This is a genomic window from Kineococcus xinjiangensis (assembly GCF_002934625.1).
Classification (GTDB): domain Bacteria; phylum Actinomycetota; class Actinomycetes; order Actinomycetales; family Kineococcaceae; genus Kineococcus_A; species Kineococcus_A xinjiangensis.
This window is the reverse complement of the sequence record NZ_PTJD01000006.1, coordinates 115,344-171,862: the sequence shown is the minus strand read 5'-3', so window position 1 is coordinate 171,862 and position 56,519 is coordinate 115,344. Positions and strand designations below refer to the sequence as shown.

Genomic DNA, 56,519 nt, shown 5'->3' with positions numbered 1-56,519 from the left:
ACGGGCCCTCCGTCTCGGCACGGACGCCGGAGGACTGCGCCAGCAGCTGCCCGACGGTCAGGGCGCCGGTGCCGGTCAGCTCCGGCAGGTGCGCGCCGACCGGGTCGTCCAGGCCGGCCAGGCCGTCCTGCACCGCCCGCAGCACCGCCGCCGCCACGAAGGTCTTCGTGATCGAGCCGATGCGGTACTGCGTCGCGGGCGTGGGCCGCGCACCGGCGACCAGGCCCCGCGAGGCCCACCAGACCAGCTCGCCGTCGCGGACCAGCCCCACCGCCACCGAGGGGAGCCGGTGCTCGGCCTGCGCGCTCGCCAGCAGCGCCGTGAGCCGGCGCGCGGTGCCGGGCAGGACGGCGGCGGGGAGGTCGGGGGAGGCGGGCGCGGTGGTCACCCCCCGAGGCTGCCAGAGGGGGCGGACGGGACCGGCGGGCACCCCGTGGGCGGCCCTCGGCAGGATGGGCGGCATGGACCTGCGCATCTTCACCGAGCCCCAGCAGGGCGCGACCTACGACGACCTGCTGCGGCTCGCCGTGGCCACGGAGGACGCCGGCTACGACGCCTTCTTCCGCTCCGACCACTACCTCGTCATGGGCGAGTCCACGGGGCCCGAGGCCGGGCTGCCCGGTCCCACCGACGCCTGGACCACCCTGGCGGGCCTCGCCCGCGACACCACCCGGCTGCGGCTGGGCACCCTCGTCACCTCCGCCACCTTCCGCCACCCCGGGGTCCTCGCCATCCAGGTCGCGCAGGTCGACCAGATGTCCGGCGGCCGCGTCGAGCTGGGCCTCGGGGCCGGCTGGTACGAGGCCGAGCACACCGCCTACGGCATCCCCTTCCCCCCGACGCGCGAGCGCTTCGACCGCTTCGAGGAGAAGCTCGCCGTCATCACCGGCCTGTGGTCGACGCCCGTCGGGGAGACCTTCGACCACCACGGTGAGCACTTCCAGCTGCGCGACTCCCCGGCCCTGCCCAAGCCCGCGCAGCGCCGGGTGCCGATCATCATCGGCGGCATGGGCAAGCGCCGGACCCCCGAACTGGCGGCCCGCTACGCCACCGAGTTCAACGTGCCCTTCCAGCCGCTGGACGGCGTCCGCACCCAGTTCGGCCGCGTCCGCGACGCCTGCACCGCCGAGGGCCGCGACCCCGAGGAGCTCGTGTACTCCGCCGCCCTCGTGCTCTGCTGCGGCCGGGACGAGCGGGAGCTGGGCCGCCGCGCCGGTGCCATCGGCCGGGAGCCGGACGAGCTGCGCCGCAACGGCCTCGCCGGGACGCCCGCGGAGGTCGTCGAGAAGATCGGAGCGTACGCGGAGGCGGGGGTGCAGCGGGTGTACCTGCAGGTCCTCGACATCGCCGACCTGGACCACGTCGAGCTGGTCGCCGCCGAGGTCGCCCCGCAGCTGCGCTGAGCCCTCGGCGGGGACGTGGCGGGGACGTTCGGCCGGGCGGCACCGGCGTGTCGCCTGCGCGACGTCCCCGCCCGGGGGTGGGGGTGCTCAGCGGGGGAGCAGCCCGGGCAGGTCGGCGTCCGGCACCCGCCGCGCGAGCAGGTCCGCTGCCTCCGCCACCCCGACCCGGCGGCCCACCTCCGCGGTCAGCGACGTCACCCCGGCGTCCGTGATCCCGCACGGCACGATCGTGGAGAACCCCGCCAGGTCCGTGTCGCAGTTCAGCGCGAAGCCGTGCATGGTCACCCCGCGGGCGACCCGCACGCCGATGGCCGCGACCTTCCGCGCGGGCCGCTGCCCGTCCTGGGGCACCCACACCCCGGTGCGCTCTGCCACCCGCACCGCCTCGACGCCCAGCTCCGCGCACACGTCGATGAGCAGCTGCTCCACCCGCCGCACGTAGCGCACCACGTCCACCGGCTCCGCCAGACCCACGATCGGGTAGCCGACGAGCTGCCCCGGCCCGTGCCAGGTGATGCGCCCACCGCGGTCGACGTCCACCACCGGGGTGCCGTCGGTGGGGCGCTCCCACGAGTTCGTCCGCCGGCCCGCCGTGTACACCGGCTCGTGCTCCAGCAGCAGCAGGACGTCCCCGCGCTCGCCGGCCGCCCGCTCGGCGTGCAGCCGCCGCTGCAGCTCCCACGCCTCCGCGTAGGGGACGAGGCCCTCCCCGAGCCGGACGCGCTCGACGGCGAGCGGCTCGCGGGCGGTGCCGTCGACCGGGCCGTGGGCGGAGCCGCCGTGCGTGGTGGTGCTCACGCCCGCCACGGTACGCCGCGCGCCGCGCCCGCCCGGAGCGACCTCGGACGGGCGGCTCAGGCGAGGGGCAGCCGCCGGGTGGGGAGCCGCTCCTCCACGGCGCGGCCGTCCTCGCGGCGCACCACGTAGGCCGCCGCCGCGCCGTCCACCTCCCGCACCGCCTCGACCAGCCGCGTGCCCCGGTAGACCAGGCCGACCCCGTCGTCGGTGCAGTGCGCCTCGGGGAGGGTGCCGGCCGCGACCAGCCGGTGCACCAGGGGGCGGCGGCCCGCCTCGGAGTCGTAGTGCACCCCGTTGCCGTACGGCAGCAGCCCCAGCGCGTCCGTCACCGGTCGCAGCTCGGGGCCGAAGGAGTCGGTCGTGCCGCCGCGGAACCAGCAGATCGACCCGGCCGACACCCCCGCCAGCACCACCCCGGCCTCCCAGGCGCGGCGCAGCACCGCGTCGAGGCCGTGCGCGCGCCAGACCGCGAGCAGGTTGACGACGGAGCCGCCCTCCACCCACACCACGTCGCAGGACAGGACGTGCTCCGACACGTCGTCGACGGACGGCATCGGGAACAGGTGCAGCGGCGCGACGTCGAAGCCGGCCCGCTGCCCCGCGTCGACCGCCTCGGCCGTGAACCAGCGCTGGTCGCCGCCCGCCGTGCCGAGGTGGCACACCCGGGCCCGCCCGGCCGCACCGGACAGCTCCACGGCGTGGTGGAGCAGCGGGCCGGCGTCGAGGAGGCCCCGCACCCCCCGCCGCCACCCGCCGGAGGTGGCGACGATCGTGGGGGCGTCAGCGGGCACGGGCGGGCAGCACCCCGAGGTCGCGCAGCACGGCCAGCGCGGCGCGCCGCCCGGAGACGAGCGCCCCCTGCTGGGAGGCGTTGTCGCGGTGGTCGCCGCAGACGTAGACGGAGTCGCCCAGCGCCACCGGCTGCGGACCGGTGAAGGGGGCACCGAGCGCGGGCAGGGCGTGCGGCAGGGCGTGCACGGCCAGCAGCTCCCAGTCGCGGGTGCCGGTGCGGTAGATGCGGCTCAGGTGGGCGCGCACGTCCTGCTGCACGAGGGTGTCGCCGCGGTCGCCGAGCACCAGCGCCGAGACCAGCGCGCGCTCGTCGAAGCGCTGCAGCGCGTAGCTCGGGGCGACCTCGCTGACGACGGCGCTGGTGATGACCGGGCCGTTGCGGTCGCCGTCGACGTGGATCAGCTTCGCCCGGGAGGGCGGCGCGGGGGAGGACGGCGCCGCGAACCAGAAGGTCGTCAGCGGGTGCATCTCCGGCTCGGGCAGGCCGGTGAGGTGCGCGGCGTTCACCGGGTCCGTCGCCACGACCACCGCCCGGGTCGCGACCCCGCCGGCCGTGGTCTGCACGAGGAGCTCGCGCGGGCCGCGGAACTGGTGCTCGGCCCGGGCGCCGGTGACGACGGTGCCCGGGGGCAGGAAGGCGGCCAGCTGCGCGGTCACCGCGCCCATCCCGGCGGCGGGCAGGCCGGGGGTGGCGCGCAGGAAGCTGCGGACGAGGAGGTTGACGAACCTGGCGGAGGTGGTGCCCGCGGCCTCGCCGATGACACCGGCGAGGAAGGGCTCGACCACCGCGGTGCGCAGCTCGCCGGTGACCCCGGCGGCGTCCAGCGACTCGCGCCAGCCGGTGTCCGGGCCCTTCAGCGCGGCCGCGGACTCCGTGCCGAGCGCCCAGCGCGCGGCCGCCAGCTTCTCGCGCAGCGTGCCGATCGGGAAGCGCAGCGCCTCCAGCGCCGCGGTCGGGTGCCGGCGCGGGTCGCGCACCTGCACGACCTCCCCGGCGCGCTGCACGGCGATGCCCGCGTCGAAGTGCTGCAGCCGCAGGGCGGGGACGTCGAGGACCTGCCGCACCTCCGGATAGGCGGGGTTGAGGACCTGGAACCCCCGGTCGAGGCGGAAGCCCCCGACCTCCTCGCTGCGGATGCGGCCACCCACGGTGTCCTCGGCTTCGAGGACCACGACGTGCAGGCCCTCCGCGACGAGGTGGCGGGCGCAGGCCAGCCCCGCGGTGCCCGCACCGATCACGGTGACGTCGACGGAGGTCGGCAGCCCGGCCGACGGAGATCCAGAGCTCACCCGGGGAAGACTATCGACGCTGTGGACAACGCACGCGGCGCCTCCCCGGCGTGCGGTTCGCTCCGTGCATGCAGGAACGCGACCAGACCCGGCGCGGGCGCCACCGCGGGACCGCGGAGCCGGGCCCGGCGGCCACGGCTCCCGACCGCCCCGGCGCCCCGCCGCCGCAGGTGGACGGCTACGCCGTCGGGCGCATGCTGGGCGCCGGGGGCTCGGCGAGCGTGTGGGAGGGCACCGGGCCCGACGGGCTGCCCTGCGCCCTGAAGGTGCTGGAGGAGACCCCCGCCGCGGCCGGTGCCGCCGACCCGCTCCTGCGGGAGCTGTCCCTGCTGCGCCGGGTGCGCCACCCGAGCGTCGTGGCGGTGCGCGACATCAGCACCACCGCCGAGGGCAGGCCCGTGCTCGTCCTCGACCTGGCGGCGGGCGGCAGCCTCGCCGCGCTCGTCCGTCGCCGGCGCCTGGTGGTCGGCGAGGTCGTCACGCTGCTGCTGGAGCTCGGCCCGGCGCTGGAGGACCTGCACGCCACCGGCGTCGTGCACGCCGACATCTCCCCGGGCAACGTCCTGCTCCGCGCCGACGGCACCCCGCTGCTCGCCGACCTGGGCGTCGCGCGGGTGCTGGGGGAGGCGGGCGGGTGGCTGCACGCCACCACCGGTTACTGCGACCCCGCCGTCGCGGCGGGAGGCAGCCCGGGTGCCGCGTCCGACGTCTACGGCCTGGCGGCGGTGGCGTGGTTCGCGCTCACCGGCTCCCCGCCGCCGGCCGCTGGCCGGCTCGGGCGCCGCCGGGCAGGGCGCGCGCTGCCGGAGGGGGTGCCCGCCGAGCTGACCGACCTGCTCCTGCAGGCCCTCGACCCCCCGCCGAACCGCCGCCCCGCGCCCGTGGAGCTGGCCGTGGGCGCCTCCGAGGCCGCCCCGGCGCGCCCCCTGCGCGTGGTCGCCGCCGGCCCCGCCCCGTACCCGGACCCGTCGAGGGGACCCGACCCGTTCGGCGCCGTCGCGGCCGGCGGGGAGCGGCCAGCCCCCGGTGACGTTCCGTCGGGTGCCGTGGTCCCGGGTGCGGTGGCCTCGGGTGTGGTGGCCTCGGCTGCGGGGCCGGAGCCCGCCGCCCCGGACGAGTACGCCGTCACCCGGCGGCTGCGGGCGCTCGCTGTGGGCCCGGCCGAGGCCGCACCCACCGGCGAGCCCGGCCCGGACGGCCGTCGCACCCGCCGCCTCGGCGCGGAGGGACGAGCCGGCCGCCGCGGTGCGCGGGCGGGCGGGGACGCCCCCGCGCGCCGGCGCCGCTCCGCGGACGGCGCCCGTTCCCGCCGGACCGGGCGCCTGCTGGGCGGCGGTGCGGTGCTCGCGCTGCTCGCCGCGACCGCAGTGCTCCTGCTGCCCCAGACGGGCGACGCGGCCGCGGGGAGCACCGCGGCACCCGGCGGGAGGGCCGGAGCCGCCAGTCCGGACCGCGATGCGCCCACCGAGCCCGGAGGCACACCGCCCGACGCGACGTCCCCCGCCACAGCCCGCACGACCCCGGAGGCAGGCGCACTCCCTGCGGTGGACGCCGCTCCCGCGCTCGACCCGCCGCCCGCGGCGGCGCCGGCCGACGAGGACCTGCACGCGGTCGTCGTGGAACTCGCGCAGCGGCGGGCTCACGCCCTGGAGGCCGGCGACTCCGAGCTGCTCACCGCGGTGGACTCCCCGGGATCGCCCGCGCTGGCCGCCGACGTGGAACTGCTGGCTGCGCACCGCGAGCAGGGCACCTCCTGGCGGGGCCTGAGCTTCGACGTGCGCTCGGTGCAGGTGGAGGTGGCCGGCCCGGAGCGGACGGTGCTGCTCGCCGACGTCGTGACGAGGGCGCACCAGCGGGTGGACCGCCACGGCGCGGTCGAGGAGGTGGCCGCGACGGACCCGCGGCGCTCCCGCGTGACACTGGTGCGGGTCGAAGGGGAGTGGCGCGTCAGCGCGATCGGCTGAGGCGGCTCCCCGTGCGCCCGCCGGTCGAGGCGCGGGTCAGGGCAGCGAGGGGTCGGCGGCCCACTGCGCGATGCTCGTGACCTCGGGGTGCCGGAACGTGAACCCCGCCCGCAGCAGCACCTCGGGCAGCACCCGCTGGCTGGCGAGGACCTCCCCGGCGAACCCGCCGAGCGCCGCCCGCAACGCCGGCGCCGGCACCGGCACCAGGGCAGGGCGGTGCAGCGCCGAGGCCAGGGCCTCGGTGACGATCGCGTTGTGAGCCGGGCTCGGGGCCGTGAGGTTCACCGGCCCCTGCACGTCCGCGCTCAGCAGGAAGGCGAGGGCGGCGACCTCGTCGGGCAGGGAGATCAGGCTCCACCACTGCCTGCCCGAACCCAGGCGACCGCCCACCCCGGCCCGGAAGAGGGGCAGCATCCGCCCGAACGCGCCGCCGGAGCGGCTGGCGACGAGACCGGTGCGCGCGTGCACCACCCGGATGCCCGCCGCCTCGGCCGGGGCCGTGGCGGCCTCCCACTGCCGCACCACGTCGGCGAGGAAACCGTCCCCGGCGGCGGAGGACTCCGTCAGCACCTCGTCGCCCCGGTGGCCGTAGTAGCCGATCGCGGAGCCGGAGACGAAGACCTCCGGGACCGGGTCCAGCGCCGCCAGGGCCCGTGCCAGCGTCGCCGTGGAGTCCACCCGCGAGCGGAGGATCACGTCGCGGTAGCCGCGCGTCCAGCGCCGGTCGGAGACCCCCGCCCCGGACATGCTCACGGCCGCCTGCACCCCGCGCAGCGAGCGCGGGTCCAGCAGGCCTGCGCCGGGGTTCCAGCCGATCTCGTCGGCGGCTCGCGGTGGGCGCCGCACCAGGCGCAGCACCCCGTGCCCGTGGGCGCGCAGGTGGTCCACGAGGGCCGTGCCGATGAGCCCGCTGGCGCCGCTGACGACGATCTTCACCCCGTCATCCTGCCCAGTGGTGGGGCAGCGCGCGATCGGACGGCCCCCGACGGCACGGGACGGGAGCGCCGCAGCGGCGGGCCACCCCCCTCCGGGGGCGACCCGCCGCTGCGGGTTTCGGCGTCAGAGGCCGAGTTCGCCCTCGAACTCGCCGGCCTCCAGCCGCTGCTTCACGGTGTGCAGGAAGCGGGCGGCGTCGGCCCCGTCGACGATGCGGTGGTCGTAGGACAGTGCCAGGTAGATCATCGACCGGATCGCGATGGAGTCGTTGCCGTCCGCGTCGGGGACGACGACCGCACGCTTGACGACGGCACCGGTGCCGAGGATGGCGACCTGCGGCTGGTTGATGATCGGCGTGTCGAAGAGAGCGCCGACGCTGCCGGTGTTGGTGATGGTGAAGGTGCCACCGGCCAGGTCGTCCGGCGTGATCTTGTTGGACCGGGTGCGGTCCGCCAGGTCGGCGATCTTGCGGGAGATGCCGGCCAGGTTGAGGTCCCCGGCGTCCTTGATGACGGGGACGATCAGGCCCTTCGGCGTGTCCACGGCGATGCTGACGTTCTCGCTGCCGTGGTAGACGATCGAGTCGCCCTCGACGCTCGCGTTGAGCACCGGGTGCTGCTTGAGGGCCTCGATGGCCGCCTTGACGAAGAACGGCAGGAAGGACAGCTTCACGCCCTCGCGGGCCTCGAAGCCGTTCTTCGCCTTCGCCCGCAGCTTCGCGATGCGGGTGATGTCCACCTCGATGACGGTGGTCAGCTGCGCGGAGGTCTGCAGCGACTCCACCATGCGCTGCGCGATGACCTTGCGCAGGCGGGACATCTTCTCGGTCGTGCCGCGCTTGGCGGAGGCGGCCGGGTGGGCGGGAGCGCCACCGGCGGCGGGCGCGGGCGCGGCCGCCGCGGGCTGGCTCGCCTTGGCCTTCGCCTCGGCGTCCTTGGCGTCCTTGGCCCGCTTGGCGGCGGCCTTCGCCTCCTTCGCGGCGCGCTCGGCGGCCTCGAGGACGTCCTGCTTGCGGACGCGTCCCCCGACCCCGGTGCCCTGCAGGGTGTTGAGGTCGACGTTGTGCTGGGCGGCCAGCTTGCGCACGAGCGGGGTGACGTAGGTCGTGCCGCCGGTGGCGGGCGCCCCGCCCGACTGCGGCGCGGGCTCCGTCTCCTCCTCCGGGGCCGAGTCCGCGCTGCCCGTCTCCTGGGTCTGGCGGGTGTGCTCCTGCTGGGCGTCGGGCGAGGTGGCGCTGGCGGCCTGCTCGTGCGCCTGTGCGCGCTCCTCCACCTCGTCGGCGAGGGTCTCGCCCTGGTCGGAGTCCTGCTCCTGCGCGTCCTGCTGGGGCGCCTCGTCCTGGCCGGCGTCGTCCTGTCCGGAGTCCTGCTGGCCGCCGCCGCTGCCGTCGCCGATGCGGGCGAGGTCGGTGCCGACCTCGACGGTCTCGTCCTCGCCGACGAGGATCTCCTCCAGCACCCCGGCGACGGGGGAGGGGATCTCGGTGTCGACCTTGTCGGTGGAGACCTCCAGCAGGGGCTCGTCGACCTCGACGGTGTCCCCGACCTGCTTCAGCCACCGCGTGACGGTGCCCTCGGTGACGCTCTCACCGAGCGCCGGCATCTGCACGGCGGTGCCACCGCCGGAGGCTGGCTTCGCCTCGGCCTGCGGTGCCTCGTGCTTCTCCTGCTGCCCCGAGTCCTGGTCGGAGTCCTGCTCCTGCGCGTCCTGCTGGGGCGCCTCGTCCTGGCCGGCGTCGTCCTGCCCGGCGTCCTGGCCGGCGTCGTCCTGTCCGGAGTCCTGCTGGCCGCCGCCGCTGCCGTCGCCGATGCGGGCGAGGTCGGTGCCGACCTCGACGGTCTCGTCCTCGCCGACGAGGATCTCCTCCAGCACCCCGGCGACGGGGGAGGGGATCTCGGTGTCGACCTTGTCGGTGGAGACCTCCAGCAGGGGCTCGTCGACCTCGACGGTGTCCCCGACCTGCTTCAGCCACCGCGTGACGGTGCCCTCGGTGACGCTCTCACCGAGCGCCGGCATCTGCACCGAGTTCGACATCTGCTTCGTTCTCCTCACGGACGACGGGCTAGCTCAGCGCTCCGGGGGAACGCCGGGTTGCTGGGGGGTCAGCGGCGGGGAGGCGTGCGGCCGCCGTCGGGACGACCTGCGGGCATCCTCCCCACCGGCTATCAGGCGTGCGAGTGCAGCGGCTTGCCCGCGAGCGCGAGGAACGCCTCGCCCAGCGCCTCGTTCTGCGTCGGGTGGGCGTGGACGAGGTTCGCGACCTCCTCCGGGTACGCCTCCCAGTTCACGATCAGCTGGGCCTCGCCGACCTGCTCGCCGATGCGGGTGCCGATCATGTGGACCCCCACGACGGGGCCGTCCTTGCGCCGGACGAGCTTGATGAAGCCCTGGGTGCCGATGATCTGGCTGCGGCCGTTGCCGCCGAGGTTGTACTCGACGACGTCGACGTCGCCGTACTGCTCGCGCGCCTTCGCCTCGGTCAGCCCGACGGAGGCGATCTCGGGGTCGCAGTAGGTGACCTTGGGGATGCCGGTCTCGTCGATCGGCACGGGGTTGAGGCCCGCGATGTCCTCGGCGACGAAGATGCCCTGCTGGAAGCCGCGGTGGGCCAGCTGCAGGCCGGGCACGATGTCACCGACGGCGCGGACGCCCTCGACGTTGGTGCGCAGGCGCTCGTCGGTGAGGACGAAGCCGCGGTCCATGGTGACGCCCTGCTCCTCGTAGCCGAGGCCGGCGGTGTTGGGGCCGCGCCCGACCGCCACGAGCAGGAGGTCGGCCTCGAAGGTCTTGCCGTCCTCGAGCTTCACGACGACGCCGGAGTCGTTCTGCTCCACTCCGGCGAAGCGCACGCCGAGGCTGGACTTGATGCCCCGCTTGCGGAAGGCCCGCTCCAGCGCCTTGCTGATGGACTCCTCCTCCAGCGGGACCAGGCGCGGCAGGGCCTCGACGACGGTGACCTCGGCGCCGAAGGACTTCCAGACGCTGGCGAACTCCACGCCGATCACGCCGCCGCCGAGGACGACGACCCGGTCGGGCACGTGGTCCAGGCCGAGCGCCTGCTCGCTGGTGACGACGCGCCCGCCGATCTCCAGGCCGGGCAGCGAGCGGGAGTAGGAGCCGGAGGCGAGCACCACGTTCTTGCCGGTGTAGCGGGTGCCGGCGACCTCGACCGCGTTCGGTGCCACCAGACGGCCCTCGCCCTCCACGAGGGTGACCTTGCGGGACTTCACCAGTCCCTGCAGGCCCTTGTGGAGGCGGGCGATCACACCGTCCTTGTACTTGTTGACCCCCGCCATGTCGATCGACTCGAAGGTCGCCCGGACGCCGACGTGCTCGCTCTCGCGCGTGGAGTCCGCGACCTCGGCGGCGTGCAACAGGGCCTTGGTCGGGATGCAGCCCCGGTGGAGGCAGGTGCCGCCCAGCAGGTCCTTCTCGATGAGGGCCACGGACATGCCGAGCTCCGCGGCGCGGAGCGCGCAGGCGTACCCACCGCTGCCCCCGCCCAGGATGACGACGTCGTACTCCGGCGCATCGGCCACTGGAGGCTCCCTCGCTCTTCGTCCAGCTCTTGGTCGCTCGACATCCTGTCACCTCTGCTCACGCACGCCCCAGTGGGGGACGACCTCGGCGTGGGAGGTGTCGCCGCGGCGGGCGTCGTCGTGGCGGGGCGCGACGCACGACGACGGCGCCGCGGGAAGTCCGCGGCGCCGCCGTCAGGGGCTGGTGCGTGTCAGGTGCACGCCTGGGAGAGGTCAGCGGGGCCACTCCATGGCACGGGGCCACTCCATGGCGCGGGGCCACTCCGTCGCGCGGGGCCACTCCGTCGCGCGGGGCCACTCCATGGCACGGGGCCACTCCGCCGTCGAGGCGCTGCTCTTCTCGAGGGAGATCGCGGAGGAGGTGTCGGCGGAGGCCGTTCCCGCCGCGGCGACGAGGGAGACGGCCGCCAGTGCGGTCGCGGCGGTGGCGAGGGCGGCGCGACGTGCGGTCGACGAGAGCGACATGGTTCCTCCTGCGGTTCGGCCGCCGTGCGAGGGGCGGGTCGAGGGGTGGCGCCGGGACGCCACCGTCACTCTACGGTCTGTAGTCACTAGATCGCACTAAGTACTCGAACCTGCCAGGGACTCGGCCAGCGCGACCAGGCTTCGCACGGCGACGCCGGTGCCGCCCTTGGGCGTGTAGTCGTGCGGGGAGCCGCTGTTGAAGGCCGGGCCCGCGATGTCCAGGTGGATCCACGGGCGCGGCCGGCCCTCCGGTCCGGCAGGCACGAACTCCTGCAGGAACAGGCCCGCCACCAGCATCCCGCCGAAGCGGTCGCCCATGTTCGCGATGTCCGCCACCTGCGAGTCCATGCTCGAGCGCAGCTCCACCGGCAGCGGCATCGGCCAGAACTGCTCCCCGGCGGCGGCCGAGGCCGCGAGGAAGCGCTCCCGGAGGGCATCGTCGTTGCCCATCACCGCGGACACCCGGTTGCCGAGGGCGACCATCTGCGCGCCGGTGAGGGTCGCCACGTCCACGATGTGGTCCGGCTCCTCCTCCCCGGCCGCCACCAGCGCGTCGGCGAGCACGAGCCGGCCCTCGGCGTCGGTGTTGAGGACCTCCACCGTCTTGCCGCCGTAGGTGGTGAGCACGTCGGAGGGGCGCTGCGCGGTGCCGGAGGGCATGTTCTCCGCCATCGCCAGCCAGCCCGTGACCCGCAGCGGCAGGCCGAGGTCGGCCACCGCGCGCACGGCGGCGAGCACGGCGGCCGCGCCGGCCATGTCGCACTTCATCGTCTCCATGCCCGAGGCTGGCTTCAGCGACAGCCCGCCGGAGTCGAACGTGATGCCCTTGCCCACCAGTGCGAGGTGGCCGGTGGCGCCCTTGGGGGCGTAGTCGAGGACGACCAGCCGCGGCGGGCGCGAGGAGCCCTGCCCGACCCCGAGCAGCCCCCCGTAGCCGCCCTCGGAGAGGTCCTCCTCGTCGAGCACCCGCACGCCCACGGAGGTGCCCGCCAGGTGCTCCACCGCAGCCGCGGCGAAGTCGGCGGGGGGCAGGTGGCCGGGCGGGGTGTTGACCAGGTCTCGGGTGACGGCCACGGCGCGGGCCAGGATCCCGGCGCGTTCGACCGCGGCGGCGACGTCCTCGTCGCGCGGCTTCGCGCCGAGCACCGTGACCTCCGCCAGCGGCTGCGACGCCGAGGCGCCCTCCGCGCCCGCCGAGGAGCGGAAGCGGGTGAAGGCGTAGGCCCCGAGCGCAGCGCCCTCGGCGACCGCCCCCACCCCGGCGGCGTCGCCGGCGGGCAGCAGGAAGCCCGCGCTGGCACGCCCCGCCAGGGCCCGCGCTGCGCGGCCGGCGGCCCGGCGCAGGACCTCCGCGTCGTAACGGCCGCCCTCGGCGGCCGCACCGAGGCCCACGAGGGCGACGACGCCGGCGCTCACGCCCTCCACCCCCGGCACCAGGTCCACGGAGTCGGCGGCACCGCTCACCCGCAACCGGGCGGCCGCCTCGCCGAGCGCGGCGCGCACGGCACGGGGCAGGCCGTCGGCCACCACCACCGCCGCGCCGTCGCGCTGCGCAACGCCCACGACCAGGGCGTCGCCCGCGTAGCTCTTGGGGTTCTTGCCGGACAGCATCAGCTCGACCACGGTCGCATGCTAGCCAGCCACCGCCCGACGGCGACCGCTGGAGCGCCGCGCGCCCTCGCGCCCCGGAGCCCCGCGAAGGTCTGGATAGGGTGCGCGCCCATGGCCCTCGACGACGAGATCCGCACCTCGCCCCTGCACTCCCGCCACGTCGCGTCCGGCGCCAAGATGGCCGACTTCGCCGGCTGGAGCATGCCCCTGGAGCACGCCGGGCGGGGGGTGCGCCGCGAGCACGAGGACGTCCGCACGGCGGTCGGCGTCTTCGACGTCAGCCACCTCGGCAAGCTGTCCGTCACCGGCCCCGGCGCCCGCGCCCTCCTCGACTCGACACTGACCAGCGCGGTGGGGCGGCTCGGCCCGGGCCGCGCGCAGTACTCGCTCTGCTGCGACGACGCGACCGGCGGCGTCGTCGACGACCTCTTCGTCTACGTGCGCGGCGACGAGGACGTGCTGCTGGTGCCGAACGCGGCCAACGCCGGCGAGGTCGCCCGCCGACTGCGCGAGGTGGCCCCCGGCGACGTCGAGGTCCGCGACGCGCACACCGACCACGCGGTGCTCGCCGTGCAGGGGCCCCGCTCCGACGAGGTGCTCCAGGCGCTGGGGCTGCCGAGCGGGCACGAGTACCTCTCGTTCGTGGAGGCCACCTGGCGCGGCGCCCCGGTCGTGGTCTGCCGCACCGGCTACACGGGCGAACGCGGCTACGAGCTGCTGCCGCGCTGGGAGGAGGCGGGGGAGCTGTGGGACGCCCTGCTCGCCGCCGCGGCGGAGGCGGGCGGTGGCCCCGCCGGCCTCGGTGCCCGCGACACCCTGCGCACGGAGATGGGCTACGCCCTGCACGGGCACGAGCTGAGCCTGGACGTCACGCCGGTGCAGGCGCGGCTGGGCTGGGCGGTCGCCTGGGACAAGCCCGCCTTCTGGGGCCGGGACGTCCTCCTGCGGGAGCGCGAGGCCGGCGCGGCGCGGCGCGCGTGGGGGCTGCGGGCGCTGGAGCGCGGGGTGCCGCGCGCGGGCATGCCGGTGCGGGCGGCGACGGCGGACGGGCCCGGGGAGGTGCTGGGGACGACCACGTCCGGCACCTACTCGCCCACGCTGGGCGAGGGCGTCGCGCTGGCGCTGCTGGCGCCGTCGGTCGGGGCGGGCGACGAGGTCCTGCTGGAGGTGCGCGGGCGGTTCCTGCGCTGCGCCGTGCAGCGCCCGCCGTTCGTGCAGCCCTCCGCGGCGAGCTGAGGCGAGGGCCGAGCGACGCCCGCGGAAGGAGCGCGGGCCCGCGCTGCCGTTCCGCGGCGAGCATCGAACCCCCTACCCGGCGGCGCTCCCGTCGAACGTCCCCGACAGCGGGTCCGTCGCCGCCGCCTGCAGCAGGGCGTGTCCCGCCCGGACCAGCGGCAGCGCCGCCAGGGCCCCGACCCCCGAGCCCGCGGCGACGCCCAGGTCCGTCAGCGGCTCCGAGCCGAGGCGGTTGAGCGCCAGCGCCTGCGCGGGCTGCGCCGAGCGCGAACCCACCCGCCACCACTCCTTCGCCGTCAGCGAGATCCGGATCGCGACCAGCCCCGCCGCCACGGGGCCGAGGCCGTCGAGGAGGACGGGGGTGCGGCGCACGGCGGCCTGCACGAGGAAGCCCGTCGCGGCGGCGGCGGCCGTCCCGCCCACCGCCGCGAGCAGGGCGAGCGGGTCGTGCGCCACCGGGCGGCTGCGGCGCAGGGCGTCGCGCACGGCTGCGGTGCGGCGCATCCACGTGGCGTCGTCGAGCAGGCCGACGTCGCGGCCCAGGACCTCCAGCGGCCCGTTGCGCAGGCAGGCCCCGACGACGACGGCGGCCACGGCCGAGCCGCCCACGCCCGTCTCACCGAGCAGGAGCAGGTCGGCCCCGGCGTCCACCTCCTCGTCCACGGCGGTCGCCCCCGCCCGGAAGGCGGCCGCCGCCTGCTCCAGCGTCAGCGCATCGCCGGTGCGGGCGTCGCCGGAGCCGGGGCGGACCTTCCACGCGGTCACCTCGGGGGGCAGGTCGCCCAGGTCGGCGTCGACGCCCACGTCGAGCACGCGCAGGCCGACGCCCGCCTCCCGCGCCAGGACGGCGGCCGGGGCGGTCCCCGTGTGCAGGGCGCGCACCTCCTCCGCCGTCCAGCCGGCCGGGTGCCGGGACAGGCCCACCGCGGCCATCCCTGCGTCGGCGGCCAGGACGACCAGCCGGATCCGCTCCAGCGGGCGGTGCGCGTCGGGGCCGCGGACGGCGGCCAGCCAGGACGCGAGCTCGCCGAGGCGCCCGATCCCGCCGTGGCGGGCCGCCAGTGCGGCGAGGGACTCCTCCGCGGCGGCCGCCGCGGCGCGGTCGGGCACGGCGACCGCGGTGCCCAGCCGCCGCAGGTCCAGGCCGCCGGAGTCCGCGCCGCCGGACGCGTCGTCGGCGTCGTGCCGCGCGTCGTCCTCCCCGGCGTCGAGCTGCGCGTCGTGCCAGGCGTTGTGTCCGACGTCGTGCAGCGCGCCGTGGGCGCCGCGCTCCGCCTCGGCTCCCGCTGCGGTCGCGGTGGTCGGGGAGTCCTGCTCGCTCAACGTCCTGCCTCCGTGCGGTGGGGGCCTGCATCGTCCCACCGCGCGGTGCGCCCGGGCGGGGGAGGGCGCCGGAGCACGCCCGTCGCCGCGTTCCCTGTTCCCGGGGCGGTGCGGCGCCCTACGCTCCGTGCTGCCCCGCGCCGGCGGGTGCCGAGCGGGGCAGCGACGACGACGTCGACGGGAGCGGAGCCGATGGGCAGCGCGGGGTCGCGGTCGCAGCCGGTGCTCCCGGCCGGGCATCGCGCCGACCCGCACGAGCGCCGCGAGGACTGGCTGGAGCGCAGCCGCCGCTGCCTCGGAGCCGGTGCCCGCCCGCAGCTGCCGGGGGCGCGTCGCGTGGTGGCGGACTCCTGGGGCCGCAGCGTCCTCGGCGGCCTCGACCCCGAGCGGCTGCTGGCGCCGGTCCCCCTCGACGCCGCGGACGTGCGCTCCCTGCGCCGGGAGCACCCCCTGCGCCTCGTGCTGCCCGCCGTGCGCCGGCTGCTGCTGGAGCAGCCGCTGGGGGTGCCGGTCCTGGTGGCGCTGAGCGACCAGGACGGGCACCTGCTGTGGGTGGAGGGGGACTCCTCGCTGCGCGCGGCGGCGGAGGAGATGCGCTTCGTGGAGGGAGCGCGCTGGAGCGAGGACGCGGCGGGCACGAACGCCCCCGGCACGGCTCTGCACCTCGGGCGGCCCGTGCGGGTGGTGGCGGGGGAGCACTACGCCTGCGCCGTGGCCCGCTGGAGCTGCTCGGCGGCGCCGCTGCGAGACCCCGGCACAGGGCGGTTGCTGGGCGTGCTGGACGTGACCGGCGGCGACGAGCTCGGCCGGCAGCGGGCCCTCGACCTCGTCCAGGCCGTCGCGGCGGTGGCGGAGGCGGAGCTGAGGGTGCGGGCCCTCACGGCCCCCGCGGCCGGTTCCGGGCTGCTGCTGCCCGGCGGCGCCGCGCCCGCGGCGACCCGCGCCCCGGCGCGGCTGCGGGTCCTGGGGCGGGCGGGGGCGCTGCTGGAGCCGCCCGGGGCTGCCGGCCCACCGGCCGCGTCCGGCGCGGCGGGGCTCGGCCTGCGCCACGGCGAGCTGCTGCTGCTCCTGGCGGCGAGGCCCGAGGGGTGGGGCGCCGCGGAGCTGGCCGTGGCGCTGGCAGAGGAGGACCTGGCGCCCGTGACCGTGCGGGCGGAGCTGACCCGGCTGCGGGCGGTGCTGGAGCGCGCCACCGCCGGGCGCCTCGGGGTGGGCACCCGGCCGTACCGGCTGAGCGGGGCGGTGGAGTGCGACGCCCTGGCGGTGCGGCGGGAGCTGCGGGCGGGCCGGGTGGCGGCGGCGCTGGCCCTGCACGCGGGCCCGGTGCTGCCGCGCTCGGTGGCGCCCGGCGTGGTGGAACTGCGGGAGGAGCTGACCCTCGGGTTGCGCACCGCCGTGCTGGTGTCGCGTGATCCGGCGCTGCTGCTGCAGTGGGGCCGCTCGGTCGCCGGGCGCGACGACGAGGAGGTCTGGGAGCGGCTGCTGCGGTGCGCCGCGCCCGGGGACCCCGCCCGCGGTGAGGCCCGGGCGCGCCTGGAGCGGCTGCGCGGCTGAGACCCCGAGTGCTACCCGGTGCCGCTGCAACGTCCCTGCAACGTCCGCCCGCCTAGCGTCGCCGCCGCGGCGCCACGACGAGGTGGCGCCGGTGACGAGTCGCACGGAGGTGCCGCATGACGGTCTACCAGGCTCCCGGGCGCGAGGGCAGCCCCGCGCGCTACGCCCCCCGCTACGACCACTGGATCGGCGGGGAGTCCTCGCCCCCCGCGTCGGGGCAGTACTTCGAGAACCCCAGCCCCGTCACCGGCGAGGTGTTCTGCGAGATCGCCCGCGGCACCGGCGACGACGTCGAGCGGGCACTGGACGCCGCGCACGCCGCCGCCGGCGCCTGGGGCCGCACGTCGGTGGCGGAGCGAGCCCAGGTCCTCAACCGGATCGCGGACCGCATCGAGGCGAACCTCGAGATGCTGGCGGTCGCTGAGACGTGGGACAACGGCAAGCCGGTGCGCGAGAGCCTCGCGGCGGACCTGCCGCTGGTCGTCGACCACCTGCGCTACTTCGCGGGGGTGGTGCGGGCGCAGGAGGGCGGCATCTCGGAGATCGACGAGAACACCATCGCGTACCACTTCCAGGAACCGCTGGGAGTGGTGGGGCAGATCATCCCGTGGAACTTCCCGCTGCTCATGGCGGTCTGGAAGCTGGCACCGGCCCTCGCGGCGGGCAACGCGGTGGTCCTCAAGCCCGCCGAGCAGACCCCTGCCTCGATCATGGTGCTGATGGAACTCATCGCGGACCTGCTGCCCGCGGGGGTCGTCAACGTGGTCAACGGGTTCGGGGTGGAGGCGGGCAAGCCGCTGGCCTCCTCGAACCGGATCCGGAAGATCGCCTTCACCGGTGAGACGACGACCGGGCGCCTCATCATGCAGTACGCCAGCCAGAACCTGATCCCCGTGACGTTGGAGCTCGGGGGGAAGAGCCCCAACCTGTTCTTCGCCGACGTCGCCGCGGCCCGCGACGAGTTCTACGACAAGGCGCTCGAGGGTTTCACGATGTTCGCGCTGAACCAGGGCGAGGTGTGCACCTGCCCCTCCCGGGCGCTGATCCAGTCCTCGATCTACGACGGGTTCCTCGCCGACGCGACCGCCCGCACACGGGCCGTCAAGCAGGGCGACCCCCTGGACACCGAGACGATGATCGGTGCGCAGGCGAGCAACGACCAGCTGGAGAAGATCCTCTCCTACATCGACATCGGGAAGCAGGAGGGCGCCCGCCTCGTCACCGGCGGCGAGCGTGCCGACCTCGGCGGAGAGCTGTCCGGCGGGTACTACGTGACGCCCACCATCTTCGAGGGCTCCAACCACATGCGGATCTTCCAGGAGGAGATCTTCGGGCCGGTGGTCTCCGTGACGAGGTTCGACGACCCCGACGACGCCCTCAAGATCGCCAACGACACGCTCTACGGCCTCGGGGCGGGGGTGTGGTCGCGCGACATCAACCTGGCCTACCGGATGGGACGGGGGATCCAGGCCGGACGGGTGTGGACGAACAACTACCACGCCTACCCGGCGCACGCGGCGTTCGGCGGGTACAAGGGCTCCGGCATCGGCCGGGAGAACCACCGGATGATGCTCGACCACTACCAGCAGACGAAGAACCTGCTCGTCAGCTACTCCCCGAACAAGCTCGGGTTCTTCTGACCGTGCGCGGGGTGGGGGAGGGCGACGCCGTGGTGCCCGCGGACATCGAGCGCGTCGCGCTGACCCCGGCGGCGGCGGCGGTGCTGCGCCGGCTCCGGGCCCTGCACGGGGAGCTGATGTTCCACCAGTCCGGCGGCTGCTGCGACGGCAGTTCCCCGATGTGCTACCCGGACGGGGAGTTCCTCACCTCCGACGCCGACGTCCGCCTGGGGGAGCTGCGGGTTCCGCGGACCGCGGGCGGTGACGGGACCGACGACGGGGGCGTCGCGGTGGGGGAGGGGTTCACCGTGCCGGTGTGGATGTCCCGGGAGCAGTTCGAGCGGTGGGCGCACACCCACCTGACGATCGACGTGGTCCCGGGCCGGGGCGCCGGCTTCTCGCTGGAGGCGCCGGAGGGGGTGCGGTTCCTGGTCCGTTCCCGGCTGCTCGGGGCCGAGCGGGGGTGAACCGGCGACGGGGGTGAACCGTCGGCGGGGGTGGGGGCCGTGCGGGGGCGCGGTCCTCCCGGGTGGCGCGGTGCCGGGCGGCCGGTGCCGCGCCACCGCCGATCGGGGGTCCGGTGCCCCGATGCGGGCCGGCGCGGTGCGGCAGCCCCTACTGTGGTCAGCTCGCCGGGACGGCAGGTCGTCAGCACCTGCACCGCGGTGAGCGCGGCGAGGACCGGCTTCGGCGCGGCGTCGTGGTGGGCTCCGCCGGTCGGCGGGGGAGGGCGACGCAGTGGTCGCTCCTCCACCGGTGCTCGGGGCCCGACCGCGGCGCATCACTCGACGGGGTGCACCCGGGCGGTGGAAGGGAGCATCCATGGTCAAGTCGCATCGATCGGCGGCCGAGGAAGCTCCCATGACGTTCTCCAGGTGGTTGGGCAGTCAGGAGGGACCTCCCCGGTCCCCCCTGCTGGCCTCCCTGGCGCTGGTCGGCACCCTCCTCGCCATGGGCGCCCTGGTGGTCACGGCCGACCACCGCGTCGCCACCGCCCTGGTGAAGCAGGACGCCGCTCTCGGCCTCGACGCCGCCTTCACCCGGGCGCAGATCTCGGTGGCCAACGAGGCCATCGCCGTGCGCGACTACCGGGTCGAGCCCTCACCGGTGAACGCCCAGCGGCTCACGCGCACCCTGCGCACCGCGACCGAGGACCTCGCCACGGCGCTCGTGCTCGCGGAGCAGTACGGCGCCCAGGACAGCGAGGTGCTCAGCCACCAGCAGCAGCACTTCGCCGACCGCGCCCGCGACTTCCTCCTGCTCGCGGAGGCGGACAGCCCGTCCGCGAGCAGGATCGCGGACGTGGAGCTGGTTCCGACGCACCGCGTCCTGAGCGTCCGGCTGGAGGCCTTCGCCGCCGGCTACCAGGTCGACGCGCAGCAGCGCCTGACCGAGCTGCGCCGCGTCCACGACCTCAGCCGGACCGTGCAGAGCATCGGCGGCCTGGTGACCGGGTTCATCGTCGCCGTGGTGCTGCGGATGCTGCTGCGCTTCTCCCGGCGCGTGCACGCCGAGGCGCGCAGCCACGAGCGCGCATCCCTGCACGACCCGCTGACGGGGCTGCTCAACCGCGCCGGGTTCCGGCGCAGCCTGGAGGAGCCCCGGGCCGGTGGCGCCGGGGTCGCCCTGATCGACCTCGACGCCTTCAAGGCCGTCAACGACACCCACGGCCACGCGGCCGGGGACGCGGTCCTCGTCGCCGTGTCCGACCTGCTGCGACGGCGAGTGCGCTCGTGCGACGCGGTGGCGCGCCTGGGTGGTGACGAGTTCGCGGTGCTGCTGCCGGGGATGGCCTGCCGTGAGGACGCCGGCCGGTGGGCGGAGTCGCTCGCCGCAGACCTCCGCTTCGAGCTGCACCTGGACTCCGACACGGTGCCCGGTGGCGCCAGCGTCCAGGTGGGCGGCAGCGTGGGGGTGGCCGTGGCGACCGGCCCGGAGGACCCCGACGGGCTGCTCAACCGCGCCGACCGCGCGATGTACCGGGCCAAGGGCCGCTTCGACAAGACCGGCTGCCCCGGGTGGGCCCTCGACGTGGGGCATGCACCGGGTGCGGCAGCTGCTCCGTGCCCTGCCGCTGTGCCGCCTGCCGCTGTGCCGCTGACCCCTTCGCACTGACCCTCCCGTGCCCGCCGTCCCGTGCTCACCGGCGGGGGCCGCGTCGGGCGGGGGCCGTAGCCTCCGACCATGACGAGCGAGGACGACGCCTGGCCCACTGCGGAGGAGCTGCAGGCGCAGGAGCGGGAGCTGGTGTGGCCGGCGTTCGGCTTCGAGGACGCCTGGCGCCTCGGGTGTGCGCTCGTCGAGGAGGGCCGCCGGCGGGAGCTGCCGATCGCGGTGCTCGTGCAGCGCGGCGGGCAGCGGCTCTTCGCGGCTGCCCTGCCCGGGAGCGTGCCCGACAACGACGCGTGGCTGGAGCGCAAGTCGCGGGTGGTGGCGCGCTTCCACCGCAGCTCCCTGGCGGTGGGCCGGCTCTGCGCCGAGGCGGGGCTCGGGCTGGAGGAGATGTTCATGGTCCCCGAGCGGGAGTTCACCGCCCACGGCGGCGCCTTCCCCCTCACCGTCGCGGGGACGGGCGTGGTGGGCTCGGTCGCCGTCTCCGGCCTGCCGCAGCTGGAGGACCACGCCCTGGTGGTGGACGTGCTGCGACGGCAGCTGGCGCAGTGATCCGCCGAGGGCGGTCCGTGTGAGCGGGGAGAGCAGCCCTCCGGTGGCCGCCCCCGCCGCCGATGCCTGCGCGGCCGGTCCCGATCTGCCGTACCACCTGCTGGCGCGGCGGGGCCGGACGCAGTGGTGGCGTCCGCTGGCGGAGCTGGGCATCTTCCTGGGCCTGCTGGCGGTGCTGGCCCTGCTGGTGCTGGTGGTGGGCGTCGTCCAGGCCCTGCTCGGCGGGGCGGAGGAGGTCAGCTTCGGGTCGCCGCTGCTGGGGGTGGTGATCGTCTTCGGCTCCCTCGCGCTGCTGCTGCCGCTGATCGCGCTCGCGGTCCGCTGGGGCGGCAGGCGCCCCTTCGGCACCGTGTCCAGCGTGGTGGGCCGGTTGCGGTGGCGGTGGATGCTCTCGTGCGTGCCCGCCGCGGTCGTGGTGGTCGGCGCCCAGCTCGCGGTGGTCGCCGTCTTCGGCGCGGTCCACGGGGAGCCCGTCTCCCTCGACGCCCCGGGCTGGCCGGGGTGGGGCACGTACCTGGCGCTGGCCGCGGTCGTCGTGGCGGTCATCCCGTTCCAGGCCGCTGCGGAGGAGTAGCTCTGCCGCGGGTGGCTGCTGCAGACGCTGGTGACGTGGGTGCGCTACCGCTGGGTCGCGGCCGGCCTCACGTCCCTGCTGTTCGCCTCCCTGCACGGCCTCTTCGACCCGCTGTCGATGGCCTACTTCGTGTACTTCGCCCTCGTCGCGTGCTGGCTCACCTTCCGCACCGGTGGGCTGGAGGCGGCGATCGTGCTGCACACCACCCTCAACGTGCTGATCATGCTGATCGCCGGCACGCAGGGCGTTCCGGACGTGTGGGCCGAGCAGCCGCCGGCCACGCCGCTGCTGCTGGTCACCGACGTCGTCGCCACCACCCTCTTCGCAGTCTGGGTGCACCGCGCCTGGACGCGGCGGGAGCTGCGGGACCGGCAACGGCGCCTCCCGGGCGCACCGGCCTGACCGCGACGCGCAGCCGGCGGACGCAGCGGGCGGAGCGCGGGCGCGGACCCGGTGGTCTGCCGCGCGGCCGGAGCAGTGACCCGCGGCCGTCGTTTCCACCGATCGCTCCCGCAGCGCCGGGCGTGCGGGCTAGTCTCGCGCAGCAGCTCCGGCAGGCGCCGGCACTCCGCTGCGGCACCCCCGAGAAAGGCACCGACGTGTTCCGCCTGCCCTTGACCGCCGCCGCGTCCCTGACCGCCCTCGTGCTCTCCGCTCCGGCGGCGCTCGCCGCGGCCGGGGACCTCGACCGGACCTGGGGTCAGCAGGGCAGCGTCGACGTCGCCCCTGCCGCTGCGGGAGACCAGCTCGTCGGCTCGGAACTGGCCCGCCAGTCCGTCGGCACCGTGGTCGCGTCGACCAGTTCACGCTACGACGAGACCACGTGGACCTACTCCGCCCGCGTCCAGCTGGGACGCCTGGATGCCGCCGGGCGCTTCGACCCGCGGTTCGGCGCAGGTGGGGCGGCGCTGGTGGACTTCGGCCGCCCGGCGGTCCTGCGGGAGACGGCCGTTCTCGCGGGCGACGAGATCGCCGTGCTCGCCGCCGTGGGAGGGGGCGCGTACGAGGAGGTCCAGACCGGCCTGGCGATGCTCTCGCGAGACGGCTCGCCCGTGCCGGCCTTCGGCAGCGGCGCGCCTGTCGTGGTGGATCCGGCCGCGCCGGCGCTGAGCCCGACCGCCCTGCTCGCCGACGCGGGCGGAGGGCTCCTGGTGGGCTTCGACCAGGACGGTCGCGGGACGAGCGACTTCGCCCTCGCGCGCTTCCGCGCTGACGGGCGGCTGGATCCGACCTTCGGTACCGGTGGCGTGCGGTTGCTCGACGTCGGTGGCGACGATCACCTCACGGACCTGGTTCGTGGTCCGTCCGGGGAGCTGTTCGCCGTCGGCTTCAGCGCGGCGGCCGGGAGGCAGGAGGGCGTGCTGGCCCGCCTGCGCGCGGACGGGACGCTCGACCGGCGCTTCGGCAGCGGTGGCGCGGTCCGCTTCGCCCCGGCCGGGCGCGACGTCGTCACAGGCGGTGCGGTGGTGTCCGGGCGCAGCCTCGCGGTCGGGGGGACGGCACGCGTCCGGGGCGGTTCCGAGTCGGCTGCTCTCGTCACCCGCCTGTCCCTCCAGGGCCGGGTCGAGAACGCCTTCGGGGCGCGGGGCCACCTCCTGCTCGACGAGCCCGGCCAGGAGGAGGGAGCCGGGGTGTTCCTCACCCCGCGCGACACGCTCCTCGTCGTCCGCAGGGTCGGCGACGGGCCCTTCACGTCACGCCTGCACGAGGTCCGCGCACGCAGCGGGGCCCCGGTGACCTCCTTCGGCGTGGGCGGGACCGTGGAACTCGGGGAGTTCCTGGCCCGTGACGTGCTGGTCGACGGGACGGGTCTCCTCATCGCCGGTGCCCGCTTCGACCCGTGGGCCCCCACCGAGGTCGTCCAGCGCCGCCTCTGACGCCGCGGCTCCCGGCGCGGACTCGGTAACCTGCTGCCGAGTCCGCGCCGGTCGCCGGCCAGCGCCCCGCACCCCGGAGGACCACGGTGATCTACCGGACCCTGTACCGCCACGTGCTGACCCGCGTCGACCCCGAGCGGGCGCACCACCTCTCCTCCACCGCCCTGTGCGCGCTCTCGCGGGTGCCGCTCGCGCCGGCGCTGCTGCGGCGGCTGTTCGTGGTGGCCGATCCCGGTCTGCGCGTGCGGGTGCTCGGCATGGACCTGGCCAACCCCCTCGGCCTGGCCGGCGGCTTCGACAAGAACGCCGCGGGGGTGGAGGCGCTGAGCCACCTGGGCTTCGGGTTCGTGGAGGTCGGCACCGTCACCGCCCTGCCCCAGCCGGGCAACCCCCGCCCGCGCATGCACCGGCTGGTGGCCGACCGCGCCGTCGTCAACCGGATGGGCTTCAACAACGACGGGGCGCAGGCCGTCGCGGAGCGGCTGAAGCGCCTGCGCGCCGTGCCGCCGAGGCACCCCGTGGGCGTCGGCGTGAACATCGGCAAGTCCAAGGTGGTGCCGGAGGAGCGGGCCGCGGAGGACTACGCCACCTCGGCGCGGTTGCTGGCCCGCTACGCGGACTACCTCGTCGTCAACGTCAGCTCGCCCAACACCCCCGGCCTGCGCGACCTGCAGTCGGTGGAGCGGCTGCGGCCGGTGCTGCAGGCGGTGCGGGAGGCGGCGGACTCCTCCTCCGGCCGCCGCGTGCCGCTGCTGGTGAAGATCGCTCCCGACCTGGCGGACGAGGACGTCGACGCGGTGGCGGACCTCGCGCTGGAACTCGGCCTGGAGGGGATCGTGGCGACGAACACGACGATCTCCCGTGCGGGCCTGGCCTCCTCGGCGGCGGAGGTGGAGGCCGCCGGTGGCGGCGGGCTGTCGGGGGCGCCGCTGAAGCAGCGCTCGCTGGAGGTGCTGCGGCGGCTGCGCGCCCGCACCGGGGACCGCCTCGTCCTGATCGCCGTGGGCGGGATCGAGACGGCCGCGGACGCGCAGGCCCGCCTGGACGCCGGGGCCTCGCTGGTGCAGGGCTACACCGGCCTCGTCTACGAGGGCCCGGCCTACGCCGCCCGGATCCTGCGCGGGCTGCGCCGCCCGGTGGCGGCTGCGGCGGTGGCGGCCGCTGCGGCGGTCGCGCGCTGACAGCGGGTCTGCGGGCGGCGCCGCCCGGCCGGAGCGTCGGCCCCTCCGCGAGCGGCGTGTCGCGCGCTGCCCGCAGGCGGGCTGTCACGGGCACCCGCTCCGCCCGGCGGCTAGCGTGGGCGGGGTGACCCCACCGACGAGCTGGACGTGGCGCTTCGAGGATGCCGACGGCAGGCAGGTCGGGGTGGAGGAGGCGTCCGCGCAGTTCCCCACCCAGGCCGACGCCGAGTCCTGGATCGGGGAGACGTGGCGCAGCCTGCGCGAGCGCGGCGTCGACGCGGTGCGGCTCTTCGCCGACGGGGAGCAGGTCTACGGGCCGCTGAGCCTGCGCACCGTGGAGTGAGACCTCGCCGCTGAACCGTCCCGCCGCACTCCGCAGGAGCGCCGCAGGGGCGGCACCCCGTGGGGTGCCGCCCCTGCGGCGGCCGGACTCAGGCGGGGCGCCGCTTCGGGGCGTTCTCCGCCGTCCGCGCCGGGTCGGTCTCCACCACGTCGCCGAGCACCCCGTCGATGCGCTCCATCACCTCCGCCGGGATGCGCACCCCCGACGCCTTCACGTTCTCCGTGACCTGCTCCGGCCGGGAGGCGCCGATGATGGCGGCGGCGACGTTGTCGTTCTGCAGCACCCACGCCACGGCGAGCTGCGCCATCGTCAGCTCCAGCTCCGCCGCCACGGGCGCGAGGTCCTGCACGCGGGTGAGGACGTCGTCGCGCAGGAATCGCTTGACCATGTCCGCGCCGCCCTTCTCGTCCGTGGCGCGGGAGCCGGCGGGCGGCGGCTGCCCCGGCCGGTACTTGCCGGTCAGCACGCCCTGCGCGATGGGCGACCACACGATCTGGGACACGCCCAGCTCGCGGCTGGTGGGGACGACCTCGGCCTCGACGACCCGCCAGAGCATGGAGTACTGCGGCTGGCTGGAGATCAGCTGCACGCCCAGCTCCCGCGCGAGGGCGTGCCCGGCGCGGATCTGCTCCGCCGTCCACTCGCTGACGCCGATGTAGAGGGCCTTGCCCTGCCGCACGACGTCGGCGAAGGCCTGCATCGTCTCCTCCAGCGGCGTCTCCGCGTCGAAGCGGTGCGCCTGGTAGAGGTCGACGTAGTCGGTGCCGAGCCGCCGCAGCGACCCGTTGATCGACTCCATGATGTGCTTGCGGGACAGGCCGACGTCGTTGGGGCCCTTCGGCCCGGTCGGCCAGTAGACCTTCGTGAAGATCTCCAGGCTCTCCCGCCGCTCGCCCCGCAGGGCCTCGCCGAGGACGGTCTCCGCGGCGGTGTTGGCGTAGACGTCGGCCGTGTCGAAGCTGGTGATGCCCGCGTCGAGGGCGGCGCGCACGCACGCGCGGGCCGCCTCGTTCTCGACCTGCGACCCGTGCGTGAGCCAGTTGCCGTAGGTGATCTCCGAGATCTTCAGTCCGCTGTTGCCGAGGTACCGGTGCTCCATGGCGAGACCGTAACGGGGTCTGGGAGCGCTCTCGCCCCGGAGGTGCGGCTGAGGGTGGCCCTGCGGGAACTAGGCTCCGCTCGTGCCCAAGGACCTGCGAGCCACGACCGCCCGCGCCCGCCGCTCCCGCGTCGACGCGGTCGACAGGGAGCTCATCCAGCACCTGCAGGACGACGGCCGGATGTCCTACGCGGCGCTCGCCAAGGCCGTGGGCCTGTCCGAGGCCGCGGTGCGCCAGCGCGTCCAGCGCCTCCTCGAGGGCGGCGTCATGCAGGTCGTGGCCGTCACCGACCCCATGACCGTCAACCTGATGCGCCAGACCATGATCGGCATCCGCGTCGACGGCGACACCCGCCAGGTGGCCGCGCGCCTGGCGGAGGTGCCGGAGGTGGACTACGTCGTCCTCTGCGCCGGGTCCTTCGACGTGCTCTGCGAGCTGACCTGCGCCGACGACGAGCAGCTCCTGGAGCTGCTGAACAGCCAGATCCGCAGCATCCCCGGCGTGCGCAGCACCGAGACGTTCCTCTACCTGGAACTGGTCAAGCAGACCTACGCCTGGGGCGGCGGCCCGGTCGAGCGGATCGCGGCGGAGCAGTAGCCCCGCCGCGACCCGCTCGGCGCACCCGCTCAGAGGTGGGCCGAGGCCCCCTCCAGCACGGCGCGGATGATCTGCTCCATCTCGTCGAAGTGCGACTGGTCGCACACCAGCGGAGGGGCGAGCTGGATGACGGGGTCGCCGCGGTCGTCGGCGCGGCAGTAGAGGCCGTTGGAGTACAGCGCCGAGGACAGGTAACCGCGCAGCAGCCGCTCCGCCTCGTCCCCGCTGAACGTCTCCTTCGTCGCCTTGTCCTTCACCAGCTCGATGCCGTAGAAGAACCCGTCGCCGCGGACGTCGCCCACGATCGGCAGGTCGAGCAGCTTCTCCAGCGTCGAGCGGAAGGCGCCCTCGGTGGAGCGCACGTGCTCGTTGAGGCCCTCGCGCTCGAAGATGTCGAGGTTCGCCAGCGCCACCGCCGAGGACACCGGGTGCCCGCCGAAGGTGTATCCGTGGGGGAAGTAGTTCGTCCCCTGCAGGAACGGCTCCATCAGGCGGTCGGTGGCGATCATGGCGCCGATGGGGGAGTAGCCCGACGTCATGCCCTTGGCGCACGTGATGATGTCCGGCTGGTAGCCGTAGCGCTCGCAGGCGAACATCGTGCCCAGGCGCCCGAAGGCGCAGATGACCTCGTCGGAGACGAGCAGCACGTCGTGGCGGTCGCAGATCTCGCGGACGCGCTGGAAGTAGCCGGGCGGCGGGGGGAAGCAGCCGCCGGAGTTCTGCACCGGCTCCAGGAACACCGCCGCCACCGTCTCGGCGCCCTCGGCGAGGATCGCGACCTCGATCTGGTCGGCCGCCCAGCGGCCGAACGCCTCGGGGTCGTCGCCGTGCTCGGGGGCCCGGTAGAAGTTCGTGTTCGGGGCCTTGTGCGCGCCGGGCACGAGCGGCTCGAAGTACTTCTTGGCGTCGGGGATGCCGGTGATGGACAGCGCTCCCTGCGTGGTGCCGTGGTAGGCGATCGCCCGGCTGATCACCTTGTGCTTGTAGGGCCGGCCGGTGAGCTTGAAGTACTGCTTGGCCAGCTTCCACGCCGTCTCCACGGCCTCGCCGCCGCCGGTGGTGAAGAAGACCCGGTTGAGGTCCCCCGGGGCGTAGCCGGCCAGGCGCTCGGCCAGCTCGATGGCGGCGGGGTGCGCGTAGGACCACAGCGGGAAGAAGGCCAGCGTCTCCGCCTGCCGGGCCGCGGCCTCGGCCAGCTCGCGGCGCCCGTGCCCGGCCTGCACGACGAAGAGGCCCGCGAGGCCGTCGAGGTAGCGCCTGCCCGCGTCGTCGTAGACGTAGGGGCCCTCGCCGCGCACGATCACGGGGACGTCGCTGCTCTGGTAGGTGGACATCCGGGAGAAGTGCAGCCACAGGTGGTCGCGGGCGCTGGACGCCAGGCTCCCGCTCCGGGGCTCCGGGACGAGCTGGGGGGTCGCGGTCATGCCTCAGTTATCGCACGCCGGTCCGCGGCCAGACAAGGGCACGACCCGTGGGATCGGCGGACCGAAGGACGATCGATCGCGGAATCCGAAGCCGCCGGGCTCCGCCGCGGCGGGTTCCGCGACTCAGCGCGGCGGTGCGCCGCGCCGGACCATGACCACGGGCCGACGCAGCCTGCGCACCTGCAGGGCGCGGGAGACGGCGTAGCCGCCCAGGCCCCGCTCGACCGTCCCGAAGCGCTCCGCGGCCTCGCGCTTGACCCTGCGGCTGACGACGATGCTGTCCACCACCACGACCACGAGGGTGGAGTAGATGAGCACGGTGGAGGCGAAGAGCACCTCCGGGCTGCCCAGCGTGGGCGCGATGAACGACAGCACCAGCGCCACCAGGGCGATCATGAGGAAGTACTCGCCGACGTTGCGCCGGGAGTCGACGATGTCGCGCGCCAGCCGCTTCTGGGGCCCCTTGTCACGGGCCGGCAGGTGCTTCTCGTCGCCGGTCAGCAGCGCGTGGTGCATGCGTGCGCGCTCCTCGCGCACGGCCGCCCGGGCGGCCGTGCGGGCGGCCTTGCGGTCGGCCGGCACCAGGGGACGGCGCCGGGCGGCCTGCGCCTCGGCGCGGCTGGGCGTGGGGCGCCCCTTGCCCGTCGGCTTCACCGGGTGCGAGCCGGCCGGGGCCGTCTGCGCCACCTCGCCCGGGACGGGGGATGCCTGCTTCTCCTTCGCGCGACCGAACACGCACGAAGCCTACGGTCTCGCCGGGGCGCTGCGGGCCGAGGCGGCGGAGGGTCCGTCGGACGGGTCAGGCGCGCGCGTTAGCGTCTGCCCATGACGCCGGAGCAGCCGTCCCCCCAGCCCGTCCCCGCCCCGCAGGGCCCCGGTGGCAGCGCGCGCAGCGGGGAGCTGCGCGCGCGGCTGGCCGAGCTGCAGCCCGGCCTGCGGGCGGACCTGGAGCGCCTGGTCCGCATCCCCAGCGTGTCCGCGCCCGCCTTCGACCCCGGGCACGTGGCGGCCGGCGCCGAGGCCGTCGCCGGGCTGCTGCGGGACGCCGGCCTGGACGACGTGCGCATCCTCACCGCCGAGCAGGACGGGCGCACCGGCGCGCCCGCCGTCGTCGGCCGCCGGCCGGCGCCCCCCGGCCGCCCGACCGTCCTCCTCTACGCCCACCACGACGTGCAGCCGCCGGGGGCGCCCGCGGACTGGACGAGCCCGGCCTTCGAGCCGACCGAGCGCGGCGGGCGCCTCTACGGGCGCGGGGCGGCCGACGACAAGGCCGGGGTGATGGCCCACGTCGCCGCGCTGCGCGCCCTCCTGCCGCAGTGGGGCCCGGGCGACGGGGTCGGGGTGACCGTCTTCGTCGAGGGGGAGGAGGAGATCGGCTCGCCCACCTTCTCCGCGTTCCTGGCGCAGTACCGCGACGTGCTCGCCGCCGACGTCATCGTCGTGGCCGACTCCGCCAACTGGCGCGTCGGCGTGCCCGCCCTGACCACCACCCTGCGCGGGCTCGTCGACTGCGTGGTCCGCGTCGACGTCCTCACCCACGCCGTGCACTCGGGCATCAACGGCGGCCCGGTCGTCGACGCCCTGACCTGCCTCTGCCGCCTCCTGGCCACCCTGCACGACGAGGCCGGGGACGTCGCGGTCGCCGGCCTGCTCAGCGGGCGGGCACCGGAGACGGACCTGACGGAGGAGCGCTTCCGGGCCGACGTCGGCGTCCTGGACGGGGTGCGGCTGGCGGGGACCGGCTCCCTGGAGTCGCGGCTGTGGACGAAGCCGGCGCTGTCCGTCATCGGCCTCGACGCCCCGTCGGTCGAGCTGTCGAGCAACACCCTGCTGCCCACGGCGCGGGCCAAGCTGAGCGTGCGGCTGGGCCCCGGCCAGGACCCGGCCGCCGCGATGGCCGCCCTGCGCGCGCACCTGGAGGAGCGGGCGCCCTTCGGTGCGCGCGTCACCGTCGAGGAGGGGGAGCTGGGCGCGCCCTTCGCAGCCGACACCTCCACGGCCGCCCACGCCACCGCCCGCCGCGCGTTCACCGAGGCCTACGGCGTGGAGGTCGTGGAGATGGGGATGGGCGGCTCCATCCCCTTCATCTCCGAGCTGGCGGCGGTCTACCCGCACGCGGCGATCCTGGTGACGGGGGTGGAGGACCCGGACTCCCGCGCCCACGGCGCCGACGAGTCCCTGCACCTGGAGGACTTCGCCCGCGCCTGCCTGGCCCACGCCCTGCTGCTGGACTCCCTGGCGGGCGGGCCCGCCGGACCGGTGCCGGCCGCGGACGGCGCCCGGGCCGGCTGAGGCGCCGTACCCTGGTCCCGCCCGCGCGGCGCCGCCACGGCGGACGGCGGCGGGCGAGCAGGACGGCGGGAACAGCGCGGGCCGCGCGCTGGTTCTCGCAAGAGGCGGTCCGGGGAGTGCCCCCGGACGTGCCCACGAGCTGTCGAGCGGAGCGGAGACGACACCGATGACCGTCCAGGACGGAACCACCGCGACCCACGGGGTCGAGCTCACCGAGGTCGCAGCGGCCAAGGTCAAGGCCCTGCTGGAGCAGGAGGGGCGCGACGACCTGCGCCTGCGGATCGCGGTGCAGCCGGGCGGCTGCTCCGGCCTCATCTACCAGCTCTACTTCGACGAGCGCGAGCTCGACGGTGACGCGCTGCGCGACTTCGGCGGCGTGGGCGTCGTGGTGGACAAGATGAGCGTCCCCTACCTCGAGGGCGCGACCATCGACTTCGCGGACACCATCGAGAAGCAGGGCTTCACGATCGACAACCCCAACGCCGGCAGCAGCTGCGCCTGCGGGGACTCCTTCAGCTGAGCCGCGGCTCCTGCTGAGGACGCCGTGACGCTCCCGGTCGACCGGCCGTCCGCCGCGCCCGCGGCCCGGCCGGTCGACCCGGGACCGTCGCGGTTCGACTTCGCGTCGCTGCGCCCCCTGCCGGGCGAGGACCTGGTGGGTGCGGGCGGGGACCTGCGTCCCGCGACGCTGCTGGCCGCCTACCGGGCCGGCTACTTCCCCATGGGCCTGGGCCGTCGCGGACGGGGGCCCGTCGGCTGGTGGTCGCCCGACCCCCGCGGCGTCCTGCGGCCCGAGCGGCTGCACGTCTCCCGGTCCCTGCGCCGCTCCCTGCGCCGCTTCGAGGTGCGTGTGGACACCGCCTTCGAGGACGTGGTCGCCGGCTGCGCCGACCCCGGACGCCCCGGAGCGTGGATCACGCCGGCCGTCGCTGCGGCGTACGCGCGGCTGCACCACCTGGGCTGGGCCCACTCCGTGGAGACGTGGGAGGACGGCGAGCTCGTCGGCGGCCTGTACGGGGTCGCCCTCGGTGGTCTGTTCGCGGCGGAGTCGAAGTTCCACCGCACCACGGACGCCTCCAAGGCCGCGGTCGTGGCCCTCGCCGGGCTGATGGCCGACGGCGTGCGGGGCCGGCTCGTCGACGTGCAGTGGCGCACGGACCACCTGGCCACCCTGGGCGTGGAGGAGGTCGCGCGCGTCGACTACCTGGCCGCCCTCGGCCCCGCGCTGGCCCTCCCGGCGCCACGCGCCTTCGCCGCGCGCCCCGACCAGTCCCCGCCGGAGAGCGGGGGGTAGTCTCAGGACCGAGTGCCGTGCGCGTGGTGACGACCCTTCGAGGGCCGGCCCCGACCGCCCGGCCGGATCCGATCGAGGGACGTGGAGAGGCCGACGTTGGGCACGCGAGACTCGTACGCAGTACGGCGCCGCCGTTCGTCCTGGGCGCTGCGCGCGTCCGCGGCGGTGGGAGCCACGCTCTTCCTCGCCGCCTGCGGTGAGCGGCAGGCCGAGAGCGACTTCGCCCACGGCTACCTGCCGATCGTGAGCGACGGCGCGACGAACATGACGCCCCGCATCCAGACGCTGTGGAACGGCTCCTGGATCGCGGCGCTGCTGGTGGGCCTGGTGGTCTGGGGCCTCACCCTGTGGTGCGTGGTGGCCTACCGCCGCCGCAAGGGGGACCCGCAGCTGCCGCCGCAGGTCCGCTACAACATGCCGATCGAGATCCTCTACACGGTCCTGCCCGTGATGATGGTCGGCGTCCTGTTCTTCTACACCGCCCGTGACGAGGCGGCGATCCTGGAGAACGACGGCCCCGTCGACGTCAAGATCGACGTCATCGGCAAGAAGTGGGGCTGGGACTTCAACTACAACGACGAGGACGTCTACGTCGCCGGCCGCCAGGCCGTCCTGACGGGCGTGGAGGGCGTCGAGGAGACGCTGCCCACCCTCGTCCTCCCGGTCGACCAGACGGTCGAGGTCGAGGTCTACGGCATCGACGTCAACCACTCCTTCTGGGTGCCTGCCTGGCTGTTCAAGATGGACGCCATCGCGGGTGCGCCCAACGAGTTCCACGTCACCCCGACCAAGATCGGGATGTTCCAGGGCAAGTGCGCCGAGCTGTGCGGTGAGTACCACTCGGAGATGCTCTTCAACGTCCAGGTCGTCGAGCAGGACGAGTACGAAGCCTTCATCGAGAGCCTGCGCGACCAGGGCAACACCGGCCAGCTCATCACGGAGCTCGCCGGCGCGTTGGAGCGCGAGGCCGCCACCCCTCAGCCCGAGGGCGAGTCCGAGGCCGCAGAGGAGCTGACCCCCGATGGCCACTGAGAGCACCTTCCCGCCCGGCTTCGCCGCGCGCACCACCACCAGGCAGCCGGCCGGCGTGAGCGTGCCCCGGTCCCGGGGCAGCGTGGTCACCAAGTGGGTCACCAGCACCGACCACAAGGTGATCGGCAACCTCTACTTCATCACCTCCTTCATCTGGTTCCTCATCGGCGGCGTCATGGCGCTGCTGATCCGGGCCGAGCTCTTCGAGCCCGGCATCCAGGTCGTGAACTCGAAGGACCAGTACAACCAGCTCTTCACCATGCACGGCACGATCATGCTGCTGCTGTTCGCGACGCCGCTCTTCGCGGCCTTCGCGAACGCGATCATGCCGCTGCAGATCGGCTCGCCGGACGTCGCGTTCCCGCGGCTGAACATGCTGTCCTACTGGATCTACCTGTTCGGCGGGATCATCGCCGGCGCCGGCTTCCTCACCCCGCAGGGCGCGGCCAGCTTCGGCTGGTTCGCCTACACGCCGCTGTCGGACGCCGTCCACAGCCCCGGCCTCGGCGGGGACCTGTGGGTCTTCGGCCTCGCCTTCGGCGGCTTCGGGACGATCCTCGGCGCCGTCAACTTCGTGACGACGATCCTCTGCATGCGCGCCCCGGGCATGACGATGTTCCGGATGCCGATCTTCACCTGGAACATCCTCATCACCAGCGTCCTGGTGCTGATGGCCTTCCCGGTGCTCGCGGCGGCCCTCCTCGCCCTCGGCGCGGACCGGGTGATGGGTGCCCACGTCTACGACGCCGCGCACGGCGGACCGATCCTGTGGCAGCACCTCTTCTGGTTCTTCGGGCACCCCGAGGTCTACATCATCGCGCTGCCCTTCTTCGGGATCATCACCGAGATCATCCCCGTCTTCAGCCGCAAGCCCGTCTTCGGCTACAAGGGCCTGGTCTTCGCGACGATCTCGATCGCCGGTCTCTCGGTGTCGGTGTGGGCGCACCACATGTACGTCACCGGCAAGGTCCTGCTGCCGTTCTTCGCGCTCATGACCATGCTGATCGCGGTGCCCACCGGCCTGAAGTTCTTCACCTGGATCGGCACGATGTGGCGCGGGTCGCTGACCTTCGACACGCCGCTGCTGTGGGCCATCGGCTTCCTGGTGACGTTCCTCTTCGGCGGCCTGACCGGGATCATCCTGTCCTCGCCCCCGCTGGACTTCCACCTGTCCGACTCGTACTTCGTGGTGGCCCACTTCCACTACGTCGTCTTCGGCACGGTCGTCTTCGCGATGTTCGCCGGCTTCTACTTCTGGTGGCCGAAGTTCACCGGCAAGATGCTCGACGAGCGCCTCGGCAAGATCCACTTCTGGCTGCTCTTCATCGGCTTCCACACGACCTTCCTCATCCAGCACTGGCTGGGGGCCTCCGGCATGCCGCGCCGCTACGCGGACTACCTGCCCGAGGACGGGTTCACGCTGATGAACCAGGTCTCCACGGTGGGTGCCTTCCTGCTCGGCGCCTCCACCCTGCCGTTCCTCTGGAACGTGTGGCAGACCGCGGTCAAGGCGCCCAAGGTCGAGGTCGACGACCCCTGGGGCTACGGCAACTCCCTGGAGTGGGCGACCTCCTGCCCGCCGCCGCGGCACAACTTCACCTCGCTGCCGCGCATCCGCTCCGAGCGGCCGGCCTTCGACCTGCACCACCCCGAGGTGCCGGGCCACGACACGCCGACGAGCGACAAGAACCTCCTCGACCACGTGTACGGCGAGGCCGACCTGACCGGTCGCCAGGAAGACCTGCCGCGGAAGGGTGGCCACTGACATGAAGTCCGAGATCTGGCTGTTCAGCGGGGGACTGCTCTTCTTCCTCCCCATCGCCTTCGTCTACGGCCTGCTGACGCAGTGGAACGAGCCCGTCGGCTTCGTCTGCCTCCTGCTCACCGCGGGGCTGGCGGTCCTCGTGGGCGGCTATCTGGCCGTCACGGGTGCCCGCATCGACGAGCGGCCCGAGGACAACCCGCGGGCCGACATCACCGAGGGCGCGGGGGAGCAGGGCTTCTTCAGCCCGCACAGCTGGTGGCCGCTGGCCCTGTCCTTCGGCGCCGCGCTGGTCTTCGCCGGTGCCGCCATCGGGTGGTGGCTGTCGATCATCGGCGTCGCCTTCTCGATCGTCTTCCTCATCGGCTGGGTGTTCGAGTACTTCGTGGGCGAGCACGCGCACTGACGTTCGGACCGGCTGAGCCGAAGGGCCGGTCACCGCGGGCGGAAGCCCCGGTGGCCGGCCCTTCGGCATGTCCGCGGTGCGTCGACCGCTCGGCGCAGGTGCCCGGCGCCACAGCTACCTGGACCACGGGGCCGGGCCGGTCCACCCGCCCGGACCGGCCGCGCCCGGTCCTGCCCCGCCTGGTCCCGCCCCGCCTGGTCCCGCCCCGCCTGGTCCCGCCCCGCCTGGTCCCGCCTCGCCCCAGGGGGCATCGTCGCGGGGCTGCAACGGAATGGCCCCTGTGCGCGTCATGCCGCCGAGAGTGGTTGCTGCGGGCATCGATGGTCGGTGTGAGCCGACGACCGACGAGCAGCAGCGGAAGCGGAGGCAGGGGACGCGTGAGGAGCAGCACGAGCCGGTGGGGCATCGCCGTCGCGGTGGTGGGGGCCGTCCTCGCAGTCAGCGGCTGCCAGGGCGGTGCGGGTAGTGCCGCCCCGAGGCGCGAGGCGCCACCCCTGACGCCACCCCGAGCGGCACCACCCCGGCGCCGACGCCCGCGGCGGTGCACGTTTCACCCGCCGACGCGGCGGCCGGGGTGCCCCTCGACGCCCGCATCCGGGTCGCCGTCACCGACGGCTCCCTGCAGGCCGTGGAGGTGACCGACCCCGCCGGCGCCCCGCTCAACGGCCTCCCAGGCCACCACCTACACCGTGCACGTCACCGCCCTCAGCGACTCGGGCCTGCGCACCGAGCGGACGAGCAGCCTCAGCACCGTGGAACCCACCGCGCTCGTCAGCGCCAGCGTCGCGCCGCTGGCCGGGTCCACCGTGGGCGTCGGCATGCCCGTCCTCGGCCTGCTCGACGAGGAGGTCGCCGACGATCGCCGCGCGGCCGTCGAGGAACGGCTGGACGTGAGCACCCGGCCGGCAGCGGTTCAGGGCTCCTGGCGCTGGGTCTCCGGCCGGCGGGTGGACAGGCGTCCACGGGAGTACTGGCCCGCCGGCACGGCCGTGCACGTGGACGTCGACCTCGCCGGCGTCGAGGTTGCGCCCGGCGTCTGGGGCAAGGCCGACCGCGACATCGACTTCCAGGTCGGATCGGCGGTGGTCAGCACCGTGGACGTCGACGCCCACACCCTCACCGTCCGGGAGGACGGGCAGGTCGTGAGGACGATCCCCGTGACGACGGGGAAGGGCGGCAACGGCGGGAGGTACCTCACCCGCGGGGGAGTGAAGGTCATCATGAGCCGCGAGGCGGAGCGGCGGATGGACGCCGAGACCACCGGGGTCAGCGAGGACGACCCCGAGTACTACGCCCTCGACGTGAAGTACGCGATGCGCCTGACCAACTCCGGCGAGTTCCTGCACGCCGCTCCCTGGTCCGCCGCGTCCCACGGCTCCGCGAACGTCAGCCACGGCTGCACCGGCATGAGCACCGAGGACGCCCGCTGGCTCTTCGAGCACTCCACGGTCGGCGACGTCGTCGAGTTCGTCGGCTCCGAGGGGGGGATGGAGCCCGGCAACGGCTACACCACCTGGAGCTTGCCGTACGAGGAGTGGAAGGCCGGATCCGCCCTTCCCGCCGCCCAGCCGGCCTGAGGACCCACCCGAGGGCCGCGCCGGGGCAGCGCAGCCCTCCAGGGCTCTCCGCGGCCGGGAGCGGAAAGCAGTGGACCGCCCGGGTGGCGCTGCGGCAGGGTCACCCCTCGTGACGATCCCCGAGGCGGCGGTGCGGCTGCGCCGCGCCACCGCCGCCGACGCCGCCGTGGTCGCTGCGCTGAACGAGCCGGTGCAGCACCTGCACCGAGACGCCGCCCCGGGGCGGTTCGCGCCCCACGACCCCGCAGCGGTGGCGGGCTTCTTCGCCACGCAGGTGGCCGGGGACGGCCTCGTGTGGATCGCCGACCTCGCCGGTCGCCCGGCCGGCTACCTCTACGCGGTGGAGGTCCACCGGGCCGCAGGTCCCTTCACCGCGGACGAGCACGTGCTCTTCGTCCACCACCTCGGCGTCGACCCGGCCGCCCGCCGGCGGGGCGTGGGCTCCGCCCTGCTCGCGGCAGCGGAGGACCACGCCAGGGCCCACCGGCTGAGCGGCCTCCGGCTGGACAGCTGGCTGTTCAACGACGGCGCCCACGCCTTCTTCCGCGGCCTGGGCTTCGAGCCCGTCCGCACCCGCTTCGCCCGCGACCTCTGAACCCCCGGTCGGACGGCGCCCTGCGCGTGGAGAGCGGGCGCGCCCTTCTCAGCGCCGATACCTCTCGACGAAGCGGCGCAGGAGCAGCGAGGGCATCTCGACCCGCGAGCGGCGCAGCCGGGCGACGACCTCGTCGTACTCCTCGGGCGGGAAGTAGCCGGCCTGCCGGTAGACGGTGACGCGCCCGATGATCCCCTCGACGTCCAGCTCGGGGTGGAACTGCGTCGCGTAGAGGTTCCGGCCGACGCGGAAGGCCTGCACCGGGCAGGCGGGGGAGGAGGCCAGCACCACCGCGTGCGGGGGCGGGACGCGCATCGCCTCCTTGTGGCCGACGAAGGCGTCGAAGGTGACCGGCAGCGCACCGAACAGCGGATCGGCGCAGCCCGCCTCCGTCAGGGTCACCGGCACGGTGCTGATGGGCTCGCTGAAGGTGCCGTCCACGACCCCGCCCTGGTGGACGCCGAGCGTGCCGACCCCGTAGCAGGCGCCGAGGAACGGCATGTCCGCGGCCACCACCCGGTCGAGCAGCACCGCCAGCTCCTGCTCCACGCGGCGCTGGGTCTCCGACTTCGACGACTCCGGATCGCTGGTGCAGTAGGGGCTTCCCCCGACCACGATCCCGGAGAACGCCTCCAGGTCCACCTCGGGCATCGGCGCCTGCTCGAGACGCACCCGCACCAGCTCCTCGGGGTGCAGGCCGCCGTAGCGCAGGACAGCGGCGTACTCGGCATCGGCGACGGTGTCGTCCGCGCGGGTGGCGAGCAGGAGGAACGGCCTCACACCGGCACGCTAGCGGCGTCCGGGTCGATGGCCTTCCCGGGGCCTGGGGCGGGAACGCGAAGGGCCCGGCAGGACGAATCCTGCCGGGCCCCTCGCGTGCGCTGGTCCGGGCTCAGCCCTGGGTGGTCAGCGAGTTGGTGGTCTTGGCGCTGCCCTTCTCCGAGGGGTCGATCGCCGCGTGCTCACCACCGTGACCGTGGTGGTGGTGCGCCGCCTCCAGCTCCGCCGGGGTGACGGGCTCCACCCGGTCGTCGAAGTAGAAGCGCGACAGGGCGTGCTGCACCTTGCCGAACAGGGTGTCGGGGTTCGCCCCCGCGGCCGGCTGCAGCTCCAGCGGACGCTGGCTCTCGTGCTGGACGAGCATCCACCGCTCGTACTCGTCGAGGGGCGCGTGGACCTCGATGAACTCACCGTGGGGGAGGCGGACGATGCGGCCCGTCTCGCGCCCGTGGAGGGCCTTCTCGCGGTCGCGGCGCTGGAGGCCGAGGCAGATCCGCTTGGTGACCCAGAACGCGATCGGCGGCAGGACGAACAGCAGCAGGCGCAGACCCCGGGTGAGGTCGTTGATGCTGAGGTTCAGCATGTGGGCGATGATGTCGTTGCCGCCGCTGATGAGCAGGATGACGTAGAACGTCAGCGCCATCACGCCGAGACCCGTGCGGGTCGGCTGGTTGCGGGGGCGGTCCAGCAGGTGGTGCTCGCGGTAGTCACCCGTCGCGATCTGCTCGATCCACGGGTAGGCGACGAGCACCGCCATCACCACGAGGATGATCACCGTGGTGGGGATGAAGATGTTCATCGAGAACGTGAAGCCCCAGAGCGTGAACTCCCACCAGCCCGGTGTCAGTCGCACGGCGCCGTCGAGCCAGCCCATGTACCAGTCCGGCTGGGAGCCGGCGGTCACGGGGGAGGGGTCGTACGGGCCGTAGGCCCAGATCGGGTTGATCCCCACGAACGCGGAGATCAGCGCGATCACGCCGAACACGATGAAGAAGAAGCCGCCCATCTTCGCCATGTAGACGGGGAAGAGCGGGAAGCCCACCACGTTGTCGTTCGTCCGGCCCGGGCCGGGGAACTGGGTGTGCTTGTGCAGCACCAGCAGGAACATGTGCGCCGCGATGAGCGCCAGCATGATCGCGGGCAGCAGGAGGATGTGGATGACGTAGAAGCGCGGGATCAGCACGTGACCCGGGAACTCGCCGCCGAAGAAGAAGAAGCTCAGGTAGGTGCCCACCACGGGCACCGCGAGCATGATCGCCTGGGCGATGCGGATGCCGGTGCCGGAGAGCAGGTCGTCGGGGAGGGAGTAGCCGGTGAAGCCCTCGAAGACGGCCAGGATGGCGAGCAGCGCACCGATGACCCAGTTGATCTCACGCGGCTTGCGGAACGCGCCGGTGAAGAACACCCGGAACATGTGCACCACGGTCGACGCGACGAAGATCAGCGCCGCCCAGTGGTGGATCTGCCGGATGATCAGACCGCCGCGGACGTCGAAGGAGATCGCCAGCGACGAGGCGTACGCCTCGGACACGATCTGCCCGTGCAGGGGGGCGTAGACGCCCTCGTAGGGGATCTCGCCCATGCTCGGCACGTAGAAGAAGGTCAGGAACGTGCCCGTCAGCAGCAGGATGACGAACGTCCAGAGCGAGATCTCCCCGAGCATGAAGGACCAGTGGTCCGGGAAGACCTTGCGGGCGAAGCCGTTGACGATCTTGCTGGCGCCGACGGAGTCGTCGGCGAAGTTCGCGACGCCCGCAGCGGCCTTGTCTTGGCGCGACGCCGGGCGGCTTGCAGTGGTGCTCATCCGCGCTCCCAGAAGCTCGGTCCGACGGGCTCCTGGAAGCCAGCCCTGGCCACCAAGTATCCGTCCTCGTCGACCATGATCGGCAGTTGGGGGAGCGGCCTCTTGGCCGGTCCGAAGATGACCTTGCAGTCCTGCGTCACGTCGAAGGTCGACTGGTGGCACGGGCACAGCAGGTGGTGGGTCGTCTGCTCGTACAGAGCGACCGGACATCCCATGTGGGTGCAGATCTTGGAGTAGGCGACGATCCCGTCGACCGCCCAGTCCTCCCGGCCTGCCGGCGGGTTGAGCTCCTCGGGCTTCAGACGCAGCAGGATGACCGCGGCCTTGCCCTTCTCGGCGAGGAGGTCGTGACCGGCCTCCTCGATCGTCTCGGGCATGACGTGGACGATCGAGCCGAGCTGCACGTCCGCGGCGAGGATGCGACCGCCCTCGGGGTCCTTGATGAGGTACTCGCCCTCGTCCCACCACGTCTGCTCCAGCGCCGTGCCCGGCAGAGGACCGGTGTCGCGGAAGAAGAAGAGCGCAGACAGCGGCAGCAGGGCAGCCGCGCCGATCAGGGTGTTGCGGATGAGCGGGCGACGGCCGAGGCCCGTCTCCGCCACGCCGTCCTTGAGGATGGCGACGGCCCGGGCGCGCTCGGCGTCCGTGCCGCGCTGGCGGTGGCGGTAGTCCACGCGCTCCTCGTCGGGCATGAGGGTCTTGGCCCAGTGGACCGCGCCCACGCCGAGGCAGAACAGCGACACGAACAGCGCGAAGCCGATGGCCTTGGTCGAGAGGCTGACCGCGGCCAGGCGGTCGAAGTACTCGTTGTGGCCCTCGTACTCGATGCCGATGATCGCGGCGAGCGTCCCGAGGGTGCCGATCATCGAGAGGATGAAGAGCGTCGCGACCTGCCGCTCCGCGCGCTTGGCCGCGCGCGGGTCGACGTCGACGAGGCGGTGCCGGTGCGGCGGCAGCCCCGGGTCGGTGAAGCGCTCGGCGGAGTTCGCCTCCGACACGGAGCTGACGGCGGTGCTCGAGCCGTGTGCCGGGTTCGGCGGCTGCTCAGCCGGCTGGATCTGCTGGGTCATCGTTCCTGTCCTGTCCCTGCGCGGGGCTGTTCCGTCGCCTGCACCTGCACGTTCCGCATCCGGCGGCCGCTCACGAGGACTTCATCCCCAGCCACACCGCGCAGCCGATGAGGAGGCCGATCCCGGCCACCCACGCGAAGAGGCCCTCGCTCACCGGCCCGAGGTAGCCCAGCGGCAGACCGCCCGGGTCCGGCTGGCTGTGGATCGACTTCAGGAAGCCGATGATCGCCTTCTTGTCCTCCGGCGCGATGGTGTTGTCGTTGAACACCGGCATCGACTGCGGGCCGGTGGTCATCGCCTCGTAGATGTGCCGCTCGGTCACGTTGAAGAGGGCGGGTGCCTCCTTGCCCTTCGTCAGCGCCCCGCCGGCCCCGGCGAAGTTGTGGCACATCGCGCAGTTGGTGCGGAAGATGTTCGACCCCCGGGAGATCTCCTCCTCGGTGAGGGCGGTGATGTCCAGGAACTCCTCCGCCGGGATGGCCGGGCCGGGGCCCAGGGAGGCCACGTAGGCCGCCATCTGGTTGATCTGCTCCTGGGAGAAGCGGATCCGCTCCGCGGGCACGGCCTGCGGGCCCTGGTACGGCAGCGGCATGCGCCCGGTGCCGACCTGGAAGTCGACCGCCGCGGCGCCGACGCCGACGAGGGAGGGGCCGGTGATGCCGTAGCCCCACCCGGTGGGCTGCGGGTCGCCGCCCTCGCCGTTGAAGCCGTGGCAGGTCGCGCAGTTGGCGATGAAGAGCTTCTCGCCCTCGGCGATGTCGGTGGCCGACGCCGACTGCTCCGGCTGCGCGCTGGCCGGCTGGGGCACGAGGGCGGCGTACAGGCCGCCGGTCAGGGTCAGGGCCAGTGCGATCAGCAGCACGACGGCCAGGGGGTGGCGGCGGCGCGCGCTGAGCGCGGAGAGGGTCCTGGTCACGGTCGTCGAGCTCGCTTCCGTCGTTGCTGGGCTGGCGGGTGCGCTGGTCGCGGGCAGCCGGTCACTTGAGGATGTAGATCACGGCGAACAGGCCGATCCAGACCACGTCCACGAAGTGCCAGTAGTAGCTGACCACGATCGCGCTGGTCGCCTCCGCGTGGCCGAAGCGGCGGGCGGCGAAGGCGCGGCCGATGACCATGAGGAAGGCGATGAGGCCGCCGACCACGTGGAGGCCGTGGAAGCCGGTCGTCAGGTAGAACACCGAGCCGTAGCCGTTGGTGCTGATCGAGAGCCCCTTGTGGATCAGCTCCGCGTACTCCAGCACCTGCCCGGCGACGAAGATCGCGCCGAAGATGTACGTCAGCACGAACCACTCGATCATTCCCCAGCGCTTGAAGTCGAGGAGCCCGCCCGTGCGCCGGGGCTGGAACCGCTCGGCGGCGAAGACGCCGAACTGGCACCACAGCGACGAGACCACGAGGATCGCCGTGTTCACGCTGGAGAAGGGGATGTTCAGCAGCGTCGGTCCCGTCTCCCACATCTGGGGAGCGACGGCCCGGATCGTGAAGTACATCGCGAAGAGGCCGGCGAAGAACATCAGCTCGCTGGAGAGCCACACGATCACCCCGACCGACACCACGTTGGGCCGGTTCACCGACCCGTGCGCCGGACTGGGTGTGCTGCTCTGGACTGCCTGTGCGCTCGCCACGACCGTCATTATTGCCCCAAGCGGGTGGCGACGCCCCGCCCGCCCCGGCTCAACGCGCCGCGGGGGAGGGTGAGACGCCCCACAGCCGCCCGGCAGCCGCCGCGCAGCCCCTCCGCCGGTGCGGTCCCGGGCGCCGGCGGACACCGGTGCCACGGCCCCGCAGGAGCGCCCGCAGAGGTCTGCGCGGGCACGACGGAGGAGGGGTCCGGAGCGGTCTGCCCGCGCGCCGGCGACGTCGGTACGCTCGGCGCCGCCGGGACGCGCCCGCTCCCGCTCCGCCAGCGGCCGGAAGGCACCATGACGAGCTCCGCGCAGCCCCCCGCCCCCGCCACCCCCGGTGCCGGCCGCCGCACGTGGACCGACCTGATCGCCCGCCTCGTCGCCGGCGAGGACCTGGACGCCGCGAGCACCTCGTGGGCCATGGACCAGGTGATGGCCGGGGAGGCGAACGAGGTGCAGCTCGCGGGCTTCCTCGTCGCCCTGCGCGCCAAGGGCGAGACGGTCGCGGAGCTGGAGGGGCTGGCCGCGGCGATGCTCGACCACGCCGTGCCGATCACCGTCCCCGGCCCGGCCGTCGACCTGGTCGGCACCGGCGGCGACGGGGCGCGCACCGTCAACATCTCCACCATGGCCGCGCTCGTGCTCGCCGGGGCCGGGCACCGCGTCGTCAAGCACGGCAACCGGGCCGCGTCCTCCGCCTCCGGCTCCGCCGACGTCCTCGAGGCCCTCGGGGTGCGCCTGGACCTGCCGCCGGCGCGGGTCGCGGAGGTCGCCGTCGAAGCCGGCATCACGTTCTGCTTCGCCCAGGTCTTCCACCCCGCGATGCGCCACGCGGCCCCCACCCGCCGCGCCCTCGGCATCCCGACGGCGTTCAACGTCCTGGGCCCGCTCACCAACCCCGCGCGCCCGCAGGCCGCGGCGATCGGCGTCGCGTTCGCGGCCATGGCGCCCCTGGTCGCCGGGGTCCTCGCCCGCCGGGACGTCTCCGCCCTGGTCTTCCGCGGCGACGACGGCCTCGACGAGCTCACGACGGTCTCCCCGGCGCGGGTCTGGTCCGCCACCCCCGGCGGTGGGGTCCGCGAGGGACGCCTCGACGCCGTCGCCGAGCTGGGCATGGCGCCCGCCGTCCTGGAGGACCTGCGGGGCGACGACGCCACCCACAACGCCGCGGTGGCCCGTCGGCTCCTCGACGGCACGCGGGGTCCCGTCCGCGACGCCGTCGTGCTCAACGCCGCCGCCGCGATGCTCGCCGCGGGCGTGCGGGCACCCGGGGCCGGGGGGCAGGAGGTGCTGGACGACCTGCCGGCGCACCTGGCGGAGGGGGTGCGGCGGGCGGAGGAGTCCCTCGACTCCGGCGCCGCGGCAGGCGTCCTCGAGCGCTGGGTCGAGGCCAGCGCGGGCTGAGGGCGTCAGCTCCGGCGGGACCCGTCAGTGCAGCACGGAGCTGCCCGCGCCCCGCGGGACGGGCGGCTCCGGCGGGCGGCCCCGGGAGGGGTCCTCAGTCCTCCAGGCCGAGTGAGAAGGCGCTGGACAGGTCGTGGCGGGAGTAGGCCCGGAACGCGATGTTCGTCACGGTGCTCACCACCCCGTCGACCTTGTTGACCTGCCCGGCGATGACGTCGGCCAGCTCCTCGTGGCGGCGCACCCGGACCATCGCGACGAGGTCCACGTCGCCGGTCACGGAGTACACCTCGGAGACGCCCGGCACCTCTGCCAGCGCCTCCGCCACCTCGGGGATGCGACGGCCGTCGGTCTGCACGTGCACGATGGCGGTGATCACGCGGGCAGCGTAGCCGGGCCGGGCCCCGCCGTCTCGGGTCCCCGCGCACCGGACGGCTCGCCCGACGTCCAGCGGTGGCGGGCCCCCGCCGCACCGTGCACGGGAGACGCCCACGGCGCGTCCTCGGCGCCCACGACGTCCACCAGCCGCACGCCCGGCTGCTCCAGCCACGCCAGCACCCGCTCCGTCTCGGCCGCCAGCGCCGCCGTCGCCGGCGGCACCGGAGCCGCCACCGCCTCACCCGTGGCCCGCAGCGCCGCCACGTACGGCATCGGATCGGCGCCCGCGGGGGTCACCGTGGTGCCCGCGAGGCGGCCGTGGCGCACCAGCACCACCTCCCAGCCCCCGCTGGGCCACCCCGGACGGGCCGTGCAGCGCCGCGCCGCGACGAGCTCGGGGCAGGCCGCCAGCGGCGCCCGCCGCTGCATGGCGGAGGCCGCCCGCAGGTAGGCGTCGAGGCGGTCGCGCTGCTCGCCGGCCTCCTCGTAGCGCTCCTGCTCCGCCAGGAGGCCCATCCGCGCCCGCAGCGCCGCCACCGCGTCCCGGGCGTCGGCGACCATCGCCGCCCGCACCGACTCCACCACCCGCGCGTAGCCCTCGGCGTCCTGACCGCCGCGCTCCACCCCCAGGCAGGGCGCCCCGCAACGGCCCATCTCCGCCAGGACGCACGCCGCGGGCCCGTCCGCGGCCGGTCGCCGCGGGATGCGCCGGGTGCACTGCCGCAGCGGGAACGCCTCGTGGAGGGCGGCCACGGCCAGCTCCGCCGCGCGCGGGCTGGAGAAGGGGCCCAGGTACTGCGCACCCGCCCCTGCATCACCGCGCACCTCGCGCACCACCGACAGGCGCGGCCACGCCTCGGCCGTCAGCTTCACCCACGGGGAGCGCTCCGGTCGGCGGGAGCGGCGGTTGTACGGCGGGTCGTGCTCGGCGATGAGCCGCAGCTCGTGCACCTCGGCCTCCAGCGCCGTCGTGCACACCACCGGGGTCACCGACGCGGCCAGCCGCACCATCTCGGTGATGCGCGGGCGGGTCTCCGAGGCGGTGAAGTACGAGCGCACCCTGCTCCGCAGGTCCACCGACGTCCCCACGTAGAGGACCCGCTCGGCGGCGTCGCGGAAGAGGTAGACCCCGGGGGCCGAGGGCAGCCCCAGGGCCAGGTGGCGCTTGGCGCGGCGCGCGGCCGAGACCCGGGAGGTGAAGGTGGCCAGGTCCTCCAGCGTCTGCACCCCGCTGCCACCGAGGCGGGCCAGCAGGGCGTGCAGCACGTCCACGGTCGCGCGGGCGTCCGACAGGGCCCGGTGGTCCGGCGTGGTCGTCGCGCCGAACAGGCGCGCCAGCGTGCCCAGCTTGCGGTCGGGCGCCTCGTCGCGGCCCACGAGCAGCCGGGCCAGCCGCACGGTGTCCACGACCTCGGGGGCGGGCCACGCCAGCTGCGCCTTCGCGCACCCCGCCTTGAGGAAGGACACGTCGTAGGGCGCGTTGTGCGCCACCAGCACCGCGCCGCGCGCGAACTCCAGGAAGCTCGGCAGCACCTCGGCCAGCCGGGGCGCGCCCGCCACCATGGCGTCGTTGATCCCCGTGAGCAGCGCGACGAACGGGGGGATGCCCACCCCCGGGTTGACCAGCGTCTGGAACTCCCCGAGGACCTCCCCGCCGCGGACCTTCACCGCACCGATCTCGGTGATGCCCGCGTCCGCCGGTGCCCCGCCCGTGGTCTCCAGGTCGACCACGACGAAGGTCGTGGCGTGCAGCGGGCGCCCGAGGTCCTCGATGCTCGTCTGCACCGGCACGGGGACCGGTCGCAGCCCCGTGGTCGCGGGGGTGCCGCCGCGCGCGGCCGGCGGATGCGGAAGGCTCGGCACCGGAGGACGTGCGGTCGCGGAGCCGCCGGACCCGGTGCGCGGGGGAAGGGCGCCCATGGCCGTCACCATAGGTGCCGGTGCGGACAGCCCCCGCCGGCCGCGCCGGGCCCCGGTTCCCCCAGCGCACCGGAGCGGGTCGCGGGAAGGGCGGAGCGGAGGAGGAACGTGGTAGGCGCAGCGGTGCACGAGGACGACGGACGGGGCGGGAACGCGTCCCCCGGCGCCCTGCCGGAGCCCGTGCTCCGCCGTGCCCTCCAGGTCGCCGCGGAGGCGCTGGGCGCCCTGGACGAGGCCGACGTGCCCGCCCCGCTGCGCCGGGTGCGCGCCTTCGCCCCCGCCCGCCGGGCCCGCGCCGGGGCGCAGCCCCTGACCGCCTGCCTCGCCACCGACCCGGCGTTCGGGCGGGCGGTGGCCGACGCGTGGTCCACCGCGGGGCCGGGGGCGGCCGCGGTCGCGGCCGCGAACGGCGCCCCCGTGCCGGAGCCGACCGCGGCGCCGCTCGACGTCGCCGTCGCCGCCTACCTCCTGCGCGCCGGGGACTGGCGGGACCGGGTCCGGGCGGCCGCGGAAGGTGCCGCCGCCGAGGAGGCGCGGCGCGCCGGCGCCCGCACCGGCGCCCGGGAGGCCCGCGACCAGGCGCAGCTGGAGGCGCAGGAGGCGGCGCGCGCCCGGGAGCTGGCCGAGCTGCGGGCCCGGGTGGCGACCCTGGAGGAGGAGCTGACCGCGCTCCGGCGCGAGCTGCGGCGCTCCCGCTCCGACGCCGACCGGGCCCGGGCGGGGCAGCGCAGCGCGGAGCGGGCCGTGGCGCAGGCGCAGGAGGAGCTGGCCGCCGCGCAGGAGGACGCCGGCCGCCAGCGCGAGCGCGCCGACGCCGTGGAGCGGCAGCTGCGCGAGGGCACCGCCCAGTCGCAGCAGGCCGCCCGCCGGGCCCGGGACGTCGACGACGTCCGCGCACGGCTCCTCCTCGACACCCTCCTCGACGCCGCCGCCGCCCTGCGCCGGGAGCTGGCCCTGCCGCCCGTGGAGTCCTCGCCCGCCGACCTGCTCGCGGCGGAGCTCCTCGAGGAGGACGTGGCCCGCCCCGCGCCCGTGGACGTGCCTGGTGCCCGGGCGCTGGCCGCCACCGACCCAGCGGCCCTCGACCACCTCCTGGCGCTGCCGCGGGCCCACCTCGTCGTGGACGGCTACAACGTCACCAAGCTCGGGTTCGGCCAGCTGACGCTGCTGGAGCAGCGGCGGCGGCTGGTGGACGGGCTGGGGGCGATCGCCGCCCGCACGGGCGTCGAGGTGACCTGCTGCTTCGACGGCAACGACGGGGTCGGGCCCGTGCCCTCGCCCAGCACCCGCCGGGTGCGGGTGCTGTTCAGCTCCGCGGGGCGCACCGCGGACGAGCTGATCCGGCGGCTGGTGCGGGCCGAGCCCCCGGGGCGGGTCGTGGTGGTGGTCTCCGACGACGGGGAGGTCGTCTCCGGGGTGCGTGCCGCGGGCGCCCGGCCGGTGTCGTCGCGGGCGCTGCTGGGCCGGCTGAACCGCGGCTGAGCCTGTTCCCGGGCGGGGCCCGCCGCCGCTCGCGAAGTCGTGTCGGACCCTGCACCTAGCGTGCACATCGCTGGTCGAGGGACCGGTCGGGCGCGAGCAGCCCGCGACGGCGTGGGAGGTGCCGGATGCTCATCGACTGCAACAGCTGCACGGCGAGGCCGCTGGCCTGCGACGGCTGCGTCGTCACCGTGCTGCTGGGCACACCCGCCAGCGCGGCGCCCGACCTGAACGAGGCGGAGCAGGCCGCGATCGGTGTCCTGGCCGGCTCCGGTCTGGTGCCGCCCCTGCGACTGACCCGCGACGGAGGCTCCCGCCGCGCGGGCTGAGGTGCCCCCGGCGGCCGGGCCCGGCAGTGCCTACGCTGCGGGGGTGGCGGGCGCGGCGAGCAGGCGGGGCGTGCTGCTCGCCGCCGCCGCCGGCCTCGGCCTCGCCGGCTGCTCCACCACGGGCCGCGCTCCCGACCCCGGTGGGGCGCCGGTCCCCGCGGGAGCCCGGGAGGGCGTGCAGCGACTCCTCGCGGGTCGCTCGCACGCTCTGCGCTCCGGGGACGTGACCGCGCTGCTGGCCGGCATCGATCCCCGTGCCGCCGCTCTCGCCCGGGCCCAGGAGGCCGCCGCCACCGCCGTCACCGGCGTCGGCGTGGCGCAGTGGTCGGCGGAGGTGCTGCGGCTGCGGCGCGCACCGCGGCGGCGCGAGGAGGAGCTGGGAGCCCCGGCCGTCCTCGCCGACGTGGCGATCCGGGAACGCCTCGACGGCGAGGACGCCGTCGTCCGCCGCGCGGCCCACCTGACCGTCGTCGACCGCGGCGGGAGCTGGCTGCTGGCGTCGACCGCGGACGGCCCGACCACCCCCGCCCTGTGGGACCTCGGCCCCGTCCGGGCCGCCCGCAGCGGGCGGTCGCTCGTCGTGGCCGCCGCCTCCGCCCCGGAGTGGGCCGAGGAGGTCCCCGCAGTCCTCGACGAGGCCGCCGCCCGCGTCGACGAGGCCTGGGGGACCGGCTGGCCGCGGCGCACGGCCGTCCTCGTGCCCGCCACCGCCGCCGACGCCGCCCGCCTCCTGCACCGCGACCCCGCCTGGGTGGCGCCCCTGGCCGCCCTCGCGGTCGGCGACGCCTCCGTGCCCGGCTCCGGCGTGCGGGTCCTCGTGCAGCCGGAGCAGTTCGGTCGGCTCTCCGCGACCGGGCGCGCGGTGGTCCTCACCCACGAGCTGGTGCACGTGGCCGCCCGCACCGGCCTCGGCCTGCGCGGCACCGGCTCCCTCCCGCTCTGGCTGGTCGAGGGCGCGGCCGACCAGCTCGCCCGCTCCGGCCGGGGCCTGGACCCGGCCGAGCTGGCACGGCCGCTGCTGCAGCGCGTCGCGGCGGGGATGCGGCCGACCGTGCCGACCGACGCCGAGCTGCGCCCGGGGGGCGGCGCTCCCCTGGACCTCGCCTACGCGGCGGCCTGGACGCTGTGCGAGTCGATCGCCCGCCGCCACGGCGCGGGCGTCCTCGTGGAGCTGCAGCGGCGCCTGGCCGTGCCGGGCGCCCCCGACGTGAGCGCACTCGCCCCTGCCGTGCTCGGGGAGGACCTCCCCGCCGCCGAGGAGCGCTGGCGCGCGGAGGTCCACGACGGGTTGGCGGGCTGGCGGTGAGGACCCTCGTCGTCACCAACGACTTCCCCCCGCGCACCGGCGGCATCGAGTCCTTCGTGCTGGAGATGGCGCGGCGGATGCCCCCCGGCGACGTCGTCGTGCACACCGCCACCCAGCCCGGCGACCGCGCCTTCGACGCCACCCTGCCCTTCCCCGTGGTCCGCGACCCCAGCCGGATCCTGCTCCCGACGCCCGCCACCACCCGGCGCGCCGCCGACCTCGCCCGCGCCGAGGGCTGCGAGGCCGTCTGGTTCGGCGCCGCCGCCCCCCTCGGGCTGATGGCCCCGGCGCTGCGCCGCGCAGGGGTGCGCCGCAGCGTCGCCACCACCCACGGGCACGAGGTGTGGTGGTCCTCCCTGCCGGGCTCACGCGCGCTGCTGCGCCGCATCGGGGAGTCCGTGGACGTGCTGACCTTCCTCGGCCCCTGGTGCGCCGAGCGGGTCCGGCGGCCGCTGAGCCCCGCCGCGCGCGCCCGGATGCGCCGGCTGACGCCCGGGGTGGACACCGCCGCGTTCCGCCCCGGCTGCGGCGGGGAGGAGGTGCGCCGCCGCCACGGCCTGCACGACCGCCCGGTGGTGGTGTGCGTCTCCCGCCTCGTCGCCCGCAAGGGCCAGGACGTGCTGGTGCGCGCGCTGCCCGAGGTGCGCCGTGCCGTGCCGGGGGCGGCGCTGCTGCTGGTCGGGGACGGCCCGCACCGCCCGGCCGTGGAGCGCCTCGTGCAGCGCCTCGGCCTGCGCGGCGACGTGGTCCTGACCGGGGCGGTGCCGTGGGCGCAGACCCCCGCCCACTACGACGCCGGGGACGTGTTCTGCATGCCCGCCCGCACCCGCCTGGGCGGGCTGGAGCCCGAGGCGCTGGGCATCTGCTACCTCGAGGCCGCGGCCTGCGGGCTGCCGGTCGTGGCGGGCGGCTCCGGGGGCGCGCCCGACGCCATCGTGGCGGGCGGGACCGGCCGCGTCGTCGACGGCCGCGACCCCTCCGCGGTGGCCGCCGCCCTCACGGGCTACCTGCTGGACCCGGGCCTCGCGCGGCGCCACGGGGACGCCGGCCGCGCGTGGGTCAGCGACCGGTGGCGCTGGGACGTGCTGGCGCTGCGGCTGCAGCGGATGCTCGCCGGTTCCGACCCCGACGCCGCACCGGGTCCCGCGGCGACGGCCGGGGCGCCGCCGTCGCCGCCCACGCCGTGAGCAGCAGCGCCGCGACGAGCCAGTACTGGTTGTAGAACGCCTGCTTGTTCACGAGGTTGGCCACCAGCAGCACCGCAGCCGCCCACAGCAGCACCCCGTCCAGCCCGGGCGGTTGCCGGCGGACCTGCACGCACGCCGCCACCACGGTGCCCACGACCGCCACGCCCACCACCGGCAGCGGCAGCGCCACGCCCGCCTCGTGCACGAGGGCGATGTAGACGGTGTCGGCGAAGCGCAGCGGCGGCATGTCCTGCATGAACTGCACCGCGTCCCGCCACATCGCGGCGGGGGAGGCGAGCAGCCACGGCAGGACGAGCAGCCCGGCGACGCCACCGGTGGCCGCGGCGCGGCGCACCCCGAAGCGCGGCCACGCAGCCACCAGCGGCAGCAGCAGCACCGCGTGCTGCTTGGCCGCGAGCGCCACCGCCAGCGGAAGCACCGCCGCCCAGGCCCGCCCCCGCGCCACGAGCAGCGCCCACCCCGCGATCCCGACCAGCACCGTCGGCTCCGTCCACGCCTGCTCCACGAGGGTCGTGGTGCCGGGGGTGAGCAGCAGCAGGCACGCCGCCGCCACCCCCGCCGGGCGCCAGCGGCCGGTGGCGGCGACCAGCAGCGCGCAGGCCACGACGAGCAGCGCCAGCGCCCAGCGCACGTCCCCGGCCAGCCATCGGCCCGGAGCGGTCAGCACGGCCGTCATCGGCAGGTAGGCGAAGGCGTCCTGCACCCCCGGCGAGCCGGTCCAGACCTGCTCGTACATCGACTCCCCGCGCAGCATCCCGTCGGCCGCCTGCTGCAGGATCACCCACACGTCGATCCGCGGCTCCGGGTCGCCGAGCACCACGACCCCCGAGGACGCCAGCGACGTCACGACGGCGACGACGAGGGCGGCGGTGGGCGCCCGGCGCAGGCGCGGAACCAGGGCCCAGCAGAGCGCGGTGAGGGCCGAACCCGCCGCCAGTCCCGCCAGCAGCAGCCGGAGGGTGCCCGCGGGGACGTAGGAGAAGGCGGGCACGGCGACGTGGACGGCGGCCACCGCCGCCAGGGCCGCTGCGGCGAGGTGGTGCGGGGTGGCGGGGCGCCAGGGCAGGCCGGTGCTCCTGCGGGCGAGGAGCGCGGCGGTCAGGGCGGCGGCCACCAGGACGTACCCGGCGACGATCCACCACCGGTAGCGGACGACGCTGTACGTGGCCAGGGCCGTCAGCAGCCACCAGGCGCCCAGCAGCAGCGGCCACGGGCGACCCGTCGCGGGCCCACCCGGGACGGGGGCCGGCCGTGCGCTCACGCGAGGTGCGCGATCACGACCGGCCCGCCCCGCCGGCGGTCACGGGCAGCGCCTCACGAGTAGAGGGCCTCCACCTCGTCCACGTGGGCCGCCATCACGGTGCCGCGCTTCACCTTCAGGGACGGGGTGAGCATCCCGTTGGCCTCGGTGAGGTCGTCGGTCAGGACCCCGAACCGGCGGATGGACTCGGCCCGGCTCACGGTGGCGTTGGCGGCGTCCACGGCGCGCTGCAGCTCGGCGAGGACCTCCGGGTCCTGCCGGGCCGTGGCCACGTCGAGTCCCGGCTTGCCGTTGTTGGCGCCCCACACCGGCAGCATCTCCGGGTCCAGCGACAGCAGGCACGCCACGTAGGGGCGGTCGTCACCGACGACGACGGCCTGCGAGATGAGCGGGTGCGCCCGCAGGTGGTCCTCCAGCGGCGCGGGGGCCACGTTCTTGCCCGCGGCCGTGATGATGATCTCCTTCTTGCGCCCGGTGATGCGCAGGTAGCCGTCCGCGTCGATCTCGCCCAGGTCGCCCGTGGTGAACCAGCCGTCGCGGAACACCTCGGCCGTGGCCTCGGGGTTGTTGAGGTAGCCGGCGAAGACGTTGAGACCCCGCACGAGGATCTCGCCGTCCTCGGCGATGGCCACGTCCACGCCAGGCAGGGGCGGGCCGACCGTGCCGATCTTGATGCGGTCGGGGCGGCCGACGGCCAGGGGAGCGGCGGTCTCCGTGAGGCCGTAGCCCTCCAGCACGATCAGGCCGGCGCCGCGGAAGAAGTGCGACAGCCGCTCACCGAGCGGACCGCCGCCGGAGACGGCGTGGGTGACCCGCCCGCCCAGGCGCGCCCGCAGCTTGGAGTAGACGAGGCGGTCGAAGAGGGCGTGCTTCGCGACGAGCACCGGACCGGGCCCGCCGGTGTCGCGGGCCTGGCTGTGGGCGATCGCCGTCGCCGCGGCCGCCGCGAAGATCTTCGCCTTGAGCGGGCCGGCGGCAGCGGCCTTCTGCTCCGCGCCGTTGTAGACCTTCTGGAAGACCCGGGGCACGGCGAGGATGAAGGTGGGCCGGTAGGTCTCCAGGTCGGAGACCAGGTCCTTGATGTCGGCGGTGTGGCCCATGGTGATCCGCCCGGTCAGGCACAGCGCCTGGATGAAGCGGGCGAAGACGTGCGCCAGCGGCAGGAACAGCAGCGTGGTGGCGCCCGGGGCCTGGGTGATCTCGGCGATCGCGGCGTCGGCGTTGCGGGCCAGGTCCAGGAAGTGGCTGTGGTGCAGCACGCAGCCCTTGGGGCGGCCCGTCGTCCCGGAGGTGTAGATGATCGTCGCGACGTCGGAGGGCCGCACCGCGCGGCGCCGCTCCTCCAGCTCGGAGTCGAGGACGTCGCGGCCGGCGGCGTGCAGGTCCTCCAGCGAGCCGGAGTCGATGGTCCACACGTCCCGCAGCTGCGGCAGCCGCGCCCGCACCGAGGACACCGTCCCGGCGTGCGCGGTGGTCTCCACGATGCAGGCCACGGCCGCGGAGTCCTCCAGGATCCACGCGAGCTGCTCGGCGGAGGACGTCTCGTAGACCGGCACCGTCACAGCGCCGGCGAACCAGATGGCGACGTCGGTGAGCGTCCACTCGTAGCGCGTCCGCGACATCAGCCCGACGCGGTCGCCGGGCTTGACCCCGGCGGCGACCAGGCCCTTCGCGAGGCCGGTGACCTCGTCGAGGAACTGCTTGGCGGTGACGTCGACCCAGCGGCCGGTGGCGTCCTTGCGGCGGATGCTCACCCGCCCCGGGTCCGTCCGCGCCGCCTCGACGACGCAGTCGGTCAGATTGCCGCTCGTCGCCAGGGGCACCATCAGGGCCTCGCTGATCGTGCGCACGGTGTCCTCCTCCAGGCCCTCGGCCGTCGTCGTCGATCGGGCAGCGAGCTGACCTCCGCTCGGACACTACCCGTCGGGCCGCCGCCGCGGAGGGTGGTTGGAGGGAGTGTCGCGCCCCGTCGGCGGGCGGGCCGGGACGGGGCTGCGGGGGGCGGTGCCGCGGCGCTCGGACCCGCGGGGCGCGCGCGTCCGGGCGGGGACCGGCGCGCCGTCGGTTCAGGTGGGCCCCGGCCGTGCCGATGCCTCCAGTGCCATGTCCGACACCGCCAGCGCCCCCCGCCGCAGCCCGGTCGCCCCCGACCCCGTGCGCTGCCCCTCCTGCAGCGCCCGCGTGCGCCCTCGCCAGGAGTGGTGCTCGCTCTGCCACGCGGCGCTGCGGCCGGAGCCGGCGGTCGCGCCGGTCCCGTCCGCGGCACCCCCGGCGGCCGGACCGGCCGAGCCCGTGGGGAGCGCGCCCGGCGACCCGGCGCCCACCGCCTTCCCGGCCGGCGCGGAGGGCGAGCAGCTCGACCTCTTCGCCGACGGCCCCGGCGCCGGCGGGGAGCGCCCGGACGTCGACGCGGTCGCCGAGCGCCTGCTCGCCGAGCTGGCGGCGAGCACGAGCAGGCCCGTCGCCGCGTCCCGCGGCCGGCAGGCGCTCATGGCGGCCGGCGGCGCCGCGGCCCTCACCGCGCTGATCCTGCTCGTCCTGACGATCGTGGGCCTGCTCGTCTGACCCGGCTCGTCTGACCCGGCTCGTCCGACCCGGCTCGTCCGACCCGGCTCGTCCGACCCGGCTCGTCCCCGCCCGGCGTCCCGCACCGACCCCGGCGCCGTGGGACCGGTCCCTGGCGCCGGACGCGGGCCGCTAACCTGCTCCGGTCCCCGTTCGGGGAGAGCGGGTGCCGTCGGCGCGCCGCAGGGCAGAGAGGGGCGCGGTGCGCACATGGCCGGCCGGACGCAGTCGACCGCCGTGGTGGCGGCCGCTCCGCAGGCGGTCCTCGCGACGATCTCCGACTTCGAGGCGTACCCGCAGTGGGCCTCCTCCGTGCAGGAGTGCGAGGTGCTCGGCCGCGACGGCCACGGCCGTGCCGAGCGCGTGCGCTTCGTCCTGGCCGCCGGGGTGCTCAAGGACACCTACGTCCTGCGCTACGCGTGGGACGTGACCGCCGCCGGGACCGGCGCGGTGTCCTGGACGCTGGAGACCGCGACCTTGGTGACCGCACTCGACGGCGCCTACCGGCTGGCGCCGGCGGCGGGCGGCGGCACGGAGGTCACCCACGAACTGGCGGTCGCGCTGCGGCTGCCGCTGCTCGGCGCGCTCAAGCGCAAGGCGGAGAAGACGATCATCGACACTGCGCTGCGCGAACTCGGCCAGCGCGCGGGGAACTGAGGGAGACCAATGGTGCACACCGTCGGCGTCGACATCGGCGGCACGAAGATCGCCGCCGGCGTGGTGGACGAGCAGGGGGCCCTGCTGGCCACGACGCGGCGCGAGACGCCGGCGAAGGCCGCGGCGGACATCCAGGCGGCCGTGGCCGACGCCGTCGCGGAGCTGTCCGCCGCCCACCCGATCTCCGCCGTCGGCGTGGCTGCGGCGGGCTTCGTCGACGCCTCCCGCTCCACCGTGGTCTTCGCGCCGAACCTCGCCTGGCGGGACGAGCCGCTGCGCGCCGGGCTGGAGCAGCGCCTCGGCCTGCCCGTGGTCGTCGAGAACGACGCCAACGCCGCCGCCTGGGGCGAGTACCGCTTCGGCGGTGCCGTCGGCGACGACGGCCGCCTGGCCGACGACGTGCTCCTCCTCACCGTCGGCACCGGCCTCGGCGGCGGCATCATCGCCGGCGGGCGCCTGCAGCGCGGCGACAACGGCGCGGCCGCCGAGGTCGGGCACGCCCGCGCCGTCCCCGGCGGGCACCTCTGCGGTTGCGGCAACCGCGGCTGCTGGGAGCAGTACGTCTCCGGCAGCGCCCTCGTGCGCGAGGCCCGCGCCCTCGCCAGCGCGGGCGCCCCCGGCACCACCGCGCTGCTCGCCGCGGCCGACGGGCACCCCGAGGCCATCACCGGCCCGGTCGTGACCCGGCTGGCCGCCGAGGGCGACCCCACGAGCCTGCGGCTGCTCGCCGACCTCGGCCGCTGGCTGGGGGAGGCCGTGGCGAGCTTCGTGGCGATCCTCGACCCGGAGGTCATCGTCATCGGCGGTGGCGTCTCCGCCGCCGGCGACCTGCTGCTGCAGCCCGCCCGCGAGAGCTACGCCGCCAACCTCTCCGGCCGCGGCTTCCGCGAGCCGGCGCCGCTGCGTCTGGCCAAGCTGGGCAACGACGCGGGCATCATCGGGGCCGCGGACCTCGCGCGCACCGCCTGAGCCCGCCGGCGCGCCACCGGCCCGCGAGCCGCCGCCGGACCGCCCGTCCAGGGCCCGACCGCAAGGAGCACGCGTGGCCGCTCCCCACCGCACCCGCGTCCACCCCGACCCCCGGCGCGAGGCGCTGCGGCAGCGCCTGCGCCAGCAGACCCGGCGTGCTCTGATCGGCGACGGCCCGGCGGTGGGTGTCGACATCGGCGGCACCAAGGTGGCCGCGGGGGTCGTCGACGGTGACGGCCGGGTGGTGGCGCACGTGCGCCGCGAGACCCCCACCAAGAGCCCCCAGGCCGTCGAGGACGTCATCGCCGAGGTCGTGGAGGAGCTCTCCGCCCGCCACGAGATCGTCTCCGTGGGCATCGGCGCGGCCGGCTTCGTCGACGCCGACCGCGCCACCGTGCTCTTCGCCCCGCACCTGGCGTGGCGCCACGAGCCCCTGCGGGAGGCGGTGGAGAAGCGGGTGCGCGCCCGCCTGGGCCGCCGGGTGGGGCGGCGCACCCTCGTGGAGAACGACGCCAACGC

At 75.3% G+C, this 56,519-nt stretch carries 51 protein-coding genes and 2 pseudogenes (2 of these 53 cut by a window edge); 32 read left to right on the top strand and 21 right to left on the bottom strand.

All coding sequences use genetic code 11. The features are described 5' to 3' along the window. Positions 1–388: the 5' portion of a serine hydrolase domain-containing protein gene (locus CLV92_RS10215; protein ID WP_245886678.1), read on the bottom strand. Its footprint begins 1,055 nt before the window's first position; 388 of the gene's 1,443 nt are visible here — the first part of the coding sequence; it begins with the start codon at positions 386–388; its stop codon lies beyond the left edge, outside the window. Between the two features lie 73 nt (positions 389–461). On the opposite strand from CLV92_RS10215, the gene CLV92_RS10210 reads away from it, so the two are divergent. Further along, complete coding sequence (locus tag CLV92_RS10210) at positions 462–1,403, top strand: LLM class F420-dependent oxidoreductase (protein ID WP_104432706.1); 942 nt, start codon at positions 462–464, stop codon at positions 1,401–1,403. 87 nt (positions 1,404–1,490) lie between these two features. On the opposite strand, the gene lipB is transcribed toward CLV92_RS10210, so the two are convergent. From lipB to CLV92_RS10195, 3 genes are read right to left on the bottom strand one after another with little or no spacing between them, the layout of a single operon-like run. After that, positions 1,491–2,201, bottom strand: coding sequence for a lipoyl(octanoyl) transferase LipB (gene lipB, locus CLV92_RS10205; protein ID WP_104432814.1), 711 nt, complete (start codon positions 2,199–2,201; stop codon positions 1,491–1,493). A 56-nt stretch (positions 2,202–2,257) separates the two neighbouring features. Next, positions 2,258–2,992 carry a Type 1 glutamine amidotransferase-like domain-containing protein gene (locus CLV92_RS10200; RefSeq protein WP_104432705.1) on the bottom strand — a complete coding sequence of 245 codons (735 nt, stop codon included), beginning with the start codon at positions 2,990–2,992 and terminating at the stop codon, positions 2,258–2,260. Beyond that, positions 2,982–4,283: an FAD-dependent oxidoreductase gene (locus CLV92_RS10195; RefSeq protein WP_170112743.1), complete on the bottom strand. Its 1,302-nt coding sequence runs from the start codon at positions 4,281–4,283 to the stop codon at positions 2,982–2,984. Before CLV92_RS10195 ends, CLV92_RS10200 begins: the two co-directional genes overlap by 11 nt. Before the next feature lie 68 nt (positions 4,284–4,351). On the opposite strand from CLV92_RS10195, the gene CLV92_RS10190 reads away from it, so the two are divergent. After that, complete coding sequence (locus tag CLV92_RS10190; RefSeq protein WP_146099485.1) at positions 4,352–6,247, top strand: serine/threonine-protein kinase; 1,896 nt, start codon at positions 4,352–4,354, stop codon at positions 6,245–6,247. 36 nt (positions 6,248–6,283) lie between these two features. Here CLV92_RS10190 and CLV92_RS10185 read toward each other — a convergent pair whose 3' ends face one another. The 5 genes from CLV92_RS10185 to CLV92_RS10165 form a co-directional block, all read right to left on the bottom strand. Continuing rightward, positions 6,284–7,183, bottom strand: a complete 900-nt coding sequence (locus CLV92_RS10185; RefSeq protein ID WP_104432703.1) for a TIGR01777 family oxidoreductase — start codon at positions 7,181–7,183, stop codon at positions 6,284–6,286. A gap of 123 nt (positions 7,184–7,306) precedes the next feature. Further along, positions 7,307–9,217, bottom strand: coding sequence for a 2-oxoglutarate dehydrogenase, E2 component, dihydrolipoamide succinyltransferase (gene sucB / locus CLV92_RS10180; RefSeq protein ID WP_104432702.1), 1,911 nt, complete (start codon positions 9,215–9,217; stop codon positions 7,307–7,309). Positions 9,218–9,348: 131 nt separating this feature from the next. Next, positions 9,349–10,722, bottom strand: a complete 1,374-nt coding sequence (lpdA, locus tag CLV92_RS10175; protein WP_104432701.1) for a dihydrolipoyl dehydrogenase — start codon at positions 10,720–10,722, stop codon at positions 9,349–9,351. Positions 10,723–10,935: 213 nt separating this feature from the next. Further along, on the bottom strand, positions 10,936–11,187 hold the full coding sequence (locus tag CLV92_RS10170; RefSeq protein WP_104432700.1) for a hypothetical protein: 252 nt from the start codon (positions 11,185–11,187) through the stop codon (positions 10,936–10,938). Positions 11,188–11,283: 96 nt separating this feature from the next. Then, entirely contained in the window at positions 11,284–12,810 is a 1,527-nt protein-coding gene (locus CLV92_RS10165; RefSeq protein WP_211291024.1) for a leucyl aminopeptidase, read from the bottom strand. 99 nt (positions 12,811–12,909) lie between these two features. Between CLV92_RS10165 and gcvT the strand changes: the two genes are divergently transcribed. Then, on the top strand, positions 12,910–14,034 hold the full coding sequence (gene gcvT / locus CLV92_RS10160) for a glycine cleavage system aminomethyltransferase GcvT (protein ID WP_104432699.1): 1,125 nt from the start codon (positions 12,910–12,912) through the stop codon (positions 14,032–14,034). A 72-nt stretch (positions 14,035–14,106) separates the two neighbouring features. On the opposite strand, the gene CLV92_RS10155 is transcribed toward gcvT, so the two are convergent. Continuing rightward, positions 14,107–15,357, bottom strand: a complete 1,251-nt coding sequence (locus CLV92_RS10155; RefSeq protein WP_146099484.1) for a nicotinate-nucleotide--dimethylbenzimidazole phosphoribosyltransferase — start codon at positions 15,355–15,357, stop codon at positions 14,107–14,109. 192 nt (positions 15,358–15,549) lie between these two features. Between CLV92_RS10155 and CLV92_RS10150 the strand changes: the two genes are divergently transcribed. The 10 genes and pseudogenes from CLV92_RS10150 (at position 15,550) to CLV92_RS10105 (ending at position 25,169) form a co-directional block, all read left to right on the top strand. Then, positions 15,550–16,911, top strand: a complete 1,362-nt coding sequence (locus tag CLV92_RS10150; RefSeq protein WP_104432697.1) for a GAF domain-containing protein — start codon at positions 15,550–15,552, stop codon at positions 16,909–16,911. A gap of 116 nt (positions 16,912–17,027) precedes the next feature. After that, positions 17,028–18,551 (top strand): aldehyde dehydrogenase, encoded by a 1,524-nt coding sequence (gene adh, locus CLV92_RS10145; protein WP_104432696.1) that lies wholly within the window; start codon positions 17,028–17,030, stop codon positions 18,549–18,551. 11 nt (positions 18,552–18,562) lie between these two features. Next, positions 18,563–18,997, top strand: a complete 435-nt coding sequence (locus CLV92_RS10140; protein ID WP_245886675.1) for a DUF779 domain-containing protein — start codon at positions 18,563–18,565, stop codon at positions 18,995–18,997. Positions 18,998–19,391: 394 nt separating this feature from the next. After that, on the top strand, positions 19,392–20,645 hold the full coding sequence (locus CLV92_RS22375) for a GGDEF domain-containing protein (RefSeq protein ID WP_158257191.1): 1,254 nt from the start codon (positions 19,392–19,394) through the stop codon (positions 20,643–20,645). 69 nt (positions 20,646–20,714) lie between these two features. Further along, positions 20,715–21,194 (top strand): heme-degrading domain-containing protein, encoded by a 480-nt coding sequence (locus CLV92_RS10130; protein WP_104432694.1) that lies wholly within the window; start codon positions 20,715–20,717, stop codon positions 21,192–21,194. A 43-nt stretch (positions 21,195–21,237) separates the two neighbouring features. Continuing rightward, positions 21,238–21,768 (top strand): hypothetical protein, encoded by a 531-nt coding sequence (locus CLV92_RS10125; RefSeq protein ID WP_104432693.1) that lies wholly within the window; start codon positions 21,238–21,240, stop codon positions 21,766–21,768. Positions 21,769–21,780: 12 nt separating this feature from the next. After that, positions 21,781–22,170: pseudogene (locus tag CLV92_RS10120) on the top strand (CPBP family intramembrane glutamic endopeptidase); the annotation flags it as partial. A gap of 197 nt (positions 22,171–22,367) precedes the next feature. Beyond that, positions 22,368–23,645 carry an NHL repeat-containing protein gene (locus tag CLV92_RS10115; protein ID WP_104432691.1) on the top strand — a complete coding sequence of 426 codons (1,278 nt, stop codon included), beginning with the start codon at positions 22,368–22,370 and terminating at the stop codon, positions 23,643–23,645. Positions 23,646–23,731: 86 nt separating this feature from the next. Further along, positions 23,732–24,826 carry a quinone-dependent dihydroorotate dehydrogenase gene (locus tag CLV92_RS10110; RefSeq protein WP_104432690.1) on the top strand — a complete coding sequence of 365 codons (1,095 nt, stop codon included), beginning with the start codon at positions 23,732–23,734 and terminating at the stop codon, positions 24,824–24,826. Positions 24,827–24,950: 124 nt separating this feature from the next. Beyond that, on the top strand, positions 24,951–25,169 hold the full coding sequence (locus CLV92_RS10105; RefSeq protein ID WP_104432689.1) for a hypothetical protein: 219 nt from the start codon (positions 24,951–24,953) through the stop codon (positions 25,167–25,169). 88 nt (positions 25,170–25,257) lie between these two features. Here CLV92_RS10105 and CLV92_RS10100 read toward each other — a convergent pair whose 3' ends face one another. Beyond that, positions 25,258–26,268 (bottom strand): aldo/keto reductase family protein, encoded by a 1,011-nt coding sequence (locus tag CLV92_RS10100; RefSeq protein WP_104432688.1) that lies wholly within the window; start codon positions 26,266–26,268, stop codon positions 25,258–25,260. Between the two features lie 94 nt (positions 26,269–26,362). Between CLV92_RS10100 and CLV92_RS10095 the strand changes: the two genes are divergently transcribed. Next, on the top strand, positions 26,363–26,866 hold the full coding sequence (locus CLV92_RS10095; protein ID WP_425433572.1) for an Lrp/AsnC family transcriptional regulator: 504 nt from the start codon (positions 26,363–26,365) through the stop codon (positions 26,864–26,866). A gap of 29 nt (positions 26,867–26,895) precedes the next feature. Here CLV92_RS10095 and CLV92_RS10090 read toward each other — a convergent pair whose 3' ends face one another. Further along, a complete protein-coding gene (locus tag CLV92_RS10090) occupies positions 26,896–28,290 on the bottom strand; it encodes an aspartate aminotransferase family protein (protein ID WP_104432687.1) in 1,395 nt (464 codons plus the stop codon). A gap of 123 nt (positions 28,291–28,413) precedes the next feature. Further along, the gene (locus tag CLV92_RS10085; RefSeq protein ID WP_211291023.1) at positions 28,414–29,025 is read right to left on the bottom strand and encodes a DUF3043 domain-containing protein; all 612 of its coding nucleotides are present in this window, start codon (positions 29,023–29,025) and stop codon (positions 28,414–28,416) included. Positions 29,026–29,115: 90 nt separating this feature from the next. On the opposite strand from CLV92_RS10085, the gene CLV92_RS10080 reads away from it, so the two are divergent. From CLV92_RS10080 to CLV92_RS10045, 9 genes and pseudogenes are all read left to right on the top strand, one after another. Continuing rightward, positions 29,116–30,582 carry a dipeptidase gene (locus CLV92_RS10080; protein WP_104432685.1) on the top strand — a complete coding sequence of 489 codons (1,467 nt, stop codon included), beginning with the start codon at positions 29,116–29,118 and terminating at the stop codon, positions 30,580–30,582. Between the two features lie 166 nt (positions 30,583–30,748). Then, the gene (locus CLV92_RS10075; RefSeq protein ID WP_104432684.1) at positions 30,749–31,102 is read left to right on the top strand and encodes a HesB/IscA family protein; all 354 of its coding nucleotides are present in this window, start codon (positions 30,749–30,751) and stop codon (positions 31,100–31,102) included. Between the two features lie 24 nt (positions 31,103–31,126). Continuing rightward, positions 31,127–31,876: a leucyl/phenylalanyl-tRNA--protein transferase gene (aat, locus tag CLV92_RS10070; RefSeq protein ID WP_245886671.1), complete on the top strand. Its 750-nt coding sequence runs from the start codon at positions 31,127–31,129 to the stop codon at positions 31,874–31,876. Between the two features lie 165 nt (positions 31,877–32,041). Then, positions 32,042–32,908 carry an aa3-type cytochrome oxidase subunit II gene (gene ctaC, locus CLV92_RS10065; RefSeq protein ID WP_245886670.1) on the top strand — a complete coding sequence of 289 codons (867 nt, stop codon included), beginning with the start codon at positions 32,042–32,044 and terminating at the stop codon, positions 32,906–32,908. Further along, positions 32,898–34,673: an aa3-type cytochrome oxidase subunit I gene (gene ctaD, locus CLV92_RS10060; protein ID WP_104432682.1), complete on the top strand. Its 1,776-nt coding sequence runs from the start codon at positions 32,898–32,900 to the stop codon at positions 34,671–34,673. The genes ctaC and ctaD overlap by 11 nt, the downstream gene beginning before the upstream one ends. Position 34,674: 1 nt before the next feature. Next, complete coding sequence (locus CLV92_RS10055; protein ID WP_104432681.1) at positions 34,675–35,076, top strand: cytochrome c oxidase subunit 4; 402 nt, start codon at positions 34,675–34,677, stop codon at positions 35,074–35,076. Positions 35,077–35,756: 680 nt separating this feature from the next. Continuing rightward, positions 35,757–36,086 (top strand): annotated as a pseudogene (locus tag CLV92_RS23225) (Ig-like domain-containing protein); the annotation flags it as partial. Beyond that, positions 36,066–36,653 carry a L,D-transpeptidase gene (locus tag CLV92_RS23060; protein WP_425433571.1) on the top strand — a complete coding sequence of 196 codons (588 nt, stop codon included), beginning with the start codon at positions 36,066–36,068 and terminating at the stop codon, positions 36,651–36,653. The pseudogene CLV92_RS23225 and the gene CLV92_RS23060, both read left to right, overlap by 21 nt. Positions 36,654–36,762: 109 nt before the next feature. Further along, complete coding sequence (locus CLV92_RS10045) at positions 36,763–37,248, top strand: GNAT family N-acetyltransferase (RefSeq protein WP_158257188.1); 486 nt, start codon at positions 36,763–36,765, stop codon at positions 37,246–37,248. Positions 37,249–37,296: 48 nt separating this feature from the next. On the opposite strand, the gene CLV92_RS10040 is transcribed toward CLV92_RS10045, so the two are convergent. From CLV92_RS10040 to ctaE, 5 genes are all read right to left on the bottom strand, one after another. Continuing rightward, entirely contained in the window at positions 37,297–38,028 is a 732-nt protein-coding gene (locus CLV92_RS10040) for a glutamine amidotransferase (RefSeq protein WP_104432678.1), read from the bottom strand. 112 nt (positions 38,029–38,140) lie between these two features. Next, a complete protein-coding gene (qcrB, locus tag CLV92_RS10035; protein WP_104432677.1) occupies positions 38,141–39,832 on the bottom strand; it encodes a cytochrome bc1 complex cytochrome b subunit in 1,692 nt (563 codons plus the stop codon). Next, positions 39,829–40,902 carry a cytochrome bc1 complex Rieske iron-sulfur subunit gene (gene qcrA, locus CLV92_RS10030; RefSeq protein WP_104432676.1) on the bottom strand — a complete coding sequence of 358 codons (1,074 nt, stop codon included), beginning with the start codon at positions 40,900–40,902 and terminating at the stop codon, positions 39,829–39,831. Before qcrA ends, qcrB begins: the two co-directional genes overlap by 4 nt. A gap of 70 nt (positions 40,903–40,972) precedes the next feature. Continuing rightward, on the bottom strand, positions 40,973–41,818 hold the full coding sequence (qcrC, locus tag CLV92_RS10025; RefSeq protein WP_104432675.1) for a cytochrome bc1 complex diheme cytochrome c subunit: 846 nt from the start codon (positions 41,816–41,818) through the stop codon (positions 40,973–40,975). Between the two features lie 61 nt (positions 41,819–41,879). Continuing rightward, complete coding sequence (ctaE, locus tag CLV92_RS10020) at positions 41,880–42,536, bottom strand: aa3-type cytochrome oxidase subunit III (RefSeq protein WP_104432674.1); 657 nt, start codon at positions 42,534–42,536, stop codon at positions 41,880–41,882. Positions 42,537–42,824: 288 nt separating this feature from the next. On the opposite strand from ctaE, the gene trpD reads away from it, so the two are divergent. Then, a complete protein-coding gene (gene trpD, locus CLV92_RS10015; RefSeq protein WP_104432673.1) occupies positions 42,825–43,931 on the top strand; it encodes an anthranilate phosphoribosyltransferase in 1,107 nt (368 codons plus the stop codon). Positions 43,932–44,025: 94 nt separating this feature from the next. On the opposite strand, the gene CLV92_RS10010 is transcribed toward trpD, so the two are convergent. Together CLV92_RS10010 and CLV92_RS10005 are read right to left on the bottom strand one after the other, a co-directional pair. Further along, positions 44,026–44,307 carry an Lrp/AsnC family transcriptional regulator gene (locus CLV92_RS10010; RefSeq protein ID WP_104432672.1) on the bottom strand — a complete coding sequence of 94 codons (282 nt, stop codon included), beginning with the start codon at positions 44,305–44,307 and terminating at the stop codon, positions 44,026–44,028. Further along, positions 44,304–46,226, bottom strand: coding sequence for a DEDD exonuclease domain-containing protein (locus tag CLV92_RS10005; protein WP_104432671.1), 1,923 nt, complete (start codon positions 46,224–46,226; stop codon positions 44,304–44,306). Before CLV92_RS10005 ends, CLV92_RS10010 begins: the two co-directional genes overlap by 4 nt. A gap of 108 nt (positions 46,227–46,334) precedes the next feature. Between CLV92_RS10005 and CLV92_RS10000 the strand changes: the two genes are divergently transcribed. The 4 genes from CLV92_RS10000 (at position 46,335) to CLV92_RS09985 (ending at position 50,527) form a co-directional block, all read left to right on the top strand. Continuing rightward, positions 46,335–47,708: an NYN domain-containing protein gene (locus tag CLV92_RS10000; RefSeq protein WP_158257187.1), complete on the top strand. Its 1,374-nt coding sequence runs from the start codon at positions 46,335–46,337 to the stop codon at positions 47,706–47,708. A 125-nt stretch (positions 47,709–47,833) separates the two neighbouring features. After that, a complete protein-coding gene (locus CLV92_RS09995) occupies positions 47,834–48,034 on the top strand; it encodes a hypothetical protein (RefSeq protein WP_104432669.1) in 201 nt (66 codons plus the stop codon). A gap of 43 nt (positions 48,035–48,077) precedes the next feature. Further along, positions 48,078–49,340 carry a hypothetical protein gene (locus CLV92_RS09990; RefSeq protein ID WP_146099482.1) on the top strand — a complete coding sequence of 421 codons (1,263 nt, stop codon included), beginning with the start codon at positions 48,078–48,080 and terminating at the stop codon, positions 49,338–49,340. Further along, positions 49,337–50,527: a glycosyltransferase family 4 protein gene (locus tag CLV92_RS09985; RefSeq protein ID WP_245886666.1), complete on the top strand. Its 1,191-nt coding sequence runs from the start codon at positions 49,337–49,339 to the stop codon at positions 50,525–50,527. Before CLV92_RS09990 ends, CLV92_RS09985 begins: the two co-directional genes overlap by 4 nt. Positions 50,528–51,862: 1,335 nt before the next feature. On the opposite strand, the gene CLV92_RS09980 is transcribed toward CLV92_RS09985, so the two are convergent. After that, positions 51,863–53,635 (bottom strand): AMP-dependent synthetase/ligase, encoded by a 1,773-nt coding sequence (locus CLV92_RS09980; RefSeq protein ID WP_104432808.1) that lies wholly within the window; start codon positions 53,633–53,635, stop codon positions 51,863–51,865. 277 nt (positions 53,636–53,912) lie between these two features. Here CLV92_RS09980 and CLV92_RS09975 point away from each other — a divergent pair, with 277 nt between their 5' ends. The 4 genes from CLV92_RS09975 to CLV92_RS09960 all read left to right on the top strand — a co-directional run. Beyond that, positions 53,913–54,374 carry a hypothetical protein gene (locus tag CLV92_RS09975; RefSeq protein WP_104432667.1) on the top strand — a complete coding sequence of 154 codons (462 nt, stop codon included), beginning with the start codon at positions 53,913–53,915 and terminating at the stop codon, positions 54,372–54,374. 210 nt (positions 54,375–54,584) lie between these two features. Then, complete coding sequence (locus tag CLV92_RS09970; protein WP_104432666.1) at positions 54,585–55,031, top strand: SRPBCC family protein; 447 nt, start codon at positions 54,585–54,587, stop codon at positions 55,029–55,031. 9 nt (positions 55,032–55,040) lie between these two features. After that, positions 55,041–56,000 (top strand): ROK family glucokinase, encoded by a 960-nt coding sequence (locus CLV92_RS09965; protein ID WP_104432665.1) that lies wholly within the window; start codon positions 55,041–55,043, stop codon positions 55,998–56,000. A 73-nt stretch (positions 56,001–56,073) separates the two neighbouring features. Beyond that, positions 56,074–56,519, top strand: partial view of an ROK family glucokinase gene (locus CLV92_RS09960; RefSeq protein WP_104432664.1) — the start only. Its footprint extends 622 nt past the window's final position; 446 of the gene's 1,068 nt are visible here — the first part of the coding sequence; the start codon lies at positions 56,074–56,076; its stop codon lies beyond the right edge, outside the window.

Excerpts from the sequence above, each read along its gene's own strand:
- CLV92_RS10210 (WP_104432706.1), top strand. The coding sequence starts at position 462 with ATGGACCTGCGCATCTTCACCGAGCCCCAGCAGGGCGCGACCTACGAC.
- CLV92_RS10190 (WP_146099485.1), top strand. The coding sequence starts at position 4,352 with ATGCAGGAACGCGACCAGACCCGGCGCGGGCGCCACCGCGGGACCGCG.
- sucB (WP_104432702.1), bottom strand. The coding sequence starts at position 9,217 with ATGTCGAACTCGGTGCAGATGCCGGCGCTCGGTGAGAGCGTCACCGAG.
- CLV92_RS10170 (WP_104432700.1), bottom strand. The coding sequence starts at position 11,187 with ATGTCGCTCTCGTCGACCGCACGTCGCGCCGCCCTCGCCACCGCCGCG.
- gcvT (WP_104432699.1), top strand. The coding sequence starts at position 12,910 with ATGGCCCTCGACGACGAGATCCGCACCTCGCCCCTGCACTCCCGCCAC.
- CLV92_RS10150 (WP_104432697.1), top strand. The coding sequence starts at position 15,550 with ATGGGCAGCGCGGGGTCGCGGTCGCAGCCGGTGCTCCCGGCCGGGCAT.
- adh (WP_104432696.1), top strand. The coding sequence starts at position 17,028 with ATGACGGTCTACCAGGCTCCCGGGCGCGAGGGCAGCCCCGCGCGCTAC.
- CLV92_RS22375 (WP_158257191.1), top strand. The coding sequence starts at position 19,392 with ATGACGTTCTCCAGGTGGTTGGGCAGTCAGGAGGGACCTCCCCGGTCC.
- CLV92_RS10130 (WP_104432694.1), top strand. The coding sequence starts at position 20,715 with ATGACGAGCGAGGACGACGCCTGGCCCACTGCGGAGGAGCTGCAGGCG.
- CLV92_RS10100 (WP_104432688.1), bottom strand. The coding sequence starts at position 26,268 with ATGGAGCACCGGTACCTCGGCAACAGCGGACTGAAGATCTCGGAGATC.
- CLV92_RS10090 (WP_104432687.1), bottom strand. The coding sequence starts at position 28,290 with ATGACCGCGACCCCCCAGCTCGTCCCGGAGCCCCGGAGCGGGAGCCTG.
- CLV92_RS10080 (WP_104432685.1), top strand. The coding sequence starts at position 29,116 with ATGACGCCGGAGCAGCCGTCCCCCCAGCCCGTCCCCGCCCCGCAGGGC.
- CLV92_RS10075 (WP_104432684.1), top strand. The coding sequence starts at position 30,749 with ATGACCGTCCAGGACGGAACCACCGCGACCCACGGGGTCGAGCTCACC.
- ctaD (WP_104432682.1), top strand. The coding sequence starts at position 32,898 with ATGGCCACTGAGAGCACCTTCCCGCCCGGCTTCGCCGCGCGCACCACC.
- CLV92_RS10055 (WP_104432681.1), top strand. The coding sequence starts at position 34,675 with ATGAAGTCCGAGATCTGGCTGTTCAGCGGGGGACTGCTCTTCTTCCTC.
- qcrB (WP_104432677.1), bottom strand. The coding sequence starts at position 39,832 with ATGAGCACCACTGCAAGCCGCCCGGCGTCGCGCCAAGACAAGGCCGCT.
- qcrA (WP_104432676.1), bottom strand. The coding sequence starts at position 40,902 with ATGACCCAGCAGATCCAGCCGGCTGAGCAGCCGCCGAACCCGGCACAC.
- ctaE (WP_104432674.1), bottom strand. The coding sequence starts at position 42,536 with ATGACGGTCGTGGCGAGCGCACAGGCAGTCCAGAGCAGCACACCCAGT.
- trpD (WP_104432673.1), top strand. The coding sequence starts at position 42,825 with ATGACGAGCTCCGCGCAGCCCCCCGCCCCCGCCACCCCCGGTGCCGGC.
- CLV92_RS10005 (WP_104432671.1), bottom strand. The coding sequence starts at position 46,226 with ATGGGCGCCCTTCCCCCGCGCACCGGGTCCGGCGGCTCCGCGACCGCA.
- CLV92_RS09995 (WP_104432669.1), top strand. The coding sequence starts at position 47,834 with ATGCTCATCGACTGCAACAGCTGCACGGCGAGGCCGCTGGCCTGCGAC.
- CLV92_RS09980 (WP_104432808.1), bottom strand. The coding sequence starts at position 53,635 with ATGGTGCCCCTGGCGACGAGCGGCAATCTGACCGACTGCGTCGTCGAG.
- CLV92_RS09975 (WP_104432667.1), top strand. The coding sequence starts at position 53,913 with ATGTCCGACACCGCCAGCGCCCCCCGCCGCAGCCCGGTCGCCCCCGAC.
- CLV92_RS09970 (WP_104432666.1), top strand. The coding sequence starts at position 54,585 with ATGGCCGGCCGGACGCAGTCGACCGCCGTGGTGGCGGCCGCTCCGCAG.
- CLV92_RS09965 (WP_104432665.1), top strand. The coding sequence starts at position 55,041 with ATGGTGCACACCGTCGGCGTCGACATCGGCGGCACGAAGATCGCCGCC.